This window comes from Halanaerobium saccharolyticum, assembly GCF_004362045.1.
Classification (GTDB): domain Bacteria; phylum Bacillota; class Halanaerobiia; order Halanaerobiales; family Halanaerobiaceae; genus Halanaerobium; species Halanaerobium saccharolyticum_C.
Window position 1 is genome coordinate 263308 of the sequence record NZ_SNWX01000001.1, and the last position, 56682, is coordinate 319989.

General features: G+C 35.6%; 46 protein-coding genes, 1 pseudogene and 1 riboswitch (1 of these 48 only partly in view). Of the genes and pseudogenes, 45 read left to right on the plus strand and 2 right to left on the minus strand.

Going from position 1 to position 56682, the window contains the following annotated elements; genetic code table 11:
• The 5 genes and pseudogenes from DFR79_RS01205 to DFR79_RS01225 form a co-directional block, all read left to right on the plus strand.
• A protein-coding gene (locus tag DFR79_RS01205) for a flagellin (protein ID WP_133513670.1) crosses the window boundary here: on the plus strand, nt 1-132 show its end. 693 nt of this gene lie to the left of the window's left edge; the window shows 132 of its 825 coding nt (coding positions 694-825); its start codon lies beyond the left edge, outside the window; the stop codon is at nt 130-132.
• Between the two features lie 215 nt (nt 133-347).
• Nucleotides 348-1604, plus strand: coding sequence for an extracellular solute-binding protein (locus tag DFR79_RS01210; protein WP_133513671.1), 1257 nt, complete (start codon nt 348-350; stop codon nt 1602-1604).
• Nucleotides 1597-3552 (plus strand): HD-GYP domain-containing protein, encoded by a 1956-nt coding sequence (locus DFR79_RS01215; RefSeq protein ID WP_133513672.1) that lies wholly within the window; start codon nt 1597-1599, stop codon nt 3550-3552. Before DFR79_RS01210 ends, DFR79_RS01215 begins: the two co-directional genes overlap by 8 nt.
• Nucleotides 3553-3631: 79 nt before the next feature.
• Nucleotides 3632-5056, plus strand: a pseudogene (locus tag DFR79_RS01220) (sensor domain-containing diguanylate cyclase/phosphohydrolase).
• Between the two features lie 49 nt (nt 5057-5105).
• Nucleotides 5106-7037 (plus strand): diguanylate cyclase, encoded by a 1932-nt coding sequence (locus tag DFR79_RS01225; RefSeq protein WP_166637930.1) that lies wholly within the window; start codon nt 5106-5108, stop codon nt 7035-7037.
• A 34-nt stretch (nt 7038-7071) separates the two neighbouring features.
• On the opposite strand, the gene DFR79_RS01230 is transcribed toward DFR79_RS01225, so the two are convergent.
• Entirely contained in the window at nt 7072-7539 is a 468-nt protein-coding gene (locus DFR79_RS01230; protein ID WP_133513674.1) for a YbhB/YbcL family Raf kinase inhibitor-like protein, read from the minus strand.
• 281 nt (nt 7540-7820) lie between these two features.
• On the opposite strand from DFR79_RS01230, the gene DFR79_RS01235 reads away from it, so the two are divergent.
• From DFR79_RS01235 to DFR79_RS01290, 12 genes are all read left to right on the plus strand, one after another.
• Nucleotides 7821-8561 carry a basic amino acid ABC transporter substrate-binding protein gene (locus DFR79_RS01235; protein WP_133513675.1) on the plus strand — a complete coding sequence of 247 codons (741 nt, stop codon included), beginning with the start codon at nt 7821-7823 and terminating at the stop codon, nt 8559-8561.
• A 306-nt stretch (nt 8562-8867) separates the two neighbouring features.
• Nucleotides 8868-9554: an amino acid ABC transporter permease gene (locus DFR79_RS01240; RefSeq protein WP_133513676.1), complete on the plus strand. Its 687-nt coding sequence runs from the start codon at nt 8868-8870 to the stop codon at nt 9552-9554.
• Nucleotides 9544-10302 (plus strand): amino acid ABC transporter ATP-binding protein, encoded by a 759-nt coding sequence (locus tag DFR79_RS01245; protein ID WP_133513677.1) that lies wholly within the window; start codon nt 9544-9546, stop codon nt 10300-10302. Before DFR79_RS01240 ends, DFR79_RS01245 begins: the two co-directional genes overlap by 11 nt.
• A complete protein-coding gene (locus DFR79_RS01250) occupies nt 10302-10946 on the plus strand; it encodes an amino acid ABC transporter permease (protein WP_133513678.1) in 645 nt (214 codons plus the stop codon). Before DFR79_RS01245 ends, DFR79_RS01250 begins: the two co-directional genes overlap by 1 nt.
• A 264-nt stretch (nt 10947-11210) precedes the next feature.
• Nucleotides 11211-12026 (plus strand): MBL fold metallo-hydrolase, encoded by an 816-nt coding sequence (locus tag DFR79_RS01255; RefSeq protein WP_133513679.1) that lies wholly within the window; start codon nt 11211-11213, stop codon nt 12024-12026.
• On the plus strand, nt 12023-13546 hold the full coding sequence (locus DFR79_RS01260; protein ID WP_133513680.1) for an HD domain-containing phosphohydrolase: 1524 nt from the start codon (nt 12023-12025) through the stop codon (nt 13544-13546). The genes DFR79_RS01255 and DFR79_RS01260 overlap by 4 nt, the downstream gene beginning before the upstream one ends.
• 55 nt (nt 13547-13601) lie before the next feature.
• Entirely contained in the window at nt 13602-15542 is a 1941-nt protein-coding gene (locus DFR79_RS01265; protein WP_166637931.1) for an adenylate/guanylate cyclase domain-containing protein, read from the plus strand.
• Complete coding sequence (locus DFR79_RS01270) at nt 15529-16977, plus strand: FecR family protein (RefSeq protein WP_133513682.1); 1449 nt, start codon at nt 15529-15531, stop codon at nt 16975-16977. The genes DFR79_RS01265 and DFR79_RS01270 overlap by 14 nt, the downstream gene beginning before the upstream one ends.
• Before the next feature lie 297 nt (nt 16978-17274).
• Nucleotides 17275-17814, plus strand: a complete 540-nt coding sequence (locus tag DFR79_RS01275; RefSeq protein WP_133513683.1) for a cob(I)yrinic acid a,c-diamide adenosyltransferase — start codon at nt 17275-17277, stop codon at nt 17812-17814.
• A complete protein-coding gene (locus DFR79_RS01280; RefSeq protein WP_133513684.1) occupies nt 17811-18242 on the plus strand; it encodes a YaiI/YqxD family protein in 432 nt (143 codons plus the stop codon). Before DFR79_RS01275 ends, DFR79_RS01280 begins: the two co-directional genes overlap by 4 nt.
• Nucleotides 18243-18289: 47 nt before the next feature.
• Nucleotides 18290-19558 carry an MFS transporter gene (locus tag DFR79_RS01285; protein ID WP_133513685.1) on the plus strand — a complete coding sequence of 423 codons (1269 nt, stop codon included), beginning with the start codon at nt 18290-18292 and terminating at the stop codon, nt 19556-19558.
• A 95-nt stretch (nt 19559-19653) separates the two neighbouring features.
• Complete coding sequence (locus tag DFR79_RS01290; protein WP_133513686.1) at nt 19654-20559, plus strand: zinc dependent phospholipase C family protein; 906 nt, start codon at nt 19654-19656, stop codon at nt 20557-20559.
• A gap of 25 nt (nt 20560-20584) precedes the next feature.
• Here the strand turns inward: DFR79_RS01290 and DFR79_RS01295 are convergent, their stop codons facing one another.
• Entirely contained in the window at nt 20585-21502 is a 918-nt protein-coding gene (locus tag DFR79_RS01295) for a sulfurtransferase (protein ID WP_133513687.1), read from the minus strand.
• Nucleotides 21503-21683: 181 nt separating this feature from the next.
• On the opposite strand from DFR79_RS01295, the gene DFR79_RS01300 reads away from it, so the two are divergent.
• From DFR79_RS01300 to DFR79_RS01435, 28 genes are all read left to right on the plus strand, one after another.
• The gene (locus tag DFR79_RS01300) at nt 21684-22598 is read left to right on the plus strand and encodes a nucleoside hydrolase (RefSeq protein WP_133513688.1); all 915 of its coding nucleotides are present in this window, start codon (nt 21684-21686) and stop codon (nt 22596-22598) included.
• A gap of 60 nt (nt 22599-22658) precedes the next feature.
• Nucleotides 22659-23339 carry a TIGR04282 family arsenosugar biosynthesis glycosyltransferase gene (locus tag DFR79_RS01305; protein ID WP_133513689.1) on the plus strand — a complete coding sequence of 227 codons (681 nt, stop codon included), beginning with the start codon at nt 22659-22661 and terminating at the stop codon, nt 23337-23339.
• 13 nt (nt 23340-23352) lie between these two features.
• Nucleotides 23353-24111 (plus strand): YdcF family protein, encoded by a 759-nt coding sequence (locus DFR79_RS01310; RefSeq protein ID WP_133513690.1) that lies wholly within the window; start codon nt 23353-23355, stop codon nt 24109-24111.
• A gap of 235 nt (nt 24112-24346) precedes the next feature.
• Complete coding sequence (locus DFR79_RS01315) at nt 24347-25213, plus strand: PHP domain-containing protein (protein WP_133513691.1); 867 nt, start codon at nt 24347-24349, stop codon at nt 25211-25213.
• A 216-nt stretch (nt 25214-25429) separates the two neighbouring features.
• A complete protein-coding gene (locus DFR79_RS01320; protein WP_133513692.1) occupies nt 25430-26437 on the plus strand; it encodes an isocitrate/isopropylmalate dehydrogenase family protein in 1008 nt (335 codons plus the stop codon).
• Nucleotides 26438-26565: 128 nt separating this feature from the next.
• On the plus strand, nt 26566-29127 hold the full coding sequence (locus DFR79_RS01325; RefSeq protein ID WP_133513693.1) for an aconitase family protein: 2562 nt from the start codon (nt 26566-26568) through the stop codon (nt 29125-29127).
• Between the two features lie 257 nt (nt 29128-29384).
• Complete coding sequence (locus tag DFR79_RS01330) at nt 29385-31418, plus strand: ATP-dependent helicase (RefSeq protein ID WP_133513694.1); 2034 nt, start codon at nt 29385-29387, stop codon at nt 31416-31418.
• A gap of 234 nt (nt 31419-31652) precedes the next feature.
• Nucleotides 31653-31937 carry a hypothetical protein gene (locus tag DFR79_RS01335; protein ID WP_133513695.1) on the plus strand — a complete coding sequence of 95 codons (285 nt, stop codon included), beginning with the start codon at nt 31653-31655 and terminating at the stop codon, nt 31935-31937.
• Between the two features lie 171 nt (nt 31938-32108).
• On the plus strand, nt 32109-33455 hold the full coding sequence (locus DFR79_RS01340; protein WP_133513696.1) for a radical SAM/SPASM domain-containing protein: 1347 nt from the start codon (nt 32109-32111) through the stop codon (nt 33453-33455).
• Nucleotides 33456-33479: 24 nt separating this feature from the next.
• Nucleotides 33480-34643, plus strand: coding sequence for an ABC transporter substrate-binding protein (locus DFR79_RS01345; RefSeq protein WP_133513697.1), 1164 nt, complete (start codon nt 33480-33482; stop codon nt 34641-34643).
• Complete coding sequence (locus DFR79_RS01350) at nt 34636-35577, plus strand: NHLP bacteriocin system secretion protein (RefSeq protein WP_133513698.1); 942 nt, start codon at nt 34636-34638, stop codon at nt 35575-35577. The genes DFR79_RS01345 and DFR79_RS01350 overlap by 8 nt, the downstream gene beginning before the upstream one ends.
• Nucleotides 35578-35579: 2 nt before the next feature.
• The gene (locus DFR79_RS01355) at nt 35580-37769 is read left to right on the plus strand and encodes an NHLP family bacteriocin export ABC transporter peptidase/permease/ATPase subunit (protein ID WP_208107471.1); all 2190 of its coding nucleotides are present in this window, start codon (nt 35580-35582) and stop codon (nt 37767-37769) included.
• A gap of 22 nt (nt 37770-37791) precedes the next feature.
• Entirely contained in the window at nt 37792-39975 is a 2184-nt protein-coding gene (locus DFR79_RS01360; RefSeq protein ID WP_133513699.1) for an NHLP bacteriocin export ABC transporter permease/ATPase subunit, read from the plus strand.
• A gap of 114 nt (nt 39976-40089) precedes the next feature.
• Nucleotides 40090-41781: a sensor histidine kinase gene (locus DFR79_RS01365; protein ID WP_133513700.1), complete on the plus strand. Its 1692-nt coding sequence runs from the start codon at nt 40090-40092 to the stop codon at nt 41779-41781.
• A 22-nt stretch (nt 41782-41803) separates the two neighbouring features.
• Nucleotides 41804-42436, plus strand: coding sequence for a response regulator transcription factor (locus DFR79_RS01370; RefSeq protein WP_133513701.1), 633 nt, complete (start codon nt 41804-41806; stop codon nt 42434-42436).
• An 88-nt stretch (nt 42437-42524) separates the two neighbouring features.
• A riboswitch (SAM riboswitch) is annotated at nt 42525-42634 on the plus strand.
• A gap of 90 nt (nt 42635-42724) precedes the next feature.
• Complete coding sequence (locus DFR79_RS01375; RefSeq protein WP_133513702.1) at nt 42725-43747, plus strand: methionine ABC transporter ATP-binding protein; 1023 nt, start codon at nt 42725-42727, stop codon at nt 43745-43747.
• Nucleotides 43740-44414 carry a methionine ABC transporter permease gene (locus DFR79_RS01380; protein WP_133513703.1) on the plus strand — a complete coding sequence of 225 codons (675 nt, stop codon included), beginning with the start codon at nt 43740-43742 and terminating at the stop codon, nt 44412-44414. The genes DFR79_RS01375 and DFR79_RS01380 overlap by 8 nt, the downstream gene beginning before the upstream one ends.
• A gap of 136 nt (nt 44415-44550) precedes the next feature.
• The gene (locus DFR79_RS01385) at nt 44551-45339 is read left to right on the plus strand and encodes a MetQ/NlpA family ABC transporter substrate-binding protein (RefSeq protein WP_133513704.1); all 789 of its coding nucleotides are present in this window, start codon (nt 44551-44553) and stop codon (nt 45337-45339) included.
• 131 nt (nt 45340-45470) lie between these two features.
• The gene (locus DFR79_RS01390) at nt 45471-45764 is read left to right on the plus strand and encodes a YkvA family protein (RefSeq protein ID WP_133513705.1); all 294 of its coding nucleotides are present in this window, start codon (nt 45471-45473) and stop codon (nt 45762-45764) included.
• Nucleotides 45765-45918: 154 nt separating this feature from the next.
• The gene (locus DFR79_RS01395) at nt 45919-46296 is read left to right on the plus strand and encodes a GntR family transcriptional regulator (RefSeq protein WP_208107472.1); all 378 of its coding nucleotides are present in this window, start codon (nt 45919-45921) and stop codon (nt 46294-46296) included.
• Nucleotides 46289-46990 (plus strand): ABC transporter ATP-binding protein, encoded by a 702-nt coding sequence (locus DFR79_RS01400; protein ID WP_133513706.1) that lies wholly within the window; start codon nt 46289-46291, stop codon nt 46988-46990. Before DFR79_RS01395 ends, DFR79_RS01400 begins: the two co-directional genes overlap by 8 nt.
• Nucleotides 46987-47748: an ABC transporter permease gene (locus tag DFR79_RS01405; protein ID WP_133513707.1), complete on the plus strand. Its 762-nt coding sequence runs from the start codon at nt 46987-46989 to the stop codon at nt 47746-47748. Before DFR79_RS01400 ends, DFR79_RS01405 begins: the two co-directional genes overlap by 4 nt.
• 12 nt (nt 47749-47760) lie before the next feature.
• Entirely contained in the window at nt 47761-48903 is a 1143-nt protein-coding gene (locus DFR79_RS01410) for a DUF4097 family beta strand repeat-containing protein (RefSeq protein ID WP_133513708.1), read from the plus strand.
• 127 nt (nt 48904-49030) lie between these two features.
• A complete protein-coding gene (locus tag DFR79_RS01415) occupies nt 49031-49609 on the plus strand; it encodes a TetR/AcrR family transcriptional regulator (RefSeq protein WP_133513709.1) in 579 nt (192 codons plus the stop codon).
• Between the two features lies 1 nt (nt 49610).
• Nucleotides 49611-50912, plus strand: a complete 1302-nt coding sequence (locus tag DFR79_RS01420; RefSeq protein WP_133513710.1) for a TolC family protein — start codon at nt 49611-49613, stop codon at nt 50910-50912.
• The gene (locus DFR79_RS01425; protein ID WP_133513711.1) at nt 50902-52425 is read left to right on the plus strand and encodes an efflux RND transporter periplasmic adaptor subunit; all 1524 of its coding nucleotides are present in this window, start codon (nt 50902-50904) and stop codon (nt 52423-52425) included. The genes DFR79_RS01420 and DFR79_RS01425 overlap by 11 nt, the downstream gene beginning before the upstream one ends.
• On the plus strand, nt 52425-55502 hold the full coding sequence (locus DFR79_RS01430; protein ID WP_133513712.1) for an efflux RND transporter permease subunit: 3078 nt from the start codon (nt 52425-52427) through the stop codon (nt 55500-55502). Before DFR79_RS01425 ends, DFR79_RS01430 begins: the two co-directional genes overlap by 1 nt.
• 207 nt (nt 55503-55709) lie before the next feature.
• Nucleotides 55710-56612: a hypothetical protein gene (locus tag DFR79_RS01435; RefSeq protein ID WP_133513713.1), complete on the plus strand. Its 903-nt coding sequence runs from the start codon at nt 55710-55712 to the stop codon at nt 56610-56612.
• Nucleotides 56613-56682: the final 70 nt, after the last annotated feature.

Genomic DNA, 56682 nt, shown 5'->3' on the forward strand with positions numbered 1-56682 from the left:
AGAATTTCTGATGTTGATATGGCCAAAGAGATAATGAATATGGTCCGCTATCAGATTCTATTGCAGGCAGGTATTGCAGTTTTGGCCCAGGCCAATCAGCTTCCTCAGGGAATTTTGCAGCTTCTGGGTTAAAATAGTTTAATCAAATACTTAATTCATTACCCGCCTTCTTTGGAAGTATCATACCATTCCTCTGGCGGTTTTCTTTTTATATAAGCAGTTTTATATGGTATAATAAACTTAATATTAAGTTAAAAGTGGGGGATTAATGAAAAAGATAATTAAACAATGAAGTTTGCGGCAGGATAATAATAATATTCGCGGGAGAGAAAGAGGAGGCTGTTCTAATGAATAGGACTTTACGAGTCTGGCTGATTATTACTTCAAGAGAACATGATGTACTTAAATTTTTAAATAAGCGATTCAGTCAATTTGAAGAACAGCATAACATAAATATAGAATTGAAACTTATAACCTGGAACAGAGCCTTTGAAACTTTAATTGAAGCTTACAAAAACAATAATTCACCTGATATAATTCAGATTGGAACTACCTGGGTCAGAACACTGGCCTATATGGGCTACATAGAAAAGATCCCTCAGGACTTTGAGACCAGAACTTCGTTTGTTGAAAATATGAATCAGATATGTATCTATCGGGGAGATCAGTATGCAGTTCCCTGGAATGTTGATACTATTGTTCTGGCAACTCGAACTGATTATTTGAAAACACTGGGTATTAAAAAAAGAGATCTTGATAGCTGGGAAAAGTTTTATCAGGTATGTGAAACTATAACAGAAAAAAGGAGATCTGATCCAGATCTGCCAGAAGCCCTGGCATTTTCACTGAGGGCAGAGGCTGATTTATTACACAGGTTTGCTGCTATTCTCTGGTCAAAGGGTGGAGAATTTGCTGATTTTTATCAAATACCAGAGAAAATTTTAACCGAAGAAAAAGTAATGGAAAATATTAGTTATCTAGCAGATTTAATGCAGACTTCTGATATTAAAGCTTCAGATTTAGACAAACACCCCTATCAACTAAATAATGAATTTTATCGCCAGGGTTCCTATGTTTTTTATATAGGAAGCTGGTATGGAATAATTGAAGATATTTCCCATAATTCATTTGAATCAGAAAATGGTAATTATAATTATACAATCCTACCTTTCCCTTCTGCAGATGGAACTAAATCTCAGACTTATGGAGGTGGCTCTGTTCTGGCAGTTTCTTCAAGATCAGAACATAAGCAAAAGGCCTGGAAATTAATAGAACTTTTCCTTCAGGATGATTTTATAAATGAATGGATCAGGGTTACCGGCAAAGTACCAGCTTTTGAGGTTGACTTCTGGCAGAAAAGAGATGTTGACCAGAGAATAAATACAATGTATCAGCAGTCAATTAATTCCAAAACATATCCAGCCCATCCGGCCTGGGCAACTATTGAAAAGATTTTAAGTACAGCCGTTGCTCACAGCATCTGGGAATTAATAGACAATAACAATACCGAAATAAATGAGGAAACATTCAAACTTTTAAAGAAAGCGGATCAGAATATAAGAGATTTACTAAAACTGTCCTGGGAGATGAAAAATTATGAATAAGGAAAAACAGTTGAATAACCTGACTGCCTTAGGTCTGGAAACCGCGGTTTTTCTGACAGATAATTCTACTGATCCTTTGATATATGATAAGACAGCTCGACTCTTATATAATGGCTTAGAGGATTTAATTGATCAGCTTCGATTTTATGTAATAGATGGACAGAGGAAAAATTTTAAAGAAAAAGTTATCTACAGTGAGATTGGATGGAGACCGGGTTATGATTTGATACCATTTTATCAGCTGCCGGAAGAGATAAAAGAGGACAAAGATATATTGAAATTTGAAGATAATAATCAACCATTTCTATTAATACCGCTAGTTAGTGGTCAACACCTCCTGGGATTAATGGAATTTAGGCTTCAAAAAGATTTAGGATCTGAACTGCTCCTTGAGATAAAGGAGATGGCATTGGCTATTTCTCTTGGCTTAAGCAGTATGATATTTAAGTTGGATACAATTAGATCTAAAGAGAAGGTAGATATTTCTATTGAAATTAATAGTCAATTACAGGTTATTGATGATTTAGATACTCTAATTACTACTTTTATGGAAATGATTATTAAAAAGTTTAGATTTGATCGTGTTACCACTTTTATTTTTAATGAAGACCAAAAAATAATTCACGGAGAGGGAATCAACGAAAAGGAAGAAAAATATTTGCTTACTGATTATCCAGAATTACCGGATTTATCAAATGATTTTACTCCTTTAGAAAATGGACTGGGCTACTGGTTTCCTTTAAAGACAAATACTGCTGTGGTAGGAGTTGTACTTTTTGATAATATATATACCTTACATCCGTTTTCAGATTTAATTTTAGATAGTCTGCGCATCTTATGCAGTCAATTTGCAAATTCTATTAATAATATTCGTCTTTTTTCTGATCTGCAAAAATCTGCATTTTACGACAGTTTAACCGGATTACATAACCGTGCTTATTTAGATAAGGTGCTTCCGAGCTATTCTGAGGAAGAGTATCTGCCATTAGCGGTGATCGTTGGTGATGTTAATGGTTTAAAAATAACCAATGATGTTTTTGGACATGATGCCGGAGACCAAATCTTAAAGAGTATTGCTAATATTTTAAGTGAGGCAGTTACCAGTGAGGACCTTATTATTCGCTGGGGTGGTGATGAATTTTTTCTTTTTTTACCGGGCAGGAATAAAACTTATGCAGAAAATATGTGTAAAACTATTAAAGAAGCCTGTCGCCGGGAAAATAATTCGAAAATTAAATTAAGTATTTCTCTCGGAACAGCTGTCAGAAAAAGCCTGGAGGATGATCTGGAGACAGTTATGCAGAAGGCTGAAGATAGAATGTATCGGCACAAATTATTGGAGACTAAAGAATTTCGACGTTCTTTGATCAAATCTTTAAAAGAAACTCTGGAAGAAAGATGTCAGGAAGATGAAGGTCATGGAGAAAGGATGAGCAAACTGGCCCTAGTTTTAGGGGAAGAGATGGGATTAAGAGGGACTGAATTAGATGATTTAAAGGCTCTGGCTGTGCTGCACGATATTGGTAAGGTTGCAGTTGATAATAGTATCTTAAATAAAGCCGGACCTTTAACTGAAGAAGAATGGAGACAAGTAAAAAAACATTCGGAGGCAGGATATAGGATAGCCAAAGCTTCCTTTGAACTCTCTCAAATAGCAGTCTATATTCTATCACATCACGAAAATTGGGATGGAAGTGGTTATCCTCTGGGTAAAAAAGGCACTGAAATACCACTGCTTTCCAGAATTATTTCTGTTGTTGATGCTTATGATGTCATGACCCACCACAGATCCTATAAAAAAACTTTAAGTCATCAGGAAGCAGTTGAGGAACTCAAGCACTGTGCAGGCCAACAATTTGATCCAGAAATTGTAGATATTTTTACTGCAATCATTGATGATTTTCAAGCTGCAGCAGAAAATGCTCCTCTTAAAGATTCTTTCATATAGCTCATTTTCTGTGGGATAATAGTTTTTATAAAAAATATTTAGATAATATAGACTTCTATAAAGACAAGGAGGAAAGATTTTGGCTGAGCAGCAATTAATAATCGATCGTTTTTATAAAACAATAATTGACAGTGTTTATGATATGATATTTCTGCATGATTTAGAAGGCAATATTTTGGATGTTAATCAGAAAGCATTTAGAAGTATGTCCTATTCCAAAGAGGAATTATGTCAGATGAGAGTTTTTGATCTTCATCCTCAAGATTCTAATAAAGATGTTTACGACCGCAAAAAGGTAAAAAAGCAGTGGCAGGATTGTCCGGTAGGTGATTCTGTTCAATTTGAACTTGAACATGTTGATAAAAATGGTGGTAGAATTCCAGTTGAAATTAGTGCTGGCAAAGTAAAAGAAAATGGAAGGGAATATTTTTTAGCTTTTGTTAGAGATATTTCGATTCGTAAAGAAAAAGAAGAAAAGATTAAATATATAAGTTATCATGATCATTTGACCGGTTTATACAACCGCCGCTATTTTGAAAAAGAATTAGCCAGAATTGACAGCTCAATGCTTCCTTTAAGTGTCATTATGGGGGATTTAAATGGTTTGAAAATTGTTAACAACAGCCATGGACATACAACAGGCGATAAAATTCTGGTTAAGGCAGCTGAAATTTTAGAAGCCTCTGTGCCTGAACAGGGAATGGTAGCTCGCTATGGTGGGGATGAATTTATTATGATGCTTCCCAATCTGAATAATCGAGAATCTCATCAGATATTATATCAGATTAAAGAAAGATGCAGCAGAATTAAAGCCGGTAATTTTCCTATTTCAATTGGAATGGGAATAGCTACCATGAATAATTTGCAGGAAAATATTAATGATATAATTAAAATTGCTGATAAAGAAATGAATCATAATAAGCTTTTAGAAACAAATAGTGCTAATAATAAAATGGTAAAAGGCCTGCTTAGTGCTCTCGGTGCTAAAAGTGATGAAACGGTTGATCATACAGAGCGAATGACAGTTTTGGCGCGCAAAATGGGTAAGCAGTTGGGAATACATAACTCAGAATTAAATAGGTTATCTTTACTGGCAACTCTCCATGATATTGGTAAAACCTCAATTCCTGCCAGTACTTTAAATAAGCCGGGAAAACTTAATGATAAAGAATGGGAAATGATTAAAGGACATCCTTCACGCGGCTATAAAATTGCATCTGCTACCAGTGAATTTGCCGTGGTTGCAGAAGAAATACTCTCACATCACGAAAGATGGAATGGTAGTGGTTATCCCAGAGGTTTAAGAGCTAAAGAGATTCCGTAGTTAGCCAGGATAATCTCTATTGTAGATGCCTATGACGTTATGATTTCTGGTCGTCCTTACCAAAAGGGAATTTCTATTCAAGAAGCTCTGACTGAAATCGAAATCTGTGCCGGAAGACAGTTTGATCCTCAACTTGCCAGAGAATTTATAAAAATGATAAGAAATGAATCAACAAAATGAAAAAAATTCTGGAATTAGTAACACAACTCTTAAAACAGGAGGAAATACTTTGAGTAGAAAAAGTTTAACTTTTATTTTCTTAATTTTCATTATTTTTTTAATGTATTCAATTTCCACTTCTGCTCAATCAGAACCTGTGGCACTGGATCTGCGTAATTCCAATCTTTCCGAAAATATAATTAATCTTGATGGAAACTGGGAATTTTACTGGCAGGAACTTTTGCAGCCTGGCGAATTTAACCAGCAGTCCGAAACAGAATTTGTGGAACTTCCGGCTGCCTGGAATGGCTATAATTTAGATGGAGAAAGCCTGTCCGGAAATGGATATGCAACTTATCGAAAAACACTTAACTTAAAAGCAGGTGAGCAGTATGGACTTAAAATTCCAAGAATTTTTACCTCCTATAAACTCTGGCTTAATGGCCAGCAGCTTGCTTCAGCGGGGATGGTAGCAGAAAGCAGAGCTGAATCAGCTCCTCAATATTTACCTCAGACAGTATTTTTTGAAGCAGCTGCAGAAACAGAATTAGTAATTCAGGTTTCTAATTTTAGCCACCGGAGCGGGGGTATTTTAGAATCAATTAAAATTTCTGATAAAGATAATATTCTGGCTCTAAATAATAAGAATCTGGCCTATGATATATTTCTTTTTGGCAGTATACTAATTATGGGAGTTTATCATCTAATTTTATTTTTAAAACGAAGAAACGAATATTCTCTGCTTTATTTTGGACTTTTTTGTGTCCTGGTTAGTTTTAGAACAATTTTAGTGGGGGAAATCTATTTTATTCAGGTTTTATCTGATTTCAGCTGGGAAATTGCCCACAAGCTGCAGACTCTCTCTTTTTATCTGGGGGTTCTGGTAATTACAGGATTTTTTTATGAGGTATTTAATTCATTTTTTAGTGAGAAACTGCTTAAAGTATTTACTTTAGCAATTATTCCTTTTATCCTGGTTGTACTTTTTACACCGGCCAGAATTTTTACTTTAGTAAATCCTGCTTTTCAACTTTTAACATTAATTATTATCTGCTATCTATTATTCATTTTTTATAAGGTATTTAAAACCGATATAATTCAAAAAAAGAATCTGACTTCCCTGTATATAATGATTGGGGCGCTGGCACTTTTTATAACTGTACTTAATGACATTGGTTTTTTGAGTATTTTGCGGGCTGACCAAAAATTATTTAACGATTTATTTGTAGTGGGTAATTTATCTTCTTTAGGATTTTTAATTTTCATTTTTACTGATTCTTTAGCTCTGGCGGTAAAGTATTCTGATACCTTTGTTGAAAATGAAAAGCTGGCAGGTGAGCTGCTTGAGTTAAATAAAAACCTTGAAAATAAAGTTCGGGCAAGAACCAGTGAGCTATTTGAATCTAATGCCAAAATTAGAGAGCAGAAAAAGGATTTAGAAAAAGCAAATAGTAGTTTAGAAAATCTGGCAAATAAAGATGCTTTAACAATGATCTGGAACCGTCGCTATTTTGATCAGCAGTTCACTCTGGAATGGAGGCGAGCTCTGCGGAGTCAAACGTCACTTTCTCTTTTATTTATTGATATTGATGACTTTAAAATATATAATGATCAATTTGGCCATGATGCCGGAGATATCTGTCTGCAGAAAGTTGCAGGAGCCATTACTCAGTCGGTAAAAAGAGCGGGGGAGCTGGCAGCGCGTTTTGGAGGGGAAGAGTTTGTAGTTTTACTGCCGGAAATAGAGAGCAAAAAAGTTAAGGCAGCTGCAGAATTGATAAGGGAAAATATAGGGAAGCTGCAGCTCAGTTCACCTCTGACGGGCAGTGTAACAGCAAGTATTGGGGCAGCCAGTATAGTTCCTGCAGCTGAGATGAAGGAAAACGAGTTAATAATAGCTGCTGATCAGGCTATGTATCTGGCAAAAAAAGCAGGTAAAAATTTGATTGAAGTATATGATAAAAATAAGAAAGAGCAGTATATAAAAACCAGTAGTATATAAAAAACCAGTCCTGAAAAGGACTGGTTAATAACTATCAGCGTGTATATTCACCTTTTAAAACACCCTTCTGCAGGATATGACCTTCCATTGCCTCCAGCAGAGTTTCTTTGTCGGCTCCAGCTTCTAAATCCAGCTTATCCTCCAGCGCATAGACAAAAAATCTGTAGGTGTGGACTCCAGAGGGAGGTGCCGGGCCTCTGTAGCCTAATTCATTGAAATCATTTTTACCCTGTAGTGCTCCTTTAAGTCCTTTGACCTCTTCTTTTCTTTCAATATTCTTTGAGATTTCATTGATCTCTGCCGGGATATTCCAGATCAGCCAGTGGGTAAAGGCTCCCGATGGAGCATCTGGATCATCGACAATCACAGCCAGAGTTTCCGCTTCAGCCGGAATATTTTCAATTATCAGTGGCGGCGATATATCTCTCCCATCAGCTGTATACTCTCCCGGAATAAAACCACCGTCTTCAAAGGCAGATTTAATAACCAGATCTTCTCCCATAGCTTGGCCTCCTTTCGTCTTCTAAAAAGTTATCCGTCACTCGCCATCCTTATATTTGTCCAACTTCAGTCCTTTTGCTTTCAATTATATAATAACAAAAAGTATTCAGAAAATAAAGGTTATTTACTGGGAGAGGATTAAATCAAAAAAATACTTTTGCTTGCTAAAGGATTGTGATATAATAAGTCTTAAGATAAATTTCTACTTATTTTAAAAGTACTAGTTAAAGAAACTGGGTAGAAGCGAGAAGAGAGAGCACAAATTAAAGGAGGAAAATATTTATGAAATTTAAGAAGAGTTTAGTTTTTATTTTTGTTGTGGCGGCTGTCTTAGTTTTAAGTTCAGGTGTAATGGCTCAGACCTATGTAGTAGGTACTAATGCCAGCTTTCCACCATTTGAATATGTAGAAGAGGGTGAAATTGTAGGCTTTGATATTGAACTGATTAAAGAAATTGCTAAACTGCAGGGCTTTGAGGTAGAGGTAAGAGATATTAGTTTTGATTCTCTAATTCCAGGACTTGCTTCAGGTAGCCTTGACATTGTGGCTGCCGGAATGACCATTACCGAAAAAAGAGAAGAAGTTGTGGATTTCTCTGAACCCTATTATTCAGCCAATCAGTCTGTACTGGTTCACGAAGAATCTGATGCCAATTTGACCGTTCTTTTTGGCAATCATGATATTGGAGTTCAGACAGGTACTACTGGAGATACCTGGGTAAGAGAAAATCTGATTCAAACTGACATTCTGACAGGTGAGATCAGAAATTATGATTCCTATGTTTTTGTAATTAGAGATCTTTCTAACCAGAATATCGATGCAGCTGTACTTGATAAGCCGGTTGCTGAAACTTACAGCCAGAACAATCCTGTCCAGGTCGTTGCTGAAATTATCACTGGCGAAGAATACGGAATTGCTGTTGGAGAAGGAAATGAAGAACTGCTGGCAGAAATCAACGCCGGTCTGGAAAAAGTAAAGAACAATGGCACCATGGAAAAACTAATCCAGAAGTATTTTGAATAAGCTTGACCAATAATAGACTAGCATAATAAAAACAGGGCTTTTCCCGTGTTTCTAATTAATGAAGTTAAAAATTAATTGTCTGCGGGAAGAGTCCTTTTAAAATTTGTACTGTCCGGGTTTGATTTATTTAAACTAAGTAGATATAATATTATCTGGGTTATAAGTTAAAAGGGTAATTGTGGACTTCTTTATTTTTTGAACATAATTCAAATGCTTTATCTTTTTTGCTTATCATCTAAGCTAAATTAATTTGGATTGAGCTTAAAAATCAAATTCTGACAATAATTATTTTAGAAAGGACAGATTATGGAGAATTTAGAATTAATTATAGACGCACTCCCCTATCTTTTAGAGGGAACTCTGGTTACAATTCAGCTTACCTTCTGGAGTCTTTTAATCGGGATAGTAGTTGGGCTTCCAGTTGCCTTTGCTCAGGTTTACGGCAATAAAGTGCTGCAGGGAATTGTGGCAGTTTATGAACGCCTGGCCCGCAGTATTCCCCTGCTGGTAATGCTTTTGCTGATTAATTATGGCCTGCCGAGGCTGGGATTAAGAATCCCAATTTTTACCGCAGCTGTAATCGGAATTGGACTCCGCTCTGCAGCCTATCAGTCACAGATTTATAGAGGAGCAATTCAGTCAGTGGGCGGCTCTCAGATGAAAGCAGCTCGTTCTTTAGGAATGGGCAAATTAAAGGCCTTTTTTTATATCATTGCCCCCCAGGCAATTAGAATTGCCATTCCCCCTGTGGCCAATGAATCTGCAATTGTACTTAAAGATACCTCCCTGGCCTTTACCATTGGAGTCGTGGAGCTTTTAAGACAGGGAGAATATTTTATTGCAACATCCAATGAGCCGATGGTAATTTATTTAACCATTGCAGCAATTTATTTTATACTAACTACTATAGTTAACGGCGGTCTATCCCTATTTGAGAAAAAATATCAGATTCCCGGGATAGGTATTGAAGGAGGACATTCAGATGCCTACTAAGCATTTATTAAAAATAGAGGATTTACACCACAGTTTTGGGGAAGAGGAAGTACTTAAAGGAATCTCTTTTTCTCTAGATAAGGGAGAAACCAAGGTTATTGTTGGTCCCAGTGGAACCGGTAAGAGTACAATTTTAAATAATATTATCCGGCTGGTGCCGCCCAAGAAAGGAAAAATTTATTTAGAAGATACCGAAATTACTTCTGCCAAAAAAATAAATGAGATCAGACAGCAGATCGGTTTTGTTTTCCAGGATTTTGGTCTATTTAATCACCTGACCGCAAAGGGAAATATTATGATCGGTCTGACCAAAGTTAAAAAAATGAACAAAAAAGAGGCAGAAGACCTGGCCCTGTTGGAGCTGGACCGGGTTGGACTGAAAGAATATGCGGATTCCTATCCTTCACAGCTGTCGGGGGGCCAGAAACAGCGGGTTGGAATTGCCAGAGCGCTGGCCATGCAGCCCAAATTAATTTTGTTTGATGAGCCTACCTCTTCGCTGGATCCGGAACTTACCGGAGAGGTGCTTAAGGTTATGCGCAACCTGGCTGAAGAAGGAATGACTATGCTGGTTGTGACTCATGAGATGGGATTTGCCCGCAGTGTTGCTGATGAGTTGATTTTTATGGAAGCTGGTAAGATTGTTGAACAGGGAAATCCGGAAAAACTATTTACTGATCCCGATCATCAGAGAACCAGGGAATTTCTCTTTCAGCTGACTGATTTATATGGTGAGGGTGAGAACTAATGCTGGAGATTTTTATGGAATATTACCCCTTATTTTTAAGCGGACTGGGGGTCACAGTTTTTGTAACCCTTATTTCCTGTTCCCTGGGAACAGTTCTGGGGACTTTTTTAGCCCTCGGTAAGATTTACGGCAATAAACTTGTTTCGGCTGTAGTTAGAACCATTATTTCCATTATTAGAGGTACACCTCTCTTAGTTCAGCTTTTTATCATTTATTATGGTCTGCCCTCCTGGGGCATCAATATGGACCCAATTACAGCGGCCATTATCAGCTTTATTATTAACAGTGGAGTCTATCAGGCTGAATACCTCAGGGGCTCAATTCAGTCGATCAGCGGCAGCCAGCTCAAAGCAGCCCAGTCAATCGGGATGACCAAATGGCAGGGAATCAGGCATATTGTTTTACCCCAGGCTTTTCGCCGGGTAATTCCCTCCTGGACCAACGAATTTATTTATATGATTAAATACTCCTCTCTGGCCTATGTAATTGGAGCCCGGGAATTGATGACCGAAGGAAAATTAATTGCCAGCCGCAACTATCAATTTTTTGATGTTTATCTGGTAGTGGCTCTGATCTACTTAATTGTAATCATCTTTTTTGTTGCTATTTTTAATCGAATCGAGAAAAAGGTTACAATTCCTTAAAACGTGCATGCAGGTACCGTTTACTTGTCGATATTTGTCGAATCAAAGACCCACTAATTATTTATTTAATTAGTGGGTCTTTTTTGCTTTATAAAACTCCCAAAAAGTGATAAACTATAATTACACATTATTTGTAAAATCATTCCTACATCGGAGAAAACTTTTAATTAAAAGTATAGAGCAAAGGATTTTATTAGTTTTTGTTGAAATAAGTAATATAATACGATATATTTTAGCAAAACTAATTAAAAGGGGGACAGGGGCATGAGTAAAGATTTTGCAGTTAAATTTTGGGGTGTTAGAGGCTCCTGCCCAACTCCTGGAAAACAGACAATAAAATTTGGAGGAAATACTCCCTGTATTGAGATCACAATTGGAGATAAAACTTTAATTATGGATGCCGGGACCGGAATTAGAGAATTGGGACTTAATTTACAGCAGAAAAATAAAGAGTTAAATATAGATATATTTATTACTCACACTCACTGGGATCATATTCAGGGATTCCCTTTTTTCAGCCCCTTATATGTATCCAGTAATACATTCACAATATATGGGTATAAGGGTATTGATAAAATACTGGCAGGTCAATTTCAAAAAAGTTTTTTTCCTGTTCAATTTGAGGATCTAAAATCTAAGATTGAGTTTAAAATCCTGGCAAATAATAATTCAATTATGCTTAATGATGAGATAAGGGTCACCACTATGCTTACAAATCATGATGGTAAAAATTTGGCCTATAAATTGGAAAGTGATCATAAAACCTTTTGTTATTTAGGTGACCTTGAACATTCCGTAAAATCAGATTCGGCACTTATAAACTTTGTCAAAGATGCAGACTTAATTATCTATGATGCTAAATATACTGAGGAAGAATATTTAAATTCTAAATCCGGGCGGGGACATTCTACCTGGCAGGAAGGTGTAAAACTTGCTCAAGCAGCTGGGGCCGATAAATTAATGATCTTCCATCATTCTCCCCTTAGAAGTGATAAAGAGTTAGAAAAAATAGAAAAACTTGCTCAGGCAGCCTATAGTAAGGCAGCAGTTGCTAGAGAAGGGATGGTAATAAATTTATGAATTACGCTAAACAAACAATAATAAATAATATAGATCAATTATTGGATATTGGAATTGCTCTTTCTTCAGGTAATAAAACTGAAAAAGTGCTGGAGCTTATCTTAAAGCAGGCCAGAGTCATTACAAATGCTGATGCCGGCAGTATCTATTTTTATGAAAACGGTAAACTTAACTTCAAAATAATGCAAAATGATACTATTAATTTAGAAGAAAAATATTTTGAGACTAAAAATTCACTGCCTGCTGTCTCAGTAACCCGCGAAAATGTAGTGGGCTATGCAGTAATTGCTGATAAATTAATTAATATTGAAGATGTATATAATGATGATAAATTTGATTTTTCGGGTCCTAAAAAGTATGACAGACTGACCGGCTATAAGACTACTTCAATGCTGGTTATTCCCTTAAAAAATATTGATGAGGAAGTAATTGGAGTCCTGCAGTTAATAAATGCTAAAGATGAGCAGGGGAATACGATTCCCTTTGCGGAAGAATATGAAAAAGTTTTTTCTGCACTTGCTTCTCAGGCTGCAATTACAATTTCAAATTTTAACTATTTAACTCAAATCGAAAACTTATTAGATTCATTTGTCAAAAGTATCGCAACTGCCATTGATGCCAGAACAAAATACAATACCAATCATACCAAAAAACTGGTTAAGCTGGTAAATAAAATAATTGAGCTAATTAACAACAGAAATAATGGGGCTTTTTTAAATGATTATTTTAATGAGGAAAGAAAAGAGCAGCTGATTATGGCTGCCTGGCTGCATGATGTGGGCAAGGTTGTTACACCACTAACTTTGTTAAATAAGGCTTCCAGACTGGGAGATAGATTGGAACTTGTTCTGCAGCGGCTGGATTATATCAGGGCTGAAACAGATAAATTATACTGGCAGAAAAAATTTGAGGAAGACAGCACTGAAAGTCTTGAAAATTGGTATAATCAAAAAGTTGAGTTAATTAAGAAGGCACGGAGGCTGATTATTAAATTAAACAGCGGGGAGGCTCCCCTGACTGCTCAGGAAGAGGAAAATTTAAAAAGATATTCCCAAATGAGCTATATTGATGGTGACGGTAAGCAGCAGAAGTGGCTGACAGAATATGAAGTGGATTGTCTAATGATTAAAAGAGGAACTCTAACTGCAGCTGAAAGAAGCCAGATTGAAGAACATGTAAAAGTTGGGAAAAATATTTTGCAGGCAATTCCTTTTCTGGACAGGCTGAAAAAAGTACCGGATTTTGTTTATATGCACCATGAATTATTGGATGGTTCCGGGTATCCTGAGGGTCTAAGTGGTAATCAGTTACCACTGGAAGTTAGAATCTTAACTTTAGTTGATATCTTTGAGGCGCTTACTGCATCTGATCGGCCTTACCGAAACGCGCTTTCTATTGAAAAGGCTTTAAATATTCTAGGCGAAATGGTTAAGGAAGAGAAGCTCGATGCAAGAGTTTTTAATTTATTTAAAAATAACAGAGTATGGGAATGTTTAGAAAATAATGAGCAAAATGTTTAAGAATTTTAAATCCAGGCCGAAATTATACCTACTTATTGCACTATTGCTGGTTTTTTTGTATTTATTTTTAGTTTTGATTAATTTTGAATTATTAGAAACTTTAGAATTGGTAACCTTTAATTTGAGAATGAATATTAGAGGTCCCATTGAGCATTCAGGAGATGTAAAGATTATTGCTGTAGATGATAAAAGTCTATCTGATTTATATTATAATCAGAATAATCCCTGGCCCTGGACCAGAGATGTTTATGCTAATATTATCAATAAGTTATCCCGGCTGGATGTTAAAAGTGTAATTATGGATATTTCTTTTGGGACACTTGATTTTAATAATAAAGCTAAGGATTTAGAATTTGCAGAAAGCCTGATAGATAGTCAGTTTGTCACTCTTGGCACAACTCTAATTAATTCTAAAAGGGAATTTGAACGGTTAAATACTGAATATAAAGAAGAGCTGCGTTCGGAAAAGGGTTATCATCAATTTAGTTATAAAATAAAAAATCCTGACAAATATTTTTTTCCTGAATTTTTCTCCACTTATAAACTGGTACCACCTGCAGATTTGTTTAAAAATACTGCCAGATCATATGGAAGTTTTGAAATCGGTTTACCCAGTCCGGATGGGATTTATCATCACATTCCCTTAGTAATCAAGGAAGAATTTGAGTTTGATTCTAAAAAATCATCTTTCTTTTTACTGCCCAATATAGACATACTTGGCCTGGGAACCTATTATGGAATTGATCAGGGAGCTTATACTTTTGATGTTGCTAACAACGAGATAATTTTAGGGAATAAAAAGAAAATAGCGGTTGATAAAAACGGTTATTTAACCCTCAATTATTATGGCAAAAGGTCATTTGAAGAAATATCTGTAGTCGATTTTCTGAAGATGGACAGCGAAAAGCTGCAAAATAACTTTAAAAACAAATTGGTTTTAATTGGGTATACGGCTAATGCAAAGGGCATTTTTGATGCCCGGCCCACACCTTTTAATAAAAATGAATCAGGTATTCAATTACATGCCACAGCTTTACAGAATATTATTGATAATAATTATTTTAGCAGAGTTTCAGTCTGGGCTAATTCAATCCTGTTGTTTGTTCTGATTATTTTAGCTTTTCTTATCGCTGATATTGATAATTTAAATTACAGTCTTTTGTTAAATTTCTTGTTAATCATTATCTTTAATGTCTTTAATTACTGGCTCTTTGTAAATAATATCTGGCTGGATTTGTTCTATTTTAATCTGACATTATTCGGGATTATGTTTGTCACTACTTTAATCAAAGTTTATAGAGAGAAACAGAATAAGCTGAGAATCAAAAATTATTTTTCGCGATATGTTTCGGCTGAAGTTGTGGATCAAATTATAGATAATCCAGTCTTCATTAAACCGGGAGGTAAAAGAAAAACTGTGACGGTTTTATTCTGTGATATAATAGATTTTACAGATAAAGCGGCAAAAATTGAGCCGGAGAAATTAGTACTTTTATTAAATGAATATTTTGAAGCAATGACTGATATTATTAAAAACCAGTATGGAGGAACCCTGGATAAATATGTCGGAGATTCGATTGTAGCTATGTTTGGGGCTCCATTTGCCAGAGAGGATGATCCGATAAGAGCTATTGAAACAGCTTTAAAAATGAAAGAAAAAGAAAAAGAGCTCTGCGAAAAATGGCTTGCCAGAGGAGAAAACACAGTGTTTGAAATGGGAATTGGGATCAGCACGGGAGAAGTTGTTGTTGGTAATATTGGCTCAGAGGAGAGGGTTAATTATACCTGTATTGGCGACTCAGTCAATGTAGCTGCCCGGCTGGAGGAAGCTACGAGAAGGACCGGGACAGATATCTTAATTAGTGATTCTACTTATCAAGCAGTGAAAGATGTTTTTAGCTGCAAAAAGATCACTAATTTAAAGGTTAAAGGAAAAGATGAACTGTTGACAGTTTACAGTGTTATTAAAAGGGGGCGGACAAATGATGAGGAATAAGAAAAAGATTTTGGTGATAGTTTTTATTCTGGTATTTATTTTTTCTGGGGTTAGTATGGCATTTAATTTAAAGATTAAGCTCGAAGATAATCTGCTGCTGTCTGAGTCAGAAAAAAAGGTTTCTCTACGTCTTGAAGATGAGGCTGGAGAGCTAGTAAAAGATAATAGAAGGTTGATGCTAAAAGTTACCAGAGGTGGAGTATTAGAAAATGAATATTTAAATGAAGGAATTAAACTTGTAGATGGTAAAGCAGAATTTACTTATCTGGCGCCAAAAAGTTTGGGACGATCAGAAATTGTAATAATCGATACTCAGACCAATAAAAGCATTAAAAAGTCTTTAATTATCGTCAATAGAAAGCAGTTACAGCGTCATTCGGAATCTGGTTATGCAGCTATTACAGATTTTGAAGGGGAAGTACTTGTAAAATCAGGTGAGAATGATAGCTGGGATTCAGCTGTAGTGGGACAAAAATTGCATAAAAATGATTTTATTAAAACACAGGTTAATTCCTGGAGTACTTTAAGTTTATTTGATGGCTCCGAAATTACTATTGAGCCTGCAACTGAATTTAAAATTGTTAATCTGACAGGTGATGTCAATAAGGAAAAGCTTGATCAGGGAATTTTTAAATTAATTATGGGTACAGTTATAAATAAAGTTAACGAATTAACCGGTAGAGGTTCCCGTTATGAAATTGAAACTGATTCTGCTACAGCGGGGGTTCGCGGAACTTATTTTGAAGTTAGTTATCAGGAAGGTAAAAATTTAGTCAGAGTATATGAAGGTTCTGTCAGAACAGAAGCTAAATCAACTGACAGAGTTTATGTTATCAATGAACAGGAAGAGATTACAATAGATCAGAATGCAGCGGCCACTGTTTCGGAAGCTGGCATTCAAAATCAAATCAAAAAACATAATACAACTCAGGCAGAAAAGATTAAAGAAATAGAAGCGAAAAAAGAAGAAATCAGAGAAAAAGTTTTAGAGAACAAAGCCAGGGCTGAGAGCAACAAGCTGAATAATAAAGGTGGTAAAAATAATAGTGATTTCAATAATGGCAATAAAGAGGATAATAAGGGGCGGGGAAACAACAGTAGTAACTCCGATAATGGCAAGAGTATAAATAATAAGGAAAAAGGAAATAATAATAGTAGTTCCAACAATGATAATAGAGAAAATAACAATGATCGAGGAAACAGCAGCAATTCCAACAATGGAAAAGATGGAAATAGCAGCAGTAACTCTAATAATGGTGACGGTGGAAATGAGAATATCCCGAGTAATGGCAAAAGTGGAACTGATAATTTCAATTCCAGCAATAATAACAAAGGAAATAATCAGGGTAGTCCAAACAAAGGCGGACGAGCCCAGATAAATGAAAAGAGAATTAATGATTTATTAAAAAGCGAATATTTCTTTTTGTATTCTTAAATTCTAAATGCTATAATTAATTAAAGGAAATATATGTAATCTAAATCTACCAGTAATTCTAGTTCATGGAAACTATTACGAGCAGGGTGGTGAGAATTTTTAGTCTGGAGGCTAGATATATTCATCACAGTCATCGAATAGTTATAGACAACAATGAAGCGGTAGAAAAAGATGCAAGTTAAATAGATTTGTTAGAGGCAGTTTCTGGTCAGGGGCTGCCTTTTTCTGATAGATTTTAAGACAAATCACGACAGGATTCGACAGGTAAACGGTAGGTGCACGTAAAGGAGTGATTAGATGAAAATTTATACTAAAAGCGGAGATAAGGGAACAACCAGCCTGTTTGATAATTCAAGAGTAGCAAAAGATTCTCTGCGGGTTGAAAGTTACGGGACAATTGATGAACTCAACTCTTCTCTGGGATTTGCCAAAAACTTTGTTGAGGAGCAGGAAGTTTATGATATTCTGCGCTCTGTGCAGCGCAAGCTTTTTAATCTGGCAGGTGAGCTGGCAGCTCCTGACTGGGAAAGCTTTCCCGAAAAAATTACTGACGAAGATATAGAGTTTTTAGAAGAAAAAATAGATCATTATTTATCGCAGATGAATAAAAAAGAAAAATCAATGTTTATTATCCCCGGCAGCTCAAAGGCAAGTGGTGCTCTGCATCAGGCAAGAACTATCTGCAGAAGGGCAGAGCGCAGAATAACCACTCTGGCAGCAGAGGCAGATATCAGCCCGGATTTACAAAAATATATAAATCGCCTTTCGGATTTGATATATACGCTGGCCCGCTATTCTGAATCGGAACTTGATTATGTGGAGTTTAAAAAACAGTGAGAATTTTAGTTGATGGAGATGGCTGTCCTGTTATTTCTATTATTACCGAAACTGCTGCCGAGTACGATTTGAATTTGATAGTTTATACTGATTTAAATCACCAGCACCAGCTCGATTATGGGACTTTAAAAGTAGTTGATCAGGGATTTCAGTCTGTGGATATGGTACTCTGCAATAATATTGAGCCGGGAGATATTGTTATTACTTCTGACTATGGCCTGGCTGCTCTCTCATTAAGTAGGCAGGCCAGGGTGCTGGGGTTTTCTGGTCGGGAATTTACCAATCAAAATATAGAAAGGCTGCTGGCTAAAAGACACCGCCAGTTTAAAGAGAGAAAACGTACCGGCCGCCACACAAGCCATAAAAAACGAACAGAGGCCGATGATCAGCGGTTTAAAAAAGAACTGCTTAAATTAATAAATGACTAGAGGTTAGCTTTGAGATATTAAATAAAATAAACAAAGAAGGTGAACCAATGGATAAACACAAAAAAACAGTTTACGCCTGGGCTATGTATGACTGGGCCAATTCCGCTTTTGCTACTGTAATTCTGGCTGCAGTGCTCCCTATATTTTATACTGATGTTGCAGGAGTCAACCTCCCTGGTAATCTGGCTACTTCCTACTGGGGCTATACTCAGACTATTGCCATGATTATTATTGCAGTTATTTCTCCAATTTTAGGAGCAGCTGCGGATTATTCAGACGCAAAGAAATCTTTTCTTAAATTTTTTGTGATGCTTGGAATTACAGGCACAGCACTTTTATTTTTTGTGAATGAGGGAAATTATCTTCTGGCCTCTTTCTTTTTCATCATTGCCAACATTGGTTTTTCCGGAGGCAATGTATTTTACGATGGTTTTTTAACAGATATCAGTGATTCTGAGACCATAGATTATATATCCAGCCTGGGCTATGCCTCTGGTTATCTGGGTGGTGGTCTGCTTTTAGCGGTTAATCTCTTAATGATTTCCCGTCCTGGCTTATTTGGAATCAGCTCAGTTACTGCTGCTACTCAGATTTCCTTTGTTACAGTTGCTGTCTGGTGGCTGGTATTTTCCTTACCGGCTTTTAAATATCTGCCCGAGCCGGAGAAAAGGGTTGATAAAGTCCCTTTAAAAAAATATGCTAAAATGGCTTTTGGACGGCTTAAATCTACTTTTATTCATATTCGAAAATACAGAGAGTTATGGAAGTTTCTGCTGGCTTTCTGGCTTTACAATGATGGTATTGGAACTATTATTAGAATGGCCACAATTTATGGTCGAGAGGTGGGGATCGGTCAGACAGATTTAATTGGAGCCCTGCTGCTGACTCAATTTGTAGGGATTCCTTTTGCTCTGATTTTTGCTAAAATAGCAGGTAAAATAACTGCTAAAAAGGGAATTTATATTGCGTTGATTATCTATACAGGAATCACTTTTTTTGGCTATTTTCTAGATTCTGCGCTTGATTTCTGGATCTTAGCTGGAATTGTGGGGATGGTTCAGGGAGGAGCTCAGGCCTTAAGCCGTTCTTTATATGGGGCAATGGTACCGGAGTCAAAATCAGCAGAGTTTTTCGGTTTTTTTGGAGTTTCCAGTAAATTTGCAGCAATTATTGGACCTACAGTTTTCGCCTATACAGGTCAGCTGACCGGATCCAGCCGCTATGGAATACTTGCGGTTGCCTCCTTTTTTATTCTGGGAATCTTCTTTTTGAGCAGAGTTGATGTAGAAAAAGGTAAATTGGAAGCTAAAAGTTAATTTATTTTTAAATAATGGCTGAATATTGTTTACTTTAATTGCACTGCAGTTAATTTTACTGCAGTAAAAAATGAGATTTAGCAGGAGGTAAAAAAATGCCTGATTTTTGGACTCATCTGATTGCCGGAGAAGAAATAGCAGCGGGAATTGATAATAAAGATATCAAATCACTGCTGGATCAGAATTATCAGCTTTTTAATTATGGATGTCAGGGGGCAGATTTTTTCTTTTATAATGATTTTCTACCCTGGCAGAGAGCAAAAATAGGTCCTAAAAAAGGAGAGATGGTGCATTCACTCAGCGGCAAGAAATTATTTTCCGAACTTTTAACAGCATATAAAAGAAGAGGTGTTTACAGCCAGGCTCAGCTGCCTGATTCTAAACTCTGGCAGGATAATTTGATTTATCTGCTGGGATTTATCTCCCATTATGCTCTTGACCGGGAATGTCATCCGTTTATTATCGAAAATGGAGGCCGGGATGAAAAACATAAATTAATTGAGGCCAGCATTGATGTTTATATGATGAGTCAGAAGTGGAATCAAAGTCCGGTAGAAGTTAATCCACTGCCCTATTATCAGCTGCAGGAAGAGCATTTTATGTCTCTTAATTATTATTATCAGCTAATCTTTAACAGTATATTTGAAGAAGAACTGGAAAAACAGTTGGTCTGGGAATCTTATCTTGATTTCAGAAAATATCATAAAACATTTTTTGCTAAAGGTACAAAAAAATATTATTTATTTAAATTTTTGAATTTGATTCTTCCTCAAAACCTGAGCCAGCACTGTTATGCCCTGAACGAAAAAGAGGATATCTGGCCGGCAGAAAATTATCAGGAATTCGAAAAATATTATCTAAGTGGAATAAAGTCTGCCCAGAAACTAATCGAGCAGACCTTAAATTATTTTCAGTCAGCAGTATCACTAACTGAACTTTTAGCATTATTTAGTACAAAGAATTTTCTGGGAGAGGATAAATCCGACTGGAGCAGGGAATAATCAGGTTTTTCTTTTAACTAAATATTTAATTCATCTCCACCGGTAAATCACTGCGGTTACTCCAGCCGACCCAGGCTTCATCATATAATTTTATGTTGTTATAATCCAGCAGGCGGAGTGTAAAGAAGGTATGGGCAGCACGGACCCCATTATGTGAAAGTATTGCAATAACTTCCTTGTCTCTGGTTACTCCTGCTTCCTGAAAAATTCTGGAGATTTCTGCAGCCGATTTATAATTTCCCTCTTCATCTAAAACTGCTGACCATTCAAGGTGAATTGAGCCCGGTATTCTTCCTTTACGGGGAGCGGCAGAATTTGTCTCTTCTCCAGTATATTCTGCCTCAGTTCTTGTGTCTAAAACAAGAAAATCATCATTATCCAGATTTTCGGCAATAGTATCAGAATTTATCAGCCATTCATTTTTGACATCACTGACTTCAAAATTACCTTCTCCGGGATTGTAGGGTAGCATTTCGGTTTCGTAGTCTTCTCTGTTCCAGGCCTGATATCCACCCCTGAGGATCCGCACATCCTGATGAGCATAAACTTTAAAGATAAACCAGAGTCTGGCCGGCCAGGGGCTGGCCTGCTCACCATAAATAATAATTTCCGAATCATTATTAATTCCTTTTTCCCGGGCCAGCTCACTAAAGGCAGAGGCTTTTGGAATCAATTCAGGTACCCAGCCCTGGACTGCACTGAGATCATCACCCCACATATGTGCTGCATCCGGCAGATGTCCTAATAGATAGCGGGCACTGCTGCGGACGTCGATTATTTTTAGGTTTTCACTTCCGGCTTCCAATTTTTCATTTAATTCTGAAGCTGAAATTAAAAGTTCTGCTGCAGTAAAGTCTTCTTCAGCCGCAGCGGACAGGGAAATGAGCAAAAGAATAGAGATTAAAATTATTAAAAATGAGTTGAATTTATAATAAATGTTCATAGGACTGCCTCCTTGAGATTTTTAGCTTTAGTCTTTAATAACTATTATATACCCTGAACGAAAATTTTTCATTATTATTAGAGAAATTATTCGGAAAATTGCTGAAAGGCAGGATTTTATTGAGTTTTGTTGAAATTAAAATTAAGAAAGCTTAGAAAAAATTGACTCTTAGGAGGATAAAATGAAAAAAGTAATTTTAGATTGTGATAACACAATGGGACTGGAAAAGAAAGAGGTAGATGACGGTCTTGCATTTTTATTTCTGCTGGGGAGAGAAGATATTGACTTAATGGGTGTAACCAGTGTCTTTGGCAACAGCAGTTTGGAAGATACTTATCAGACTACCGAGGGAATGCTCAATGATTTTAAATTAAAAGATAAAATTAAACATTTTAAAGGGGCTGCAGAGGCCGGTGACCACCAGACAGAAGCAGCAGAATATCTGGCTCAAATCGCTGCTGAAAATAAAAATGAGATAACTTTAATTGCGATTGGACCCCTGACAAATCTCTATGCTGCCTGGAAGATTGATTCCAATTTCTTTAAAAACTTAAAAGAAATTATAATTATGGGTGGGGTAACTGAACTGCTCCAGTTTGGTGAAGATACCATTGATGAGCTCAATTTTTCCAGTGATCCGGTGGCAGCCGAAAAGGTACTCAAAGCTGAGGTCCCTGTTGCTTTAATGTCCGGTAATCTCTGTCTGGCGGCTCGTTTTGGCGAAAAATCATGGCGTCGAGTTAATAGATCAAAAAATAAAGCTGTCCGCGCTTATATTAATGATAAAATTGAACACTGGTATCAATATTCTTCCGAGATGATCGGTCTAACAGGTTTTTATATGTGGGATGTTGTGGCAGTAGTTTATATGAATGCCCCCGAGATTTTCCCCTATAATAAACGAAAATTTGTTTCCACGGTTGAGGATTTAGAGATTGGTCAAATTAAAACAGAAAAAATAGATGGTCGGCTGCAGGAGGCAGGAGTAATCAATTTACCTTCTACTATCCTCGATACAAAAAGATTTAAAGACATTGCTTTTGCAGCCTGGGATAATATAGAAATAGTGCCGGAAGGTTATAACAACGCTGAATAAAGATGAACTGCAGATATGTTGTGACACAGATTAGCTAAAAGTAGACAGGAGGAGATTATTTTGCAGGCTGCACTAGTATTAATGAGCAGACCCCCAATACCGGGAAAAACTAAAACAGGACTTGAAAGTCATCTAAAAAAAGAAGAATGTGCTGAGCTGCATCAAGCTTTTTTAAAAGATATAAATACTAATTTTTTAAATCTTAAAAAAGTATATTCCCGGCTTGATTTATATCTCAGCCATACTCCAGCTGCTTCTTTTCAGTTTACAGATGTTATTGGGGATCAATTTGTGAGAATACCACAGCGGGGAAAAAATTTGGGCGAAAAAATGTATTATGCAATTTTTGATGCCTATCAGAAAAGCAATCTTCCTGTGCTTATCACTGGTTATGAGCTGCCGCTGTTGGATATCGATATTTTTACAGAAGCCCTGGCCGGTTTAAAAGAAAGAGATTTAGTTATTGGTCCTTCTCAGGCTGAAGGCTATTATCTGATCGGGATGAAAAAACCGCAAAAGTTTCTCTTTGACTTTGAAAACCGGGGAAATTCTTCAGTTTTAGAAAAGACTATCAGAGAAGCCAGCAGGCACAATTTAAAGAGCCATTTTCTTCCTGAAGCATCAGATGTGGATACTTTTAAAGAACTGCTGCAGTTAAGATCTGAACTTATAAAAAGGGAAGTTGACTCAAATTATCCTCAAAACACACAAAAAATAATTAGAAAAATTTTTGACTATTAATTAGGAGGTTTATATGCTTGCCCTGGAGAAAATTGTGGCCTCTTTTATAATGCCACCGGGATTATTTATATTATTACTGCTTGTACTTACCTTATATTTATTTAAAAAATCAGATTCCGGTTTAATAAAGTTATTAACTGTATTTTTACTTCTTTTTTTCTTTTTTCTTTCCACTGCTTTTGGAGTCCAGCTTCTGCTCCATCCCCTGGAAAATTATGCTGAACAAATTTCAGTTAATGCTTTCGAAAGTTATCCCATTGTAGTCCTCGGAGGAGGTCTCAATTATTACTCTGAAACAGAAGCAAAACCATCAGTACACAGCCTGCAGCGGCTGGTAAAAGGATATCAGCTGCATCGAAGATTAAATACACCTTTGATTTATTCAGGTGGAGTTGCAATCGGACAGGATAAAATATCGGAAGCTGATGCTGCTGGCGAATTACTGCAGTCATTAGGAATGGATTTAGAATTTTATATCAGTGAAGATCAGGCCCAGTCAACATTTGAGAACGCTGCTTATTTAAAAAGATGGATTGAGGAAAATGAGGTAGAGAAAGTTTATCTTGTAACTTCGGCTTATCATATTCTGCGTTCAGCTGCTGTGTTTGAGGCTCAGAATATTGATTTTCTGGCAGTCCACTCCGGATTTATCTCTGACCATCAGTTTAGCTGGCTTGATTATCTACCAAATAGAGGTGCCTTAACTGCTAATCTTTCTGCTATCCATGAATGGGTAGGTCTGGCCTGGTATTATTTTCGAGGACGAATTTAAATTTGCGTAGATATGAACTTTTATGTATTCCTTCAGGCTCTGTTAATTGAGCCTGGTTTTTAGACTGAGTAAATTATTTTAGATTAATTTCTAAACTTTAATGATTTTTTAAACTTTTTCTGATAAACTATAAGTGTACCTTAGAGAGAGTATTTAAAACAAAAGAGTAGAGAGTATCAAATCTCTTTTTAAGAAAATTTAAGCAAAAAACTACTCTTAAGGAGCTTGATATTTTATGTCCAAAGATATGTTTAAGCAGAGAAAGAAAATTGATCTACACATGCACACAACTGCCTCTGATGGAGCTTCAACTCCAGCAGAACTTGTGGAAAAATGTATAGAATTAGGTCTGGAAACTATTGCCGTAACTGATCACGATAACCTAACCTCAGTTGAGGAAATGCAGCAGCTGGGCCAGGAAGAAGGTCTAAATGTTGTAGCTGGTATAGAAATTTCTACTTACAGAGGAGATGCAGAATACCATATTTTAGGATATTTTGTTGATCCCGAAAATGATGCTTTATTGGGTTTAACAGAAGCAATTCTGGATTCCCGGGTCGAAAGGACCCACAAAATGATAGAAAAACTGACCGAAATGGGTTATCCCCTGGAATTTAAGGATGTCAAAAAATATGCTACCGGTGTCAGCCTCGGCCGCCCCCATGTGGCCAGAGCTATGATTGATAAAGGCTATATTGAGGAAATAGGAGATGCCTTTACTCAAGAATTTATTGCAGGTGGTGGAAAAGCTTATGTGGAAAAGAAAAATATTCTTCCTGCTGAAGCGATAGAAGTTATTTTAAAAGCAGAAGGAATACCGGTAATTGCCCATCCCTATATTATTAATCACGGTCAGGCCCTGGATAAAGAAGAAATTGCCCGTCTAAAAAGTGTGGGTTTGAGAGGTGTGGAAGTCTATCAGACCAAACATAACGAAAAAACTACAAAGAAATATAAAAAAATAGCAGAGGAACTGGATCTTTTAGTTACAGGTGGATCTGATTATCATGGTGAAAACTCACCCGGAATTTTACCTGGAGATTGTGGTATGACAGAGGCAGAATTTGCGGAGCTGGAAAGTTATGCCCATTCTATGCTATAATATATATCAGTCATCAAGAGCAGGCTGATTGAACTTTAAGCTGAAGCCGGAGTAAAATCCGGCTTTTTTTAAGCTAAATCTATTAGAAAGCTGAAAAGATGAAGCTTTAAAATTAGTTCAATTTATCATTGCAGTTGATGTTTTTTATTTAAAATAATTTTTCAAAAAATAATTTGGATGATTTTTAAATTTAAAAAGGAGTAGTGAGTAAAGAGGATGCATAAGGTAACGATGATTGCTGGAGATGGAATTGGACCCGAAATTTCGGAGGCTGTGGCAGAAATAATTGCAGCTGCCGGAGTTGAGATTAACTGGGATAAGGTGGAAGCCGGGGCTGGAGTAATGGAGAAATATGGAACTCCACTGCCCGAAGAAGTTTTTAAGTCAATTAGAAAAAACAGGGTGGCTTTAAAAGGACCGATTACAACCCCTGTGGGCAGTGGGTTTAGAAGTGTTAATGTTGCTATCCGCAAAGAATTAAATTTATATGCTAATGTCCGCCCACTTAAGGTCCATGCGAAAAAATTTGCTAAAGATGAAAATATTGATATGGTCGTTTTCAGAGAAAATACTGAAGGTCTTTATGTGGGAATTGAACATTATGTCGGTGATCAGGCAGCAGAAAGCATTAAAATCATCACCCGCAAGGCTTCCCGCAAAATTACCGAACGAGCTTTTGAATATGCAGTCCGCGAAGGCCGCAAAAAAGTGACAGCTGTTCATAAAGCCAATATTTTAAAATTCAGTGACGGCCTCTTTTTAGAAGAAGCGCGTAAGGTTGCTGCAAAATATAAGGAGACCCACCCCGAAATAGAGTTTGATGATAAAATTGTTGATAATATGTGTATGCAGATGGTGCAGTATCCGGAGCAGTATGATGTTCTAGTGATGCCCAATTTATACGGAGATATTGTTTCTGACCTGGGTGCAGGTTTAATCGGTGGTCTGGGGCTGGCTCCGGGAATGAATCTCGGTGATGATCTGGCAGTATTTGAAGCAGTTCACGGTAGTGCACCTGATATTGCCGGTCAGAATAAAGCCAATCCAGTGGCTCTGCTTTTTTCAGCAGTTTTAATGCTTAAACATCTGGGAGAAACTAAGGCAGCAGCTAGAATTGAGACTGCAGTTACTGAAGTTTTAAATCAGGGAGAGGTTTTAACCGGAGATTTAGGAGGCACTGCTTCAACTGATCAAATTACTGCAGCGATTATTTCCAGACTATAATTAATATAATTTTTATCCCTGCTGAATTTAAATTGTGTTCAAAAACTTAATTCAGATTAATTTAGGATAACTTATTACTTGAGACAGCAATTTGTAATGATCTACGATAAGGAAGGAGAGATTGATTTATGGAAGCTAATTTAGAAATTTTATTAGATTGTTTAGAAGAATATAAAAAGAAGGCAGTAGAGAGAAAAAATGCTTATGGACTTGATCCCAGACCCCTGGAGGCAGAAGAGGTAGAAGCTCTTTTTGCCGGTTTAAAAGTTGAAGGTTTAGAGAATAAGACTTTTACCATATTTGAGGAAGAAAGACTGGATCAACTGGTGTTGAGATTAATTGCAGAAGAAGTAAAAAGAGGAACTTTCCCTGCCTCTCATGCCAAGGCAGAGGGACTGGCAGATTTAATTAAGGAAGCAAAAATTAGAGAAGAAGAAAATCCTTATTTAGAATCGGAAGCGGCATTAGAACTGCTGGCAGAGATGAAAGGTGGGGCAGCCACCTCTCGCCTGATTGATTTATTTGCCAAAGAGATCTATCGAGATCAGATTACAGAAATTTTAAAAGAGACTGTTCTTGTCACAAAGGCTGATTTTGAAAAGTTAGAGGAACTGGCAGCGGAAAATCCTCATTTTATAAAAAATATTGAAAATTTGATGTTGAGCTGGGCTTATAGAGATTTTGCTGAAGACTGGGAACTGGAGGACCAATATCAGGGCCTAACTTTAAGAGTTGGTGACAATATTACAACTGGACACTTAAGTCCATCAAAAAATGCCAACAGCAGAACCGACCAGCCGAGGCATGCTCAATTTGTAATGGATGGACGTGAGGATGAGGAAGACCTCTGGGGTAGATTGGAACAGCTCAAAGATCAGACAGCTGAAGGAGAGACCATTTTCTTTACAGCCGGTAAGGCGCTGGGAGAAGGTTCATCTCGTAAGTCTGCAACATATACCATGCAGCAGCTCCTGGGTCAGCCGGCAGCCGGAGAACCGGAAAAGAAAAAAGGTGGGGTTGTGGCTGCTAAGAGTTTTGCTCCTATCTTTAAAGAGTCACTGGTTGCCTCTGGAATTCTACCTTTAGAAGTCGATACAGCAGAGATTGAAGAAGGAGACAGCCTTAAAGTTGATTTGCAGACTCAAAAACTGTTAGTTAATGACCAGCTTGAACTTGAGATTGAATTACCAATTGATTATAAACTGAAAAAAATTGCAGCTGGAGGTATGACCTATTTTGATGCCGGTAATCAGCTGCAGACAATGGCCTTAGACTTTTGTGAGCAGCATGGACTTAAAACTGGAGAGGTCAAAACTCCGGCTGAGCAGAATGTGATTGAAGAAGATTCCAGACCTCCACAGACACTGGCTCAGAAAATTGTAGCTCATAATCGTCTTGACGGTAAAGATACTATTCTACCGGGGGAGACGGCTCAGGTTAAAATGAGAGGTGCTTTTTCTCAGGATACAACCGGGCCGATGACTATGGATGAGTATCAGTCAATGGCAGGAGAAGATTTTGGAGCTGAATTTGTAGTCCAGTCTTTATGCCATACCGGTGAGTGTCCCTCCAGTGCAGAAAGAGATACCCACAAATTTTTACATGACTTTGTCACCGAGCGCGGGGGAGTCTGTCTGCAGACTGGAGAAGGAATTATCCATACTATAGGTAACCGTTTTGTTCTGCCGACAGATGTGATTGTTGGTGGAGATTCTCATACCAGAACTCCCCGCGGGATTTCTTTCCCGGCGGCCTCAGATATAGTTGCTGGAGTTATGAAATACGGTAAACAGGATTTAACCATGGACGAATCAGTTAAAGTTAAATTTACCGGTCAGCCGCCGGAAGGTATTACGGCTCGTGATTTAGTTTCTGCTCTGGTTGTTTACGCAGAAAAAACTGTTGGTAAAGATATTTATAATGGCAGAATTATTGAGATGGAAGGTGTAGATTTCTTAAGCTCCGATGAACGCTATATTTTAACAAATGCTGTAGCAGAAAGAAGTGCTTCTGCAGGAGTTGTACCTTCTGATCAGACTACAGTAGAAACTATAAAGGAAAATCTGGAATATTTAAAATCTCGTCCTGATGCAGATTCTTCTCCTTCAGTTAAAAATACCATTCAGGCAGTTGAGGAGTATCTGGAGGAGCCTGTCTTGTTTGCAGCTGATGAGGACGCAGAATATGCAGCTGAAATTATAATTCCTCTGGAGGAACTTTCCGAACCTCTGGTTGCCAAACCACATCATCCGGATAATGTAGCTCCTTTAAGTGAGGTTGAGGGAGAGCAGATTGATGAGGTTTATATTGGCAGCTGTGTTGGTGGAGATTTAAAAAGTATTCAGGAAGCAGCAGCAGTAATTTCCGGCCATCAGATCCCACAGGATCTGAACGTGGTAGTTGGACCTGCCTCCCGTGATATTTACGAGGAATTGATTGTAGATGGAACTATGGAAAGGCTGACTAGAGCTGGTGCAACAGTGATTATGCCCGGCTGTGGATTATGTATGGGGAACAAGCGCCGGATTGGTTCAGGTGCTACTGCCTTTACCACCACCACCCGCAACTATCAGTCGCGAATCGGACCAGCAGATTCCCGCACCTATCTCGGCAGTGCTCAGGTAGCAGGCTGTGTGGCAGTACTGGGACATATCCCGAGTCCTGAGGAGTATTTTAAGTTATATAAATAAACGTGCAGGTACCGTTTACGGGACCAATTATTTCCAGTTAATTTAATAAAGAGAAAATCAAACAGCAGCTGATTTATTTTGGCTGCTGTTTTTAATAAGCTATTTCAGTAATTAACCTTGTAATTTGACCTAAAGTTCTATATAATTATAAATCGCTGCACCAGAAATATTAGCTGTCTGCTGATTATCAATTTTAATTAGCAGGCGGCTTTCTTTTGTTTTAAATTATAGAATTCTGACAATTGAAGGAGCCTAAAATGAGCCATTTATTAAATGATCTAAACCCAAAACAAAAAATTGCTGCCCAGACTTTAAAAGGGGCAGTTTTAGTTCTTGCTGGAGCCGGAAGTGGAAAGACCAGGACTTTAACCTACAGGACAGCTAATTTGATTGAGAATGGTGTCAGTCCCCAAAACATACTGACAGTAACTTTTACCAATCGGGCAGCAGATGATATGAAAGCTAAAATAAGCAAATTAATTGGATCAGAGATTATAGATGAGATGAACCTGGGTACTTTCCACAGTATTTGTCTTAAGATACTGCGGGAAAATCTAAAAAAGGTCAACCGATCAGAAGGTTGTTTGATTTATGATACTAAAGATTCGACTGCAATTGTGGAAGATATTATATTTGATTTTGGTCTGGAAGAAACTGAATATGAGCCAAAGATTGTTTTTAATATCATCTCGAAGGCCAAAATGGAATTAGTTCTGCCAGCTGATCTGGTAGATGAGTATGCGCAGCCAGATAATCAGGGATCTGAACATTTTTATCAAATTGTGAGCAGAATTTATAAAGAGTATGAGCGGGTGCTGACAAATAACAATTGTTTTGATTTCAATGATCTGATCAAAAAGACAATAGAACTCCTGGAATCGGATCAGGAAATTTTAAATAAATATCAAAATCAATTTATGTACATTCAGGTTGATGAGTATCAGGATGTAAATCACTCTCAGTATCATCTGATTTCTCTGCTGGCCCGACCGCAGAATAATATATTTGTAGTTGGTGATGACTGGCAGGGTATTTATGGTTTTCGGGGAGCTGATATCAGCAATATTCTGGAGTTTGAACATGACTATCCTGAGGCTGAGGTGATTAAACTTGAGCGCAATTACCGCAGCTCCAATAATATTATTTCGGCATCTAATCAGCTGATCAATAATAACAGTCAAAATAAAGTTAAAGAAGCCTGGACTGAAGCAGATGATGGAGCCCCAATCTTTGTGGCCCGGGCAGAAAGTCCCCTGGTGGAGGCAAAATATATCTGCAAACGGATCAATCATTTAGTTGATTTTTATAACTATAAACTGAGTGATATTGTTATTTTATGCCGCAGTCACTTTCAATCAATGCAGCTGCAGAATCAGCTGCCCAAATTTAGAATTCCCCACCAGCTGGTAGGAGGAGTTAGCTTTTTTGACCGCCAGGAAATCCGCTATTTTGTTAATTATCTTAAACTGCTGGTTAATCCCAATGATCGACTGGCACTAAAGCGATTATTTAGAATTGAGGTCCATGGAGTTGGAGAAATCCTGCTGAGCGAGATCACTAAATATGCTCGCGAAAATAAAATGAAAATTACTGATGTTTTTGAGAGTCCGACTGTAGTAAAAGGGATAGGTAATAATAAAGCTGCAAATATTATTGAATTTCAGCGGCGGGTGATTGACAGCATCTTTGATCTGCGAGAAGAAAAGCTGCCAATGCATAAGAAGGCAGTGGAACTCTATGCTCGAGTTGATTTTGATCAGAATGTGCTGGCAGAACTTGATGATCCTGAGGGAAGAAAAAAATATATGAATATGTTTTTAGAAGATATGGCTGACTTTCAGAAAAATAAACCCGGGCGTGGACTTTATGATTATCTGTTAATTAATAAACTGATTGCAGATAAGGATATTACTGAAGATACTCAAGAAAAGGTAAAGGTGATGACAGCTCATTCGGCTAAAGGACTGGAGTTTCCGGTAGTTTTTATTATCGGAGCCGAGGAAGAGGTTTTTCCCCATTTAAAGAGTCTGGAAGAAAAGGCAGCAGGTTTAAATCCCTATGCAGTCGAAGAAGAGCGGCGTTTATTTTATGTGGCAATGACCCGGGCGGAAAAATTACTATTTATTTCCTTTGCCAACAGGAAGGTTTCTGGAGACCAGGGCCAGTATAAGCAGATTGTACCTTCCAGATTTTTATATGAACTGCCGGAACAGCGGCTTGATTTTACCAGTGTTGAAGCTAAAAAAGGTGGATCAGGGATTCAGATGCGAAAAAATGTAGAAGTGATTTGATAGGGTTGATAGGGTACCGGGTACTTGGAAATAATTTCCAAGTACCCGGTACCAAATATACTGTACTTTTTTTCGTCTGAACTGTCCTAAAGTACAGTTGTATTAATCTAAAAGTGTGCTAGAATTAAATTAGAGTTAAGCAAGAAGATAAAAAAAAAGAAGTAAGTCAAATTCGAATTAAAGCTTTTGTAAAATTCAGAAGCTTTAAAATAATAATCAAGGAGAGTGGTATTTATGGCAATGAGTAAAGAAGAAGTTAAGGCAGCAGTTGTTGAAGTTATGAAAAAGGCATCGATTGACAAGGATTTTCGTAATATGGTTTTAGATGATCCAGCAGAGGCTCTTGCAGAAGTAAGTGGTGGTAAAAAGCTTCCAGATGGTTACAAACTTAGTTTTGTAGAGGGGGATCCAGAAGCAGATGAAACTCTTACTTTACCTAAACTACAGGCAGATTTAAGTGATGAAGATTTAGAGGAGGTTTCTGCAGCTGGTTTTTGTACTATTATGTATTTTGGCTAGTAAAATAAAAAATTAGATTTTTGATAGAAATGGTATGATTTATTAGAAGCAGTAGGAGTTCTAAAATAACTTTTACTGCTTTTAATATTATTAAAACTTTGTTCAAAAGTTTAATTATAATCATTAAATTTAAATTAATGACTATAAAATTATTTTCTGGAGGCTTAAACAATGAATAATAAAAATACATCTCTGCAAAATTTACACTGGTCAAAATATAATAAAATATTAAAATCCAAAAAATACGGCTATTTACTTTATAATTCTCTAACTAACAGTCTTGCCAATCTGGATAATGGTACTTATTCTGAAATACAAAAGATTAAAAAAGATCCCAAAAATTATGATTACAGTAAAAAACCGATGCTTTATTTACAACTTTTACAGAATAAAATTTTAGCAGCTCCTAATGAAGAAGAAGATACAATTAATCAGCGCAAACTAAAAAAAAGACAGCAGCAGTATGACAGTCACAAACTAACCTTAGCAATTGCACCTACTACTGCCTGTAATTTTAACTGCAGTTATTGTTTTGAAGCCAATAAAAAATCATCTTTTATTACAGAGGAAATAGAAAATGAAATTATTAATTTTATTAAAAGATTTTTTCCTTTAAAAGGAATGCACATTAACTGGTATGGAGGAGAACCACTCCTGGCATTTGATAAGATTAAAAGTTTAAATAAAAAAATTGAAGATTTAGATGTCCCTTATCAGTCAAGTATAATAACTAACGGCTATCTTTTCGATACAAATAAAATTAAAGAGTTAAAGGACTTAAAACTACAGCTGCTGCAGATTACTGTAGATGGGCCAGCAGAAATCCATAATCAGCGGCGTACTTTAAAAAATGGAAAAGGTACTTATCAACAAATAATGAATAACATATCTGAAATTTTAAGCTCAGACTGGACCGGCATTTTAAAATTAAGAGTTAATGTTGATCGAAATAATCTTCAAAGTTTTGCTGAATTTTATCAAAAAACTAAAAAGGAATTTCCTTCTGAACAGTTAAAAATTTATCCAGGAATTATAAGTGATTTGAGTCAGGATAACTTAGATCTCGGCTGTGCCTTTGATCGAGCTGAAGAAATGAATTTTTACTTAAAATTATTTGAAGATTATGGTATTAAAGCTGATTCCTTTTATCCTGCAAGAAAAGTTCAAAGCTGTATTGCAGACACAAAAAACGCCTATGTTATTGGTCCTACAGGTAATCTTTATAAATGTTTAAATGATATAGGTGTGGAAAAAATGAAAGTTGGAAACATAACAAATCAGCAAGTAGAGAATAGAGATTTATTATCAAGGTATCTCATAGCTTCTGATCACTATCAAATAGAAGAATGCAAAAATTGCTTTTATCTTCCTGTTTGTAATGGAGGTTGTCCTAAAAAAAGAATAAAAAACTTAGCTGGAGATAAAAATGAAGACTTTTGTCTGAAATTTAAGGGTAATTTTAAAAAAATGCTGGAAACTTATTATCAAATAAAAATGGAGAATAATGAAAGTAACTAAAGACTTAGGAAAGTAGGTGATCAGGTGCTAAAAACTATAAAAATTATTTTTATTATGGTTTTCGCCTCAATTATTTTAAGTGGCTGCACAAATGATTTAAATACTGAAAGCAGTCAGGAGTTCATAAAAATAGCGGCGGTATATCCTGTGAATCAAATTGATACTACTACCGCTTTTTGGAACGGCATAGAATTAGCTGTTAGAGAAATAAATCAAAATGGTGGTATTAATAATAAGGAACTAGTAGTAGAAAAATATGATGACTCTGCTTCTGTAACAGAAGGGCTCGAAATTGCAGAAGTTTTGAGTCAAGACCAGGAAATTAAAGCAGTCATTGGACACTGGAATTCCAGTGTGACTTTAGCAGCAGCGGCAATCTATGAAGAGAATAAAAAAATAATGATTACACCTGCTTCTACATCTCCCAGAATAAATCAACAGGGATATAAATATATTTTTCAGCATATTTCAGATGACAAAAAATTTGCAGAAATGATGGCAGAGCTTGCCTTAAAAGAAAATTATAAAAGAATAGCAGTTTATTATGCTGATGATGAATATGGATTTGAGCTTTCAAACTATTTTATTAGATCTGCAGAAAATAAGAAAATAAATATTATAGATCGGATCCCAATAGTTATTGAGCGGGAGAGAGTTTTTAAACTTTTAGAAAAGTGGGAAGTTCTGGATGTAGAGGCTGTATTTATTGCAGATGTTCTTTCTGAGAGTGGTAGAATTCTCCGTCTATTTGCTGATGCAGATAGTGAACTGCCAGTTATTTCTGCGACAGGTTTTAATCGGAAAAACTTTATCAAAGATTACAGTCATTATCTTCCTGTTAGTTATTTAAGTACCACCTTTAATCCAGAGAGCAGTAATGAAAATACACAAAATTTTATAAACTCATATAAAAAGGAATATAATGATCTACCTGATATGTGGAGTGCCCATGCTTACGAAATCATTGGAATCTTGGCTGAAGTGTTAAAGAAATCAGACATGAATTCTGCAGTTGATATTGCTGAAAATTTAAAACAGATTTCCAAATTTAAAGGGTTAACAGGAGATTTGAATTATAGTCAAACTGGAGTATTAAAAGGACAGGATAAATATATAAAAATCATTAAAGAGGGTAAAATTTCTTACATGATAAATTCTGAAATGGTTGGAGGAATTTATAATGAGTGATAATAAAATTTTTGCTAGTTTTTCAAAGGAAGAAATGCACTCACCAGAAAATTTAAATCAGCTTATAAAAATTGTTTCCCGGAAAGATATTTTTGTTTCTCTAGCATTTTTCTTGATTTTGATAGTTTTTATTAGCTGGAGTATATTGGGGAATATACCCAGTAGGATTAGTGGCACAGGGGTTTTAATGGCAGGTGGTGGGATTAAAGATATCAGCCATAATTTTGAAGGTTTAATTACAGACATAAGTGTTCGAGAAGGAGATTTAATTGAAGCAGGAGATATTGTAGCGAGAATTGATCAGGCTGAATTAATTGATAAAATTAAAGAATCTAAATTAGGATTAGAGCAAAATAATATTCAAGATCAGGAAGAACTATTCTCTGAAATAAAAAAGATGCAGGCTGAATATGGGGATAGATCTCAGGTAAAAACTGATTTTTCTGGTCGTGTATTAGAAATTGAGTTTAATAGAGGAGATTATCTTAATCAACATCAAACACTTCTTAGTCTGGAAGAACATAAAGCTGCTGAAAGAGAACTAGAGGGATTTATTTATGTTTCAGCTTTCGAAGGTAAAAAAATTAAAAGGGGAATGGATGTTAAAATTTCTCCTACTTTTTTAAAAAAAGAAGAATATGGCTTCATACTGGCTAAAGTTATTAAAGTTTCTGATTTTCCTGTCTCAAAAAGCAGATTAAATAAAATTTTTGGCAGCACAGGTCTATCAGAAATGTTTGAGAATAGGCAGGGGATTGTAGAACTTCAGGTGGAATTGATAACAAATAAAGATAATTTTTCCGGCTTAGAATGGACATCTGGAAGTGGACCAGAACTTAAAATAAGCAGCGGTAGTCTTTGTGATGCTCTGATAATAGTAGATCAGCAAAAACCAATAGAGTTATTATTCCCTCTAAATTTAGGAGGTGAATAATCTTGCTGAAAATATTAAATAAAGTAATTAAAAAACTTAAATTTTATAAAAATAGAATCAAAGTTCCTACAGTGCTTCAAATGGAGGGAGTAGAATGTGGAGCAGCCTCACTGGCAATGATATTAGCCTATCATGGAAGATTTGTACCTTTAGAGAAATTAAGAATAGAGTGTGGAGTTTCTAGAGATGGAAGTAAAGCCAGCAATATTTTAAAGGCAGCACGCAATTATAATTTGAATGCTTATGGAAAAAGAGTACTTCCTGAAAAGTTAAGAAATAGAAAAGAACCGGCAATTATTTTCTGGAATTATAATCATTTTTTAGTTTTTGAGGCTTATCATAATGGGAAATTTTATCTAAATGATCCGGGAGTTGGTCCCAGACAGGTAAATAGTGAAGAATTCAATAAAGCTTTTACTGGCATAGCATTATTTTTTGAGAAAGCTAAAGAATTTGAAAAAGGTGGTAACAAAAAAAGTACAGTTAAATCACTTTTGAAGAGATTGGAAGCCTCAAAACTTGCATTATTTAATATTTTCTTTATAAGTTTAATGCTGGTGATACCAGGACTTCTTATTCCTATATTTTCTCGTATTTTTATAGATGAAATTTTAATTAAAAATAATATTGACTGGAGAAGCGCTCTTTTATTTGGGATGATAGGTACTGCTTTTTTTCGAGGTCTTTTAACCTGGTTTCAACAGCATTATTTATTAAAACTTGAGAGCAAAGTTTCGATTAGCAGTTCAGCCAAATATTTATGGCATATTTTAAGACTTCCTATTGAATTTTTTAGTCAAAGAAGTGCTGGTGATATAAGTAGTAGAGTAAGTAGTAATAATAAAATTGCTGTTTTATTATCTCGAGAGCTGGCTACAACTTTTTTTAGTTTAATTACAATTGTTTTTTACTTTTTTTTGATGTTAAAATATGATCCGCTTTTAACTTTGATTGGAGTTACAGCAGCTGTGATTAATTTCATCTTATTATATTATTTTTCAAAAAAAAGAGAAGTCACTAACACAAGACTTTTAATTGATAGAGGTAAAATGATGGGGGTTTCGATGTCAGGACTGGAAATAATTGAAACTTTAAAAGCCACTGCTTCTGAATCCGATTTTTTTGCTCAGTTGTCAGGTTATCATGTTCGAGCAGTCAATTCTGAGCAGGAATTAGAACAAACAACCCGTTATCTTGCTTCGGTACCAGAATTTTTAAAATTGCTTACAATAGTATTGATCTTAATAATTGGCACCTATAGAGTATTGAATGGCTATTTAAGTATAGGTATGCTTGTTGCATTTCAGTCTTTAATGATTGCATTTATGGTTCCCGTAGGGAATTTAGTAAACTTAGGCAGCACTGTTCAGGAAATTAAAGGAGATTTAAAAAGGCTGGATGATGTGATGGATTATCCGGTTGATCCGAATACAGAAAAAGAAGAAGACTATAGTAACTTTCCTAAAAAATCATTAAGTGGGAGAATAAGTATTAAAAATTTAACTTTTGGTTATAATCCGTTGGAAGAACCCCTGATAAAAGACTTCAATCTGGAGTTAGAACCAGGTTTTAGAGTTGCTCTGGTTGGTGGTTCTGGCAGCGGGAAATCTACAATTGCTAAATTAATTACTGGTTTATATAAACCATGGGATGGTAAGATTTTGTTTGATGGAAAAGAGCAAATTGAAATACCAGAACTAATTTTTACTGATTCTCTTTCCTTTGTTGATCAAGAAATTACTGTTTTTTCTGGTACTGTAGCTGAAAATCTGAGTCTCTGGGACTCTACAATATCAGAGTCTGATTTAATTAAAGCAGCTAAAGATGCCTGTATTCACTCTGTAATTACCGCTAGAGAAAATGGTTATGATTCTCTACTGGTAGAGGGAGGAAAGAATTTTAGTGGTGGAGAAAAACAGAGATTAGAAATTGCTCGTTCTTTAGTTAATAACCCTAATATCCTGGTTATGGATGAGGCAACAAGTGCTTTAGATCCTAAAACTGAATTAGAAGTTGATAAAAATATTAAGCGCCGCCGATGCACCAGTATTATAGTTGCACATCGCTTGAGTACTATTAGAGATTGTGATGAAATCATTGTTTTAAAAAATGGTGAAATAGTACAGCGGGGTACTCATGAAGAACTGATAGCTGAAGCAGGAGAATATGCCGAGCTGGTTAATTTAACGTAGAATTTTTAAGGAGGTGTGAGGAATGGAAAAAGAAGAATTTGATAAAAAATTTCTTCAAAAAAAAGAGCAGGAAAACAAACATATGCAGGCTGCATTAACTAAAATTTTAAATATAATTGATCAGAAAAATAATTCATCAGAGATGTTACTTCTGAGTAATGACTCTCCTCTCTTAACAGCATTTAGTTTAGTAGCAGATTATCATAATATTAAAATTGAAGCAATTCCTGAAAAGTCAAAGACAGATTTAAAAAGCATTTGTGATGTTGTAGGTGTTAGATACAGGCAGGTTTTACTTGAAGGTGACTGGTGGCAGCAGGATTCTGGACCTCTGATTGCTTATCTTAAAGCAGATCAATCACCTGTTGCCTTATTACCAGAATCTAATGGTAAATACACTTTATATAATCCCTTAACAAAAGCAACCCAAAAGGTTGATGTTGATCTGGCTGAAAAATTAAAAAAAACAGCAATTTATATTTATAAATCTTTTCCAAATAAAGCCCTGACGACTAAAGACCTACTGCTTTTTGGACGCCAGAGCTTTAGTTTAAAAGATATATTATTTTTATTTTTAAGTGGAATAATGGGAGGAATTTTAGCTTTAGCAATTCCGAGAGCTTCTGCTATTATATTTAATGTTATAATCCCTGAAGGAGAAAAAGGAGAGATCTGGCAGCTTGCTGTAATCTTACTTGCCGCTGTTATAGCAAAATCTCTTTTTGAGCTAACACGTTCATTTTCTTTTGTTCACATAAAAAACAAACTTTCTTTTTCACTTCATGCTGCTGTCTGGGATAGAATTTTAGCACTTCCTGTTTCTTTTTTCAAAGATCATCAGGCTGGTGAGCTGGCACAAAAAGCGATGGGTATAATTAAAATAAAGGATTTATTTAATGATCTGGTAATTACTTCAATTTTAGCTGGATTATTTTCGGTTTTTTATTATTTATTTATGTTTTCGATCTCACCTGGTCTGACGCTTACAGTAACTTTGATAATTTTATTAACATTTCTACTAACTTTGAGTCTTGCCCTGCTGCAGTTAAAATATAAACGGGAGTTACAAAAAGAAATAAACCAATTATCAGCTTATCTTTTTCAAGTTATCAGTGGAATTTCAAAAATCAGGGCGGCAGCAGCGGAAAATAGATTTTTCTTTCACTGGACAGAAAAATTCACCAGACAGAGAAAGCTAACTTTAAAGGCACAGAGTTTTGATAATTATTTAACTGCTTTTACTGCCTTTTTACCACTTGTTTCCGCAGTTTTTATTTTTTATTTTGTTTCGGTAAATGAAATTTTAAGCATAGGAGATTTTATCGCTTTTAATGCAGCGTTTATTGCTTTTCAGGCCGCGATTATTTCTTTAAGTTTATCATTGATAAAAGTTTTAGATGCCAGAATATATTTAGACAATATGAAATGCATTTTGAAAACACTACCTGAAGACACTGAAAGAAAAAAAATAGTATCTAACTTTGAAGGTGAAATTGAAGTTAATAATTTAAGCTTTAAATATAAGAATAATGAAAATCAAATTTTGGAGAATCTGAACTTTAAAATTAAGCCTGGAGAGTATGTAGCTTTTGTTGGTCCCTCAGGCAGTGGAAAATCAACTCTACTTCGCCTTTTACTTGGTTTTGAAAAAGCACAAATAGGTAGTATTTATTATGATGATTATAATTTAGATAAATTGAGTGTTAAGGAACTTAGAAAAGAATTGGGAATAGTGCTGCAGGACAGTCAATTGATGAGTGGTAGTATCTATAGTAATATTATAGGTTCCAGCATTGATTTAAATGTAGAAGATGCCTGGAAAGCAGCAAGAGCAGCAGGATTGGAAGATGATATAAGAAATATGCCGATGGGAATGCATACTATTATTAATCAGGGACAGCAGAGTTTATCTGGCGGCCAGAAACAGAGACTTTTAATTGCCCGTGCTGTAGTGAAAAAGCCGAAATTAATATTTTTTGATGAAGCGACAAGTGCACTTGATAACAAGACTCAATCTTTAGTTACTACTGCTATGAATCAATTTAAAGCAACAAAGATTATTATTGCCCATCGCTTGAGTACAATAAAAGAATGTGATCGGATTTTTGTTTTAGCTAATGGCAGAATTGTAGAGACCGGAGATTATAAATCTTTAATAAAAAAAGGTGGTCTTTTTAAAAATCTTGTAGAAAGACAAATGGTATAAAAATCATCTACTTTCATAAATTTTTATTATTTTAAAAGGAGATATTCTTTTTGTGAAGAAATAGATAATTAAGTTTGACTTTTTATAATTTTTAATTAATTTAGGGGGAAAAAAATGAATTATCACTTTGTTCCCTATTTAATACCACTTGCAATATCGTTTACTGTTATGATAATTCTAGCATTTTATAGTTACAAAAATTGTAACGTTAAAGGGGCAAAAGCTTTTGTTTTAAATATGATTCTGGGAGCAATTTGGGCAGGAGCTAATGCTCTGGAAATGGCAGGAAGTGATTTTTCTACTAAGATTATCTGGGCTAATTTACAATACCTGGTTTATGCTTTTGCACCCTTAGTCTGGTTAACTATGGTACTGCAGTTTAGCAGCCGTGAAAATCTAGTTAATAAAAAAAATTTGGTATTGATGTCAATTATACCTGTGATTACAGTTTTTTTGGCCTGGACAGATCAATATCATGGGTTAATTAGATCTAATTTTGCCTTAAAAATGGCTGCTAATTTTAGTTACATTACTAAAGATTATGGTCCCTGGTTCTGGGTGCATTTTGTTTACAGCTATTTTCTTAATCTTTCGACAGTATATTTTTTACTTAAAACTGTCTGGTTAAATAATAAGGCATATCGAAAGCAGGCATTTTATCTTTTGACTGGTTTTTTGATTTTAATGATTAGTAACTTTTTATATGTAAGTAAATTGACACCTCTACCAGAATTTGATTTTTCTCCGATTACTATTAGTATTTCCGGTTTAATAATAGCCAGAGGTATTTTTCATTTCCGTTTATTTGATATTGTGCCTGTTGCTAGAGCAACTGTAATTGAAAATATTAATTCCGGTATGATTGTAATTGACACCCAGAATAGAATAATAGATATTAATCCTAAAGCTGAATCAATGTTTAAGATAAAAAATGAAGATATTTATGGAAAAAATTTAAAAGACTTATCAGTCCAATTAGTAAATATTTATGAAGATATGAAAAATGAACAAAATCAGCAGCAGGAATTAACTTATTTTGATCAGAAAAATAAACATTATTATGAACTTTTTATCTCTACTATAAAAGATTATCGGCAGAAAAAAGCAGCAGATATTCTTATAATTAATGATGTTAGTAAAGTAAAAAAAGCGCGGGACCAGATAATTAAACAGCAGCAGAAGCTTGCAGTTAAAGAGGAAAGAGAAAGACTGTCTAGAGATTTACATGATAATTTAGGTCAAGTACTTAGTTTTTCCAATGTACAAATTCAGGCAGCCCGGAAAGAACTAAAAAATGAAAACTTCAAAAAAACTGATAGATATTTAAAAAGGCTTAACCAGATTATAAATAATGCTCATAAAGATGTTCGAGAATATGCTTACAGTATTAGAAATGATTATTACAGTAAGCAGAATATTAATCAACTTTTTAAAAATGAAATTTCTTATTTTGAAAATAACTGTCATCTAGTAATTAAAACAAAATTCAAAGAAAAATTTAATTATAATTTTGGAACTGAAGAGATAACTCAGCTGCATTTTATTTTAAAAGAGGCTCTGACAAATATTCTAAAACATGCAGAAGCAGAGATTATCTGGGTTGAATTGGTAGAGGAAAACGGAATAAAGTTAGTTATTAAGGATAACGGAAAAGGAATTACAGTTGAAGATTATAATTCAGGATCAGGTTTAAGTATTATGAAGGAAAGAACACATTTAATTGGAGGCGTTTTTAAAATAAATTCTGAACCACAAAAAGGTACATCTATTATTGTTAACCTGTCAAATCTAGAAAGTAGTATTTAAATTTAAAGGGGGGTGGATTATAATGAAAGTTCTAATTGCAGACGATCACCCGCTTTTTATAGAAGGATTAACAAATTTATTAAAAGCAGAAGATTTTATAGAAATTGTTGCTGTGGCTCATAATGGTAAGGAAGTTGTCGAACTAGCACTTGCTCAAAAACCGGATGTAATCTTAATGGATATTTCTATGCCTATTTTAAATGGAATTGAAGCAACTAAGGAAATAAAAAATAGATTGCCAGAGTGTAAAATTTTGATTTTAACAAGTTTTGAAGAGGAAGATAGTTTATTTACGGCAATTAAAGCCGGTGCTTCTGGATATTTACTTAAAAGTTTGAATGGAGATGAACTTTTAAATAGTTTATCGGATATAAATGAAGGGAAAAACCCTTTTTCTGCAGGTTTAGAGGAACAGCTGCTCGAGCAATTGCAAAAAAATATGATGATGCAGGAAGAACGCGATTTATTATTTAGAAAATTAAGTGAAAGACAGCTAGAAGTAGTGAAATATCTATCAAAAGGCTTAACTTATAATGAAATTGGAGATAAATTGTATTTGAGTGAAAGAACAATAAAATATCATATTGAACAAATAAAGGAAAAATTAAATATAAAAACTCAAAGTCAAATTATTTCTTTAGCAGATAAGTATTAATAATTAATTGTAGGTAAATTGGATAGCTTTTTACTTGACAGAACTAAAATTGAGTGATACACTTTTATATAACTTAAAAAGAAAATAAAAATCATCAAGAGCGGTGGAGGGACTGGCCCTTTGATACCCGGCAACCTACTTAAAATCTTTAGTAAGGTGCTAATTCCAGCATTTCCAGAAGGGAATGATAGATGAGAGGCAATTAAATCCTCTCAGGAGGATTTTTTTCATTTCTAACTGCTCTTGATATTTGGAGCAGTTTTATTATTTTTTAGAGGGTGATGAGCATTGATAAAAATTGAAAACTTAACTAAACACTATTATGCAGCCCAGGGGAGAGTTGAAGCAATCAATGGTCTCAATCTGGAAGTTGATGATGGTGAGATATTTGGAATGATTGGACCCAGTGGAGCCGGTAAAAGTACTCTGATTCGAATGCTTAATTTACTGGAAAAACCTACTTCGGGGACCATAAATATTAATGGGACAGATTTAACAGAACTCAGTTCTCAGAATTTGAGGGCAGCCAGACAGAAGATAGGTATGATTTTTCAGCATTTTAATCTTCTGTCTTCACGTACAGTGCTGGGCAATGTAGCCTTCCCCCTGGAAATTGCAGGAGTGGGAAAGAAGAAGAGAAGAAAAAAAGCGAAAGAATTAATTGAACTTGTAGGCCTATCAGACCGGGCAGATCACTATCCGGCCCAGCTATCTGGAGGTCAGAAGCAGAGAGTTGGTATTGCTAGAGCTCTGGCAAATGATCCGGATTTACTTTTATCTGATGAGGCCACTTCTTCTCTGGACCCGGAAAGCACAAAATCTGTACTTGAACTTCTGGGAGAAATCAGGGATGAGATGAACCTGACAATCATCTTAATTACTCATGAGATGGGAGTAATTAAAGATATCTGTGATCGGGTTGCTGTTCTGGAAGCCGGGCAGATAATTGAAGAAGGTTCGATAATTGATATTTTTTCTAAGCCGCAAAAAGCATTGACCAAAAAATTTATCAGTTCAGTTATTGATTTTGACTTACCTGAACGTATAATTAAATATGTTAAAACTGAAAGACCGGGAGAATTAATTAGAATTTCTTTTGTTGGCGAAAAGACTCATGATCCCTATATTTCTGATCTGGTAAAACATTATTCAGTTGATGCAAATATTTTATATGGAAATATTGATGAGATTCAGGGAGTGCCCTTTGGTACCCTGGTTTTAGATCTGGAAGGACAGCTAACTAATATTGAAGAAAGTATTGCCTATCTAAAAAGCCAGGGCTTGAGAGTTGAGGTGTTAGACAATGTTTGATTTGATTACAGAATTAGCCCGCTACAATGATTTAATGATCAGCGGTTCTTTAGAAACTTTATATATGGTGGCAATGTCATTATTTTTTGCGATTGTAGGGGGAATTCCACTCGGAGTTTTAACTACGATTACCAGACAGGGTCATATACTGCCCAATAAGCCGCTTAATTTTATCCTGGATGGGATAATTAACATCGGGCGCTCGATTCCTTTTATTATTTTAATGGTTGCAGTTATTCCTTTTACCCGGATGATTGTGGGTACTTCTATTGGAACCAATGCTGCAATTGTACCCCTTTCGCTGGCAGCTATTCCCTTTATGGGAAGAGTTACAGATAATGCTATTTTAGAAATTGATCAGGGAGTGGTAGAATCAGCTCAGTCCATGGGCGCCAGTCCTTTACAGATTGTGTTTAAAGTATTATTACCAGAATCACTGCCGGCAATTATTCTCGGCCTGACCCTGACTGCCATTAGTTTAGTCAGTTATTCAGCGATGGCAGGAGCGATTGGCGGAGGTGGTCTCGGCGATATTGCAATCCGCTATGGATATCAGCGATTTCAGCTGGCTGTTATGCTGGAGACTATAGTTATCCTGGTGATTATGGTCCAGCTGATCCAGTATGCAGGGAATCAGATAGCTTCATTTTTTGATCATAAGGCTTAACTGGTTAAGTATTTACTATTTTCAAACTAATACTTAAGATATTATTGAGTAGGAATAAGGAATTTTTTCTGGCAAAAACACACAGAGCCAGAATTAATTTAATAAATTTATAACAAGTAGAAGAGGAGAGATAATTATGTTAAAGAAAACAATTTTAATTTTAGTGCTTTTAACTTTCGTGTTTGCTGGTGCTGTTCAGGCTGATAATCATGTACTTAAGATTGGTGCAACTCCTGTACCCCACTCTGAGATTTTAAATTTTATTAAGGATGATCTTGCTGACAAGGGAGTTAAATTGGAAATAGTTGAGTTTACTGATTATGTAACTCCAAATATTGCTTTAAGTGATGGCAGTATTGACGCTAATTTTTTCCAGCATGTACCTTATCTAAAAAGGTTCAATGCTGACCGCGGTCTGAATTTAGTTTCGGCAATTAAAGTTCATGTTGAGCCAATTGGTTTATATTCCAACAAATATACAAGTTTAGAAGAAATTCCAGAAGGTGCTTCAATTGCTATTCCAAATGATCCATCTAATGAAGGCCGGGCTTTAATTTTACTGCACAATAATGATCTTATTACCCTGGATGATCCAACAAACTTAAGTGCAACTCCAATTGATATTGTGGAAAATCCAAAAAACTTAAACTTTGAAGAATTAGAAGCAGCACAGCTGCCAAGAGTTTTACCTGATGTAGCAGCAGCAGTAATCAATACTAATTATGCTTTAGAGGCTGATTTGAATCCTCTGGAAGATGCTTTAATTATGGAAGGTAGTGACTCACCGTATGTTAATGTAGTTGCTGTTAGAAAAGGAGACCAGGACAGCGAAAAAATTCAGACTCTAAAAGAAGTTATTCAGTCTGAGAAAGTTAAAGAATTTATTCTGGAAAAATACGAAGGTGCTGTAGTACCAGCATTTTAATTTGAATTTAGAAACTTAATTTAAATATTGTTAAACAGAGGGAGCAGTTTTCAGGACTGTTCCTTTTTTGTTTTTTAGCAAAAAATGGTGTATAATAAAGAATAGAAAGCAGAAAAACTGAGGTGGAAATTATGAGTAAAAGCCTGGCAGCTGTGGTAAATATAATTCGTCTTATGAAAGACTCGGATGTAAAAATAAGCAAAAAGGCACTATTTTTAGTACCTCTTGCCTACCTTATTTTCCCTTTTGATCTGGTGGGAGATTTTTTTCCAATTCTGGGTCAAATTGATGATGTTGCAGTTTTTGTAGTAATGTGGCCTATTTTAAGAACTATTTTAAAAAAATATCAGAGTGGGGATCCAGAAGTTGAAAAAGAGAAAAAGGATCCAGAAGCTATAGATATTGATGATTATACAGTTGAATAATAAATAGATAACTCTACAGCCTGAATCAAGGTTGTAGAGTTTTTTTATTTTTGGAAAATAATTTTTAAAAAACCTTGACAAGACAAATTAATGGGATTATAATAACAGTGTACCAGTTAACTAGTGCACTAATAAATAAGAGAGGAGGAAGCAGATGGATATTGATTTTAATGCCGCCTATCCGATCTACGAACAGGTAATAGACGAAATAAAGAAAGAAATAGTAAGAGGAGAATTAAGTGCCGGAGATAAACTTCCGTCACAGAGGAAACTGGCTCGAAAAATTGATGTTAATCCAAATACGGTTCAGAGGGCATATAGGGAGATGGAACAGCGGGGGCTTGTGGAAACCAAAAGAGGTAAAGGCACATTTATAAAGGATGATGATCAGGTAATGGTAGAAATAAAAAAAGAAATGGCTGCAACAGCAGTTTCGAATTTTATAGACGAAATGATTTCACTGGGATTTGAAAAGGAAAATATTTTAAGTAAAGTTGAGACTAATCTCAAAAGGAGGGACGATAATGAATGAAAATATAATTGAGGTCAGTAATTTGAAAAAGAAATTTCCCGGGGTCCAGGCTCTTAAGGGTGTAAATCTAAATATACCTGAGGGAATGATAACCGGAATTGTAGGGCCCAATGGCAGTGGTAAATCGACCATGTTAAAGATTATCAGTGGTTTGATTGTCAAAGATGAGGGGCAGGTAAATATTAATCGGAAAAATAAGCAGAGACATTTAATGCAGGATATTGCATTTTTACCGGAGATTAATCATCTTTACCGCTGGATGACAATTTCGGAGATGATAAGATTTCACGAGGATCAATTTTTAGATTTTTCCCCTGAAAAAGCAAATGAGCTGCTGGATTTTATGAATCTTAAACTGGAGCAAAAAATTAATAATCTTTCCAAAGGGATGGTGGCCAGACTTAAATTAATTTTAGTTTTAAGCCGTTCTGCAGAAATTTTAATTCTGGATGAACCTCTGGCTGGTATTGACCCAGCTTCGCGAGAAAGAATATTGGAAAGTTTAATCGGCGAATTTGATTCAGCCAATCAGAGTATTATTCTGGCAACTCATGAGATAATAGAAGCAGAAAGATTTTTAGACCATGTAATTTTTATGGAAGCAGGAGAGATATTACTTGAAGGTAATGCTGATGATTTAAGAGCAGAAAAAGGAAAATCGATCAGAGAATTAATCGGGGAGGTATTTGAATGAGAAGTTTACTATCGTTAATTAAAAATGAATTTAAGCAGTTAAATATTTTAATTATAGTTTCAGCACTGATTATTGCAGCCTGGGAGTGGTTTTTACTGACCAGAACAGAGCACTGGCCTCCAGGTGTAAGTTTTGGGCTTGGCTTTATTCCGTTATTTTTTCTGCCGCTGATTATGATCTTTCTGGGCTATAATTCATATCGCAGTGAATGGGGTAATAATACCATTTATTTATTAAAAATTCTGCCCCGTAAAGGTTACGAAATTAATTTTGCCAAGTTTTTTCCTACCTTTGTTTACAATTTAATTTTAAGTGGAGCCCTGATTTTAGTTAATCTTTATTTCCACCAGGATTTTTTAGCAGGAGTATTTCGTCAAATACCGGAAATGCTGGGAAGAGAAGTATTCAGGGAATTTTTAATTCTTGCTTATCTCTCTTATTTAATTACAGGAATTCAAATGTATTTAATTACCCAGTTTTCGTATATCATTGCTTCTTTTTATAATCGTTTTCGACTTTTAATTAGTATTTTAATCTTTATCTTGAGCCATTATTTCATTCTGCGAGTTGGAGGTTTTTTCAATTATTTATTTAACTGGCTGCCCGATTTTCCGGTCACTGTCTTTATGGAAAATCCAGCTGGAGTAACAGAATCCACAATTTATATTGGCTCGGCGCCCTTTGTTGTGATTTTGCTGCTCATGACCGGATTGTTCTTTTTAAATTCCCGCTTAATTGCTTCTGATGTCGATGTATAAAAGGAGGATAAAATGAGTAGAAAAAAATTGATTACTTATCTATTAATTATTTTAACTTTAGTGATGATTGTAGACGTTAAATATGTTCGTTCGGATAATAATTTATTTGAAGGTTTGATTACAGAATCAATTGAGGAAATGATAGGAGCTGAAAATAATTTCTTTCAATATAATTATAATCAGGAAAGTATCAAAGCCGAAAAAGAGGGAAATTTAAGGCTGGGAGCAGACTTTTTAAGAAAAAATGAAGAGATTAACAGCTTCAACCTGGAAAATGAGTTTGGCAGTATTCAGCTTCAGGGAAGTAAGAATCAGGAAATAAATATTGACTATACTCTCAAGGTCCATGCTGAAGATAGAGAGGCAGCAGAAAAATTTATTCAGGATTTAGAAGTCATCTATAATCTTGAGGGATCTAATTTAGAAATCAGTTTAAACCGAAGTCAGACAGAAACTCCCGAACTGATTAAAGTAGTTGAGATCGACTACAAAATCACTGTTCCCGAGGATCTCCAGACAGAATTAATTAATAATTACGGTAAACTTCAGGTTCAGAATTTAAAAGCAGAAGTAAATGGCTCCAACCGCTACGGCAGTACCCGGATCAATAATATAGATAGTGCAGTAGTTCTGAATCTGGCATATGGTGAATCCAGAATTGATAATTTGGGTTCTACTTTAGAATTAGATTCCTCCTATGCAGAAAATACCATAAATAGGGTAGCAGGTAATTTCAAGTTAGAAAGCGCCTATGGCTTTAATAAAATTTCTAATTTAGAGTCTGCTCTGATTATAAACAGCCGTTATGGTGGCGCAGAAATAAGCTCAGCCGCAGATATTGAGATCAACAGCAGATATACTGGCTTTAAAATTAGTGATGTTGAAGGCAAAATAACAGCTGATTCGGAATATGGAGAATTTCAATTAAGTCAAATTGAAGATCTGGATTTAGAGCTGAGATATGCTGATGTAGAAATTACTTCTCTTCCGGATTATGAGCTTTACAGTTATGATCTTAGTACAGAACATGGAAATATTAACGCAGATTTTGCTGCTTCGAGTAATGAAAATAAAGAAGAACTAAACTACCAGGGTCAGCAGGCAAAATATAAAATAATAATAAATTCTGAGTATGGAGATATAAATATTAATTAGTTTTGCTCTCTTAAAACTCTAATCAAATTCTAATCGACCGAACGGTTGACAAAAAAAATATTTAGAGTTATAATAACTACTGACCGGTTAGTCGAGGAAAATTTCATTAGAATTTGAGGAGGCTTTTATGGCCGAGGATACGAGAAACAATATACTAAAGTCAGCTGTTAAGCTTTTTTCTAAAAACAATTATCATGCTGTCTCTATGACAGAGATAGCAAATGGAGCAGATATCAGCAAGGGGACCCTTTACTGGCATTTTGACAGTAAAGAGGAATTATTTAGAGAAATTGCGATTGGTGGAATTAATCACTTTAATAATCTTTTTCAAGATATCGCTCAGAAAGATGTTAGTAGTGATAAAAAGATTAGAGAAATAGTTAAATGTGTATTGGAAACCCTGATTAAACATTTAGGGATAATGGATGTATTTAGGAACAATGTTGAGTTGATCAGCAGAGATTTTAAAGACACACTTGAAACAAAACACCAGGAAAATATAGAAATTGTGACCCAAATTGTTGAACAGGGTATTAATGAGGGCTCAATAAAAAGTGAGGACCCCACTGATATTTCAACAATGATCTTATCAGTCCTGTTTACTCCCCATACTAAGGAGTTATTAGACAATGCAGAAAAGGTCGAGAAAAAAATAAACTTTATTTATGATTTTATAATGAATGGGATTAGCAGAAAGGAGCAATAAGATGAAAAACAAAATGAAAGTTATTACAATGTTTTTAATTGCCTTAATTTTTTTATCTACTCCTGCTGTAATGGCAGCAGAGGAGATCGAGTTAGAAGAGGCTGTAAAGATTTTAATTGAAGAAAATAGGACATTAAAAAATGCTCGTAAAGACATTGAAAAGGCAGAAAAGGACATAGAACTGGCTCAAAGATCTTACTTTCCAACTCTGGACCTGCAGACTTCCTATACTAAAATGGACGAAGGCCAGCAGACTTTACTCGGGACAGGTTCTGATGAAAATTACAGAACTTCTGTTTCTTTAACTCAGCCACTCTGGCTGGGGGGAAAGGTTTCTATGCAGAAGGAAATTGCTAATTATAGTCTGGAAATTTCGAGAACTAAATATGAACAGAGTGTAGAAGATCAGATATTTTCTCTAGTTCAGGCCTATTATGGAGTTCTGCAGGCTCAGGGTATGGTAGAAATTAGAGAAGAAGCTCTAGATATAGTAAATGAACACTTAAGAATAGTAAAAAATAATTTGGAGGCCGGGATTGCGATTCGTCGTGATTTACTGCAGAGTCAGATAGAGCAGAGAAATGCTGAAGAGGATCTGACCACAGCTAAAAATGATTTACAAATTGCCCGGAGGCGGCTGGCTCAGCTTTTAACTACAGAGAAAATATATGAGCCCAGTGATCCAGAAATCAATTTTAAACTGGAATTAGAACAGCAAAAACTATTTAACACAGCATTAGCAAATGATCCCCAGCTTATGATTTTGGAATTAAATAAAAAGATTATTAAATTAAGACAGAAGTTAGAAGGGCAGTATTATCGTCCCAGTGTTTCTCTCAATGGTTCTTATGACTGGCAGGGTCCAGAATTTATGGACGAAAAAAGCTGGTCGATGACTCTAGGAGTGAATGTCCCTCTTTATGATGGAGGTAAAGGTAATGTTAATGCCGAAAAACAAGAGTTAGAATTAGAAAAAGTAGCTAATAATCGAAATGATTTATTAGAGAATATAGATATAGAGGTAGAGGAATCTATTTTAACTGTCAAAGAAAATAAAGAGGCAATTGAGTTAGAACAGCTTTCTTTAGAAAATGCTGAAGAAAACTTAGAAATAGCTAATAAAAGTTATGAGGCCGGGGTAGCAAGTAACACTGAGGTAATTGATGCTCAGAGTACTTACAATCAGGCTCAGATATCTTTATTACAGGCAGAATATGATTATGAAATAGAGTTATTTAAAACAATATATAAAAGTGGCCGCTTAAAAGAATATTTTGGAGATGTGATAAATAATGAAAAATAAACATAAAACTCTTAGTTTTTTAATAATTTTACTTTTGCTCAGTTCTCCCGTACTGGCTCAGCAGGAGACCCAGATTGTGGAGACTACAGAGTCAGTCGTTGATGATATAAGTTTAAATGAACAGATAACAGGAATCCTGACACCAGTTAAAAATGTGAATATTCCAGCTCAGGTTGGAGGAGTAGTCGATCGTGTAAATATAGCTCTTGGTGATCGAGTTGAGGCAGAAGCTGAATTAATTAAAATTAATGATGAAGCGCTTAGAATCAGAAAAAGACAGGCTCAGGCTGCCCTGGATAGTGCTCGTGCTAATTATCAGCAGCTCAAAAATGGAGCAACCGAAGAAGAACTGGCCAGAGTTAGAGCTTCCTATGAAAATGCAAAAGCCAGTCTGGAAAGTGCACAGACCAATTTGAAATTAATGCAGGAATTGTATCAGGAGCGCCGAACCCTGGAACAGCAGCTGGTAAATGCAGAACAGCAGCTCAATAATGCCCGGCAGCAGCTTCAGACTTCAAAACAAAACCTGAATCAGGCGGAAATAAATTACAATCAGGCTAAAAGAGAATATGAACGCTCTAAAAATTTATATCAAGATAATGTCATTTCGGAAAAAGCATATGAAAATGCAGAAAGTGCTTATAAAAATGCAGAATCAGTATATAAAAGTGCTCAAATTTCTGTTGACCAGGCCGAGACTTCTCTGGCAGCAGCCAAGAAAAACTATCAACTAGCAAAGGAAACTTATAATAATCCTACCTCTTTAAAACAGCAGTTAGAAAATGCTCGCAGTCAGGTAAATAGTGCCCAGACAAATTTAAAAGTGGCCAGGGCTAATTTGGAGGAAACAGAAAGAGGTCCCAGAAAAGAAAGAATAAGAGCAAGTCTGGCCTCAGTTGAACAGGCAGAGGCAAGCCTGGCAGAAATTGAAGATCAGATTGCTAAAACACAGATTACTGCTCCTTTTTCCGGTTTAGTAAATAAGGTTACTATTGAAGCCGGGGAAATGATTGCTTCCGGACAAATGGTTGTTAATTTAATTAATATTGATCAGTTATATGCTGAGATCAATGTAACTTCAGCCACAGTTTCTGCTATAAAAAAAGATGATCTGGTTGAAGTAAAAGCCGAAACTATGCAGCATTATATTCAGGGGAAGGTAACTAACATTGCTCCTGCTGCAGATCAGGCCAGCAGAACTTTTCTGGTAAAAGTTAAAATTCCTAATCAGGATCACAAATTAAGAGCTGGAATGTTTGCTGATGTAAAAATTACCAAGGGAAAATCTGGCTCAGCAGTAGTGGTTCCAATTGGGAGTATTGTTAATCTTAATAGTGATAACCCCTATTTATTTGTAGTAGAAGCCGGAAAAGCAGTAAGAAAAGATATAAAAACAGGAATCATCACTGACAGTCGAGTTGAAGTTTTAGAAGGACTGAAGGCAAAAGAAAATGTTATAATTAGGGGTCAAAGCAATTTAGAATCTGGCCAAGAGGTTGAGGTGAGAAATTAATGAAATTATCCGATTTCTCGATAAAAAGATCAGTAACTACTGCAATGATTATTTTGATGGTGCTTTTGATTGGTTCAGTAGCACTTTCCAGATTAAGCCTTGATCTTTTTCCAGATATCACCTTTCCAGGTGCAGCAATAATTACAAGCTATGAAGGTGTTGGCTCAGAAGAAATAGAAAATTTAATTACCAAACAGATAGAAAGTTCAGTGGCTACTGTTGAAGGGGTTGAAAATATTACTTCCACTTCTTCGAGAGGAACATCTACAGTTGTGGTAGAATTTAACTGGGGACGAAACATGGATTTTGCTGTTCAGGATTTAAGAGAACAGGTAGAATTAATTAGTAGTACAGTTTTACCTGAGGATGCTGGCAGCCCAATGATTTTTAAATTTGATCCCTCTATGATGCCAATTATGAATTATGGTGTTTCAGCAGAAGGTTTAAAAATTAATGAGTTAAAACAACAGGTTGAAGACGAATTAATTCCCCGTTTAGAAAGAATTTCTGGTGTTGCTCAGGTAAATATGCAGGGCGGGTTGACAAGAGAAATAATTGTTTCTCTTAAAAGAGATAAGTTAATCCACTATAATCTTGATTTTGATACAATTACAAATATTGTGCGGGCTGAAAATGTAAATGTTTCTGCAGGTGATGTACTGCAGGGAAATAAAGAATTTTTAGTTCGAACAATTGGTAAGTTTTCAAATCTAGATGAAATTCGAAATATAAATATTCCGGTTGGAAATAAACATGTTAAGTTATCCGATGTAGCAGAAGTCAGGGATGGATTTGGAGACTTATCTACTATTTCCAGGACTAATGGAGAGAGAAGTCTTTCTCTGTCAATTCAAAAGCAGACTGATGCCAATACTGTAGAGGTCGCCGGCTTAGTTAGGCAAGAAATTGATCAGATTCGTAAAGACTATCCCAATTATAGTTTTGCTCTTGCAATGGATCAGTCTGAGTTTATAGAAGATTCTATTGCCAGTGTAAGTCAGAATGCTATTCTTGGTGGTCTGTTAGCTGTAATTATACTTTTCTTATTCCTGAGAAACATTCGCAGTACGATAATCATTGCTACAGCAATGCCGATTTCCATTATTGGTACTTTTATTTTAATGTATTTTGCTGGTGTTAACTTAAATGTTATTTCTTTAGGTGGACTTGCTCTCGGGGTAGGTATGCTGGTTGATAATGCGGTAGTTGTGCTGGAAAATATTTATCGATATCGGAGCCTGGGTGAGGGTAAAATTGAAGCGGCCCGCGAAGGAGCTTCCGAAGTAGGAATGGCAATTGCAGCCTCAACTACTACCACAGTTGTTGTATTTTTACCAATAGTGTTTGTAGAAGGTATGGCCGGGCAATTATTTAAGGATCTGGCATTAACGGTGGCTTTTTCTTTAATTGCTTCTTTAATGGTGGCCTTAACTTTAATTCCTATGCTGGCTTCCAAGATTTTGAAAATAAAGCCAGAAGAATTAAAGCGGAATAAAGAAGAGGGCAGAATAAAAAAGGTTTATAGAGGTGCACTCAGCAGCGCTCTTAAACACCGCTGGATTTTTGTTGTTTTAATATTAGTTTTACTAGTGGGCAGTTTTGCTTTAGTTCCTCAATTAGGATTTGAATTTATGCCCAGTACAGATCAGGGAGCATTTTCTGTCAGCTATGAACTTCCAGTAGGAACTGCTTTATCTCGCACTAATGAAGTTTCAACCGAAATAGAATCTATACTAATGAATATAGAGGAAGTGAAAACAGTAATTTCTACTGTTGGAGCTGGAGGTCAGATGATGTCTACCTCTACCAGCAGTCATATGGGGAATATAAGTGTTGATTTAGTTGATCTAGCCAAAAGAGATCGGTCAACAGCTCAAGTAATGGAAGCAATTAGACAAAAAATTAGGATTCCCGATATAGATCTCACTATCCAGGAACAGCAGGGTATGGGCGGAGGTGGCGCTCCGGTCAATGTCAAACTTCTTGGTGATGATTTAGATGTTTTAAAACGTGAAACTGCAAAAGCTGTTGCAGCAATAGAAGATATCGAAGGATTGAGAGAAATTGAGGATAGCTTTTCAGAAGGACAACCCGAATATCAGATTAAGGTTAAGCGCTCAATTGCAAGCCGTTTTGGTTTAAATGTAAGTCAAATTGCAAACACAGTTAGAACGGCAATTAATGGAAGTACTGTAACAAGATATCAAGTTGCAGGTGATGAATTTGATATCAGGGTTCGTTTAGAAGAGGATCAAATAGAACAGCTCTCTCAGGTGCCAGAACTTAATATGCAGACACCAGCTGGCCAGATGATTCAATTGAGTCGAGTAGCAAGTCTGGAAATCACTGAAGGACCAGTGGAGATTTTACGAAAAAATCAGCAGCGTTATTCCGAAATAACCGCTGATATTCACGATGTGGATCTTGGTACTGTCATGACAAAAATTCAGCAGCGTTTAGCAGATCTCGAGTTACCTGATAATTATCGCTTTAGCTATGAAGGTGAATTTGCGGATATGCAGGAATCATTTAGCAGTCTGGGGATGGCTTTTGGACTGGCTGTTATTCTAATTTATATGGTTATGGCTTCTCAATTTGAATCACTAGTTCATCCATTTACAATCATGTTTACTATTCCTCTGGCTGTAATTGGTGTTATCTTTGGTATGTATCTTACCAATTCTATAGTTTCCGTGGCTTCTATATTAGGTTTAATTACTCTGGCCGGGATAGTTGTTAATAATGCGATAGTTATGGTTGATTATATTAATCAACTTCGCAGAAGTGGTACAGAAAGAATTGAAGCCATTATTACTGCAGGAGTAGTAAGATTACGGCCAATTATGATGACAGCTCTAACAACCATTTTAGGTTTGCTTCCAATCGCAATGGGTATTGGAGAAGGTTCCGAATCAACTCAGCCGATGGGTATTGTAATTGTTAGTGGCTTATCTTTTGCTACTTTCTTAACTCTATTTGTGATTCCTATTTTTTACTCTTTAGTTACAGATTTAAGATCGATCGTAGTTGCAAAAGTAAAAGGGATTTCAAAAGAAGAAGCATCTAAACTAATTTAATTAATAAGGACCCGGGGAGTTTGCAAAGCTTCCCGGGTTTAAAAAATTGACAAAGTAAAGTTAAAGGATTATAATGTGACTATAAAGTCACATGACTTAAAAGTCACATTAATTCAGAGATTTATTTCAATTAAAAAAGGATAAGGAGTCAATGCCCAGCAGCAGTAGACTTTTTATTCAATAAAATTGAGATGAGGGGGGATTTAAGTGAATAATGCCTATAGTTTAGTAATTAATTTTCTTGATCAGAATAATAAAGTTGACTATCAAAAAATTAAACTTTTGCTGGCTAATAATTTAGAGCGCGGCCAAAATAATTTTTACATTAAAGCTAACAATCTTGATTATTCCCGATTAAGCTGCAGTGATAAAAAAGAATACTATAAAAATATAATTAAACTAATGCCAGCAGAATCAGAGTTTAAAATTGAACTTAACTTTAATTCTCTCAGTGATATAAAAGTAATGATTGACGAGTTAGATAAAATTGAAAAAGATTTTGATTTAGTAATTAAAAGTCCATCTATGACTGAAGAAACAATGGGTTCTTATTTTGAAGACTATGCAGCTTATCTTAATTTTATAAGCAGCAGCAGAAATTTTTACATAAGTATTAATACCAGACTTTTATCTTTAATTGATAGCGAAACATTGATGGAAAAGACTAAAAAATATCAGCTTATCAAAGGATTTGTAATTAATCCTGTTTATCCTTATGACCTGGATTTTGAAAAATTCACTACCTTCAAAGAACGGTATAATGGGCGATTTAAATTTTTAGCAACTGCTGATGACTTTTATTTTTTAAACCTTAATAAAGGAGTTAAAACGATTAGTAAACATCTAAATTTATTGCCAGATCTCTTTAAAAAAATAAATATAGAAGTTAAAAATAATAATTTAGATACAGCCAGAGAATATCAGCTGATTTTAAATGATTTTATTAATACAATTAACAATTTTGGAGAAGAAGTGGCTTTAGAATACCTGCTATCAAGGTATTTAAGCTTTGAATTTAGTTCCAATAAAAGATTAACAAAAAGTGAAAAGTTAATTTTAGAATCAGAATTTAAAAAAATAAATAACAGAGATTCCGCAAATGATTTTTAAAAAATAAGGAGAATACCGTTCAAACAGTATTCTCAGCAGTAGTACCAAAATAAAGAATATTAGAAATATT

Coding starts and splice junctions, on each gene's coding strand:
- DFR79_RS01210 (WP_133513671.1), top strand. CDS start 348: ATGAATAGGACTTTACGAGTCTGGCTGATTATTACTTCAAGAGAACAT.
- DFR79_RS01215 (WP_133513672.1), top strand. CDS start 1,597: ATGAATAAGGAAAAACAGTTGAATAACCTGACTGCCTTAGGTCTGGAA.
- DFR79_RS01230 (WP_133513674.1), bottom strand. CDS start 7,539: ATGGGAGAAGATCTGGTTATTAAATCTGCCTTTGAAGACGGTGGTTTT.
- DFR79_RS01235 (WP_133513675.1), top strand. CDS start 7,821: ATGAAATTTAAGAAGAGTTTAGTTTTTATTTTTGTTGTGGCGGCTGTC.
- DFR79_RS01240 (WP_133513676.1), top strand. CDS start 8,868: ATGGAGAATTTAGAATTAATTATAGACGCACTCCCCTATCTTTTAGAG.
- DFR79_RS01245 (WP_133513677.1), top strand. CDS start 9,544: ATGCCTACTAAGCATTTATTAAAAATAGAGGATTTACACCACAGTTTT.
- DFR79_RS01250 (WP_133513678.1), top strand. CDS start 10,302: ATGCTGGAGATTTTTATGGAATATTACCCCTTATTTTTAAGCGGACTG.
- DFR79_RS01255 (WP_133513679.1), top strand. CDS start 11,211: ATGAGTAAAGATTTTGCAGTTAAATTTTGGGGTGTTAGAGGCTCCTGC.
- DFR79_RS01260 (WP_133513680.1), top strand. CDS start 12,023: ATGAATTACGCTAAACAAACAATAATAAATAATATAGATCAATTATTG.
- DFR79_RS01270 (WP_133513682.1), top strand. CDS start 15,529: ATGATGAGGAATAAGAAAAAGATTTTGGTGATAGTTTTTATTCTGGTA.
- DFR79_RS01275 (WP_133513683.1), top strand. CDS start 17,275: ATGAAAATTTATACTAAAAGCGGAGATAAGGGAACAACCAGCCTGTTT.
- DFR79_RS01285 (WP_133513685.1), top strand. CDS start 18,290: ATGGATAAACACAAAAAAACAGTTTACGCCTGGGCTATGTATGACTGG.
- DFR79_RS01290 (WP_133513686.1), top strand. CDS start 19,654: ATGCCTGATTTTTGGACTCATCTGATTGCCGGAGAAGAAATAGCAGCG.
- DFR79_RS01295 (WP_133513687.1), bottom strand. CDS start 21,502: ATGAACATTTATTATAAATTCAACTCATTTTTAATAATTTTAATCTCT.
- DFR79_RS01300 (WP_133513688.1), top strand. CDS start 21,684: ATGAAAAAAGTAATTTTAGATTGTGATAACACAATGGGACTGGAAAAG.
- DFR79_RS01310 (WP_133513690.1), top strand. CDS start 23,353: ATGCTTGCCCTGGAGAAAATTGTGGCCTCTTTTATAATGCCACCGGGA.
- DFR79_RS01315 (WP_133513691.1), top strand. CDS start 24,347: ATGTCCAAAGATATGTTTAAGCAGAGAAAGAAAATTGATCTACACATG.
- DFR79_RS01320 (WP_133513692.1), top strand. CDS start 25,430: ATGCATAAGGTAACGATGATTGCTGGAGATGGAATTGGACCCGAAATT.
- DFR79_RS01325 (WP_133513693.1), top strand. CDS start 26,566: ATGGAAGCTAATTTAGAAATTTTATTAGATTGTTTAGAAGAATATAAA.
- DFR79_RS01330 (WP_133513694.1), top strand. CDS start 29,385: ATGAGCCATTTATTAAATGATCTAAACCCAAAACAAAAAATTGCTGCC.
- DFR79_RS01335 (WP_133513695.1), top strand. CDS start 31,653: ATGGCAATGAGTAAAGAAGAAGTTAAGGCAGCAGTTGTTGAAGTTATG.
- DFR79_RS01340 (WP_133513696.1), top strand. CDS start 32,109: ATGAATAATAAAAATACATCTCTGCAAAATTTACACTGGTCAAAATAT.
- DFR79_RS01350 (WP_133513698.1), top strand. CDS start 34,636: ATGAGTGATAATAAAATTTTTGCTAGTTTTTCAAAGGAAGAAATGCAC.
- DFR79_RS01360 (WP_133513699.1), top strand. CDS start 37,792: ATGGAAAAAGAAGAATTTGATAAAAAATTTCTTCAAAAAAAAGAGCAG.
- DFR79_RS01365 (WP_133513700.1), top strand. CDS start 40,090: ATGAATTATCACTTTGTTCCCTATTTAATACCACTTGCAATATCGTTT.
- DFR79_RS01370 (WP_133513701.1), top strand. CDS start 41,804: ATGAAAGTTCTAATTGCAGACGATCACCCGCTTTTTATAGAAGGATTA.
- DFR79_RS01380 (WP_133513703.1), top strand. CDS start 43,740: ATGTTTGATTTGATTACAGAATTAGCCCGCTACAATGATTTAATGATC.
- DFR79_RS01385 (WP_133513704.1), top strand. CDS start 44,551: ATGTTAAAGAAAACAATTTTAATTTTAGTGCTTTTAACTTTCGTGTTT.
- DFR79_RS01390 (WP_133513705.1), top strand. CDS start 45,471: ATGAGTAAAAGCCTGGCAGCTGTGGTAAATATAATTCGTCTTATGAAA.
- DFR79_RS01395 (WP_208107472.1), top strand. CDS start 45,919: ATGGATATTGATTTTAATGCCGCCTATCCGATCTACGAACAGGTAATA.
- DFR79_RS01400 (WP_133513706.1), top strand. CDS start 46,289: ATGAATGAAAATATAATTGAGGTCAGTAATTTGAAAAAGAAATTTCCC.
- DFR79_RS01405 (WP_133513707.1), top strand. CDS start 46,987: ATGAGAAGTTTACTATCGTTAATTAAAAATGAATTTAAGCAGTTAAAT.
- DFR79_RS01410 (WP_133513708.1), top strand. CDS start 47,761: ATGAGTAGAAAAAAATTGATTACTTATCTATTAATTATTTTAACTTTA.
- DFR79_RS01415 (WP_133513709.1), top strand. CDS start 49,031: ATGGCCGAGGATACGAGAAACAATATACTAAAGTCAGCTGTTAAGCTT.
- DFR79_RS01420 (WP_133513710.1), top strand. CDS start 49,611: ATGAAAAACAAAATGAAAGTTATTACAATGTTTTTAATTGCCTTAATT.
- DFR79_RS01425 (WP_133513711.1), top strand. CDS start 50,902: ATGAAAAATAAACATAAAACTCTTAGTTTTTTAATAATTTTACTTTTG.
- DFR79_RS01430 (WP_133513712.1), top strand. CDS start 52,425: ATGAAATTATCCGATTTCTCGATAAAAAGATCAGTAACTACTGCAATG.